This is a genomic window from Pseudorhodoplanes sp., assembly GCF_050250235.1.
Lineage (GTDB): Bacteria > Pseudomonadota > Alphaproteobacteria > Rhizobiales > Xanthobacteraceae > Pseudorhodoplanes.
This window is the reverse complement of record NZ_JBFWPA010000033.1, coordinates 1-57,671: the sequence shown is the minus strand read 5'-3', so window position 1 is coordinate 57,671 and position 57,671 is coordinate 1. Positions and strand designations below refer to the sequence as shown.

The window sequence follows — 57,671 nt, the reverse complement described above, 5'->3', positions numbered from 1 at the left end:
GCCATTCGACTTTATTATGAAAATGGCAGGCTCGGTAAAGACCGCAGGCTCCTCAATTCCCGCCGCAGTGCTTCCCATGCCCGCAGACAGAAACAGGCCCCACTCCAAGGCAGTCCGCACCGAAAGCCCGAAACCCAATGGTAGATGCGCCAACTTCCAATCTTGCTTAGCCGCACGCGCTCTTTCCAACGAGTCCATGCTGACACAGAATGTCTTTGTACCTAACGTGTCGAAGCGAGGGACCGAACTATCTAGTTCCGCTACGTACCGCGAACAAATCGGGCAATGTAACCCCCTGTAAAAAGCAATCAGGGTAAAGTCACTGACGATCTGGTCACGCAGATCCCACTCGCCGCCTTCGACAAGGGGGATACGCAGCACAGGTGCCGGCATCCGCGGAATCAATCTTGTCGTCGACTCGTGTTGTCCGTCCATCGCTTAGTCCTTCTGAACCAAACTTGCGACGCGAACTTTCATCGAGCCAATATTCTCGAATTCTGCCTCGATTTCGTCACCTGCCGCCACGGGGCCCACGCCGTCTGGAGTTCCGGTTAGGATCACGTCTCCGGGAAAAAGTGGATACATGGCTGATGCGTATTCAATGAGCCGTGGGATGCTGTACACGAGCTCCGAAGTGCACGATTTTTGCCGAATCTCCCCATTAACTTTCAGCGAAAATTCAAGATTTCCTGGGGAGGGTATTTCGGATGTTGTCACGAGCCATGGTCCGAGCACGGTGTAGCTCGCGATTGACTTTCGCCAGCTTGGCAGCTCAGGACCGCGCAATGTCATATCAAGTCCGATGCAGTATCCCGCAACATGGCCCAATGCGACATCGCTCGAAACTCGATCCGCGTGCTTTCCAATTACCACGGCTAACTCGACTTCGTGATCTGTTCGTCGTTCAGGAAATCTGATTTGGATTTCTTCTGAGCATCCGATGACCGAGGTCGTCGACTTGAGGAACAATCCCCAGTCGCCGATCGATGTGATTTTCCGATTTTGTCTTATTTCAGGATCTTCTCGCGCTTCCTTTATGTGCTCTTTGTAGTTTATCGGTGCCGCTATGATTTTAGTTGGATTTGCAATCGGGCTATCAAACTGGACAGAGTCGATAGGCCGAGAGTCGGCACGTTTTATCCTCTCGCTTATGAGTTTTTCCATAACGTCAAGTCGAGAAACAAACTGGTCGCCCGGAGGCAGCGGCCAACGGAACTCAGGCATGTCCTGAAGCACATCGGTAACATCGAACACACGATTTTCGGAGATCACACCTAAGCGGTGATTTTCGAAGCGACCAAGTTTCATTGCGACTCACCGCAAGACTGACAAGAAATCTTGGGTGCGAGAATGAGCCAGCTGTGCAGACTTTTCGTCATACACACCTCCTCGGTCGACGTTTGTGAAGGCGTGGCCGACGTCTGGATACGTGAACACTGTTGCCTTCTTATTCAGGCTCTCTTTGATCTTCGCGACGGCCTCGGGGGGAACAAAATTGTCCTTTTCTGCGAAGTGCAGAAGCATGGGACATGACGAGCTTTCCGCCTTATCGAGATGGGAATGAATGGCAGTGCCATAATAACTGACCGCAGCATCAGGCTTGGCTTGCGCCGCAGCCAAATAAGCTAGCGTTCCCCCCAGGCAGAAGCCCACGACCGCAACCTTTCCATTGCATTCTGGAAGGCGACGCACCGCCTCGATGGCCGAACCGATATCAGCGACACCGAGGTTCAAATCAAACTTACCCATAAACTCCATTGCTTTTTTTCGGTCATCGTCGCTGTAACCGAGATCAACGCCGCGCTCGATCCGCCAGAATAAATCTGGGACTGCAACGATAAACCCGCTCTCAGCAAAGCGTTTGGCCACCGACCGCATGGCGTTATTGATGCCAAATATTTCATGAATCACCACGATTGCTGGCCAAGATTTCGTCGTCGGAGACGCTTTGGGCATTGCGATATAGGCGTCGAACGACTGTCCGCCCTTCGAGGTGACAGAGAGCTGCTGTTCGGACATTTCGGACTCCATTTTAGGTCGCGCGAATCTGATCTACACGGCCTTGCGTGACCGCAGATGGTTGAAGATTGAGAAGTGGGACTGACGACCGCCCGCTCTCAAAACGGCGTTAGATCGATCACATCGCCGTCGCCATTCTTGGCTTGTTCTCTGATCAGACCAGCTTTGGCGATTAGCGGAAAGTCCGTCACCGAATAGAGCACGGCATCTTCTGTGCTTGAGTTGTTGTGATGCTCGCGCCAAATCCAATTTGGCACGACAAATACGTCATTCTTTTCCCACTCCAGCTTCGTATCGCCTACTATGGTGCAACCCGACCCTTCGAGTGCGCAGAAAAGCGAGCTTGTTGTGGTTCGATACGGAAGCGTCTTTTCTCCTGGCCTAAGCAACTGGGCCCGAAAGCTCATGTTCGGCATAACGGGTCCGCCGCTCGTCGGATTGGTATATTCAAGTATGATACCCTCGTACGGGCTGCCGGCCTGCTTACGAAGGCCGTGCAATGCTTCGAGAGTCCGCGTCCATTGGTAATGATATTTTGGAGTGTGCGCGCTACCGCGGCGGTTTTCTTGACCGAACAGTGGGACGAGACCACCGGATCGATAACTGCGGTCTGAGTGACCAGGCTCCACCTTGAGTGTCTGCGTCGCTTTCGGGACTCGCTCACCTGAGTTCGAACCAAAGACCTTCGGCTCTGTGTAGTTGAACTCAAAGTAGCTGCAGTTCACGCTCTCCACAAACGGCAGATCCAGTACATCCATCCATATGATCGGCTCAGTGCCCTCATTACCGTGATCATGCCAGAGCCCGGCGGGCGTGATTATTAAATCACCTCGCTCCATCACGCATTTTTCGCCGTCTACCGTGGTGTACCCACCGCTGCCGCTGACCACAAAACGGCTGGCACTCGGCGTATGACGATGCACTGGAGCCTTCTCGCCTGGGTTATAAAGCTGATACGCACCCAAGAGCGTCTGAGTGACATGATACTTGCGCTCCGGGCCAAGGCCCGGATTTGAGAAAATCAAACCTCTTCGCTCCGCTTGGTCAACAGGCACAACCTTGGATGCCCAAAGCAGGTGAGGATGAATGTCACGCCATTTCCAAATGTAGGGAACGGGAGCGGGCTTGGCTTTGAGGCTCTCGATATCGTCCCGATCGGCCCAAAACTCCACCAAATGCAGCCGCCTCGATTTTTCGGAAAGGCTTGCCTGCTCCCCACTGGCCACAGACTGGTCCATCGAACGCTCCTCCATTTTTTATACATTGTATGATGCATATTACTTATCAATATTGTCAACATCTTTTTGAAAACGCCTCACGATGTATCGGAAAAAGGCACAATTTCCCTGGCTTTCAATCATCTTGATATGTGATATACATATTACAAAATAGAATTGAGTAGGGAGGAAGTCATGGAAAATAGAGTTGTCAACGTACTGGACGTTATAGACCGCGACCCCCTGGGTCGCTTCAGAGTGGTCACAATTGGGCTCTGTGCCATTGTGGCGCTGCTGGATGGCTTTGATACCCAAGCGATCGCCTTTGTCGCTTCGGCTATCGCGCAAGACTGGAAGGTCAATATCGCCACTTTCGGCGCCGTCTTTGCTGCTGGTCTTTTCGGCCTAATGCTCGGAGCCTTGATTATGGGTCCCGTGGCAGATCGTTTCGGACGAAAGAAGATCATCGTGTTTGCCACGGCATGGTTCGGAGCTTGCTCGCTCCTCACCGCTTGGGTGACGGACATTCAAACCCTAGTACTGGTGAGATTCCTGACAGGCCTGGGCCTGGGCGCAGCGATGCCAAACATAATTGCCCTGACTTCAGAGTACGCACCCCGTCACCGATGCACGACCCTTGTCACTTTGATGTTCTGCGGGTTTCCGATGGGAGCGTTGTTGGGGGGCATTGTCAGCGTTAAATTGATCGCGGAATTCGGATGGGGGTCGGTGTTTATAGTTGGCGGCCTCGCTCCGCTCGCTATGGCGATTATTCTTGCAATCTGGCTGCCCGAATCGATCAGATACGTGGTGACGCGAGGCACAGAAGCGAAAACAGCGTGCGAAATCTGCCAAGCAATTCATCGAGAAGGCGTCTACACGCCGCAACATAGTTTCGTATTGGACGAAGAACGCCTAGTGGGCTCTCCGATTAAGCACCTCTTCACTCGTAACAGAGCAGCCGGGACAATCGCACTTTGGGTTGTCTTTTTCAGCAACCTGCTTTTGCTCTATTTCTTGGTTAATTGGCTCCCGAGCGTGTTGCAGAGAGCTGGCATGCCAATCGACCGCGCGATCGTTGGTGTAGTCGCTCTAAATGCCGGCGGAATAATCGGCGGGCTATTGCTCGGAAAGATTATCGACAAGGTGGGGCCATACATGGTTCTAGCTTTGACCTATCTCGCGGCCGCACCACTCGTGGCAGCCATAGGCTTTATCGAATCATTTGGAGGCGTTATCGCCGTCATCCTATGCGCGGGGTTTTGTGTTTTGGGCGCGCAATTTGGCATCAACGCATTGGCCGCAAACTACTATCCGACCCGAATGCGTTCCACAGGTGTCGGTTGGGCTCTTGGTATGGGTCGTATTGGTTCAATCGTTGGGCCGCTTTTGGGTGGCCTTATGATAACGGCACACTGGACAACAGAAATGATTTTTGGCGTAACCGCAGTCACTGCCTTACTCGCTGCCATTGCTGTCTTCGTTATAAGTCGGCTCTCGGTGCGAAGTTGCGGAGAGAGCGATCGGGCCGACCTTGTTGCGGGAGAGATAAGAGCATAACTCGTCCTCCCATCCGCAGATATAGACTGCTGCGCCACCGTCTTTCCGAGACGGTGGCGAGCTGCCGTTGGAGGGATACTTTTTTATACGCCACTTCAGGAGATTATCCCCCTTGCAATCAGGCGAATTTCGTCTGAAAGGAAGGCCTTCGAGATGCAACAATGTTCAGGCTCTAATGACCAAGGGCGCAAAGCTCAGGTTGGGAATCCAATCTGTCGAAGTCGCGACGAAGCTTATTCGGGCGCTGGTTAAGGCGGGTCGGCCAGTCCCTCTTAAGGAGCTTGCTGCATTAGCCGGCATGCCAGCGGGCAAGGTTCACCGATATCTCGTAAGCCTCGTCAGGGTCGAATTGTTCGCGCAGGACACCATATCAGGCCACTATGGCTTCGGCCCGCTCAGCATCACAATGGGACTCAGTGCGATGCGGGGTATCGATGTTATCCATGCTGCATCAGAGCCCCTGATAGAACTCCGCGACGAGATTGATGAAACGGTTATGCTCATCATTTGGACCAAGCAGGGTCCAATGATTTATCGATTTGAGGAGAGCAGCCGTCCCGTTTTTATGAATGTAAGAATTGGATCGACCCTACCGTTATTGAATACCGCCGCAGGCCGCATATTCCTCGCTTATCAACCGCGTAAGCTCGTTTGGCCTCTCGTTCGAAGCGAACTTGAAGCACCGGCCCCCTCAGTAATGCATCTGACCGAAAGCTCAATTTCAGAACTTATTGAAGAAACGAAGCACCACGGCTTAGCAAGTGTTTCCGGCGATCTGCTTCCCGGCATTAGCGCTTTGGCGGCTCCGGTTTTTGACTATCGATTGCGAATTGTGGCAGTAATCGGAGCGTTAGGTAGATCGGAGGAACTCAACATCGAATTCGATGCTCCAACCGCTAAGTCTATCAGACGCGTCGCGAACGAGATTTCACGCAGACTGGGCCACGAACCGGAATAATTATGAGTTGTAGCTTACGAATCAGGAGAATCTATTGTTTGTTCCATGCCAAGGTCTTTAAGCACTAAACGCAATGCTGCCTTCAAATTTTCTAGTTCGGTCTTTTTGAAGCTGCGCGTCGCCTCCCGCTCATCCTCGGTCGCGAGCAACTGAAGCTTGGTAACCCTGCGCTTGCCGGCGCGCGTGATATCAACCAATGTCTTCCTTCGATCAACTGGTGAAGGCCGCCGGCTTATAAGACCCTGCTTCTCCATACGGTCTAATAGCCGCCCCGTTGTGGGCTGATCATAGAAGATGTGTGAAGCGATTGTGCTAACTGTCAAATCGTCTCTTTCTTCGAGCAACGACAGCACCCACCACTCCGCAGCCTTAATTCCTCGTGTCTTCAGGTGACGATGATAATAGCGACGGCCAATACGATGTGCGACCCTCGCCGCCAAATAATGCAGCGACTGATCCAAAAAGCCTTTGGGCAAGAAAAGCGCTCCCAAACTATCGCCGATCGAAAACGCAGTGTGTCGATACAAGGCGATTTGACAAAAAACACCAACTTTCTTACCATAGCGGGTTTGGCAGGGCCGCGGGTAGCAGAACTTTTTTGCAACAAAATCCGGCCGCCATTCACGGTCAATCGAAGGGCAATCCGGTATATTGCTCTGCGAGCGAGGTCTGCGCGGCGGTTGAATGCGCCAGATAGTCGAGCTCGGCGAGCTGGCGGCGACGATCGAACGACACCTCGTTTGGAAAGACGTGGAAGATCTGGGTCATCCACCAGGAGAAGCGCTGCGCCTTCCAGACCCGTTTCAGGCAAGTATCGGAATAACTATCGAGTAAATCGGTCCGGCGCGACCGGTAGAAATCCGCAATCGCGCGCGACAGCATTTTCACGTCGGCGAGCGCCAGGTTCATTCCCTTGGCACCAGTCGGCGGCACGATATGGGCGGAGTCCCCCGCGAGAAACAATCGCCCCGAACGCATCGGCTCGCAGACGAAGCTGCGCATCGCAGTTACGCCCTTCTGCAGAATCTTTCCTTCCTGTAGCTTGCGGGTACCCCCGAGTCGAACGTGCAACTGCTCCCAGATGCGATTGTCTGACCAATTGTTCGCGTCCTCGTCGTAATCGACCTGGAGATAAAGCCGCGCCAGCGTCGGCGTTCGCATGGTGTAGAGCGCAAAGCCGGTCGGGTGATAAGCATAGATCAACTCATCGTCGGGCGGTGGCGACTCCGAAAGGATGCCGAGCCAGCCGAATGGATATTCGCGATCGTAGAAGGTAAGCGCGCCCTCCGGAAAGGTCGGACGGCAGATGCCGTGGAAGCCATCGCAGCCGGCGATGAAGTCGCAATCGATACGCTGGTCCTTGCCGTCATGGGTCAAGGTGATGAACGGCTTGTCGGTGTGACAGTCGTGCGCAGCCGTATTGTCGACCTCGAACAGGATCTGTCCGCCATCGGCCAGCCGCCGGTCGACGAGGTCTTTCACCACTTCCTGCTGACCGTAGACGGTGATGCCCTTGCCAACCAGCTCTCGGAAGTTCACCTGATGGGTGGAGCCGTCGAAGCAGAGATGACTGCCGTCGTGAAACATCGCCTCGCGCTCCATGCGCTCGCCGACGCCCGTTTCGGTGAGCATGTCGGTGGCCCATTGCTCGATCAGGCCGGCGCGGATGCGCTGCTCGATATATTCGCGACTGCGATTCTCGATCACGATCGATTCGATGCCGGCCAGATGCAGGAGATGCGATAGCATCAATCCCGCCGGGCCCGCCCCGAAAATTCCAACTTGGGTCCGCATGCATTTCCTCGGTATTCGTCTTAATGACCGAGGTTGTTAGCCGCCATCGATAGTTCGGCAAAGGTCTATTTGCCGGAAAAACCGTCTATTTGTCCAAATAGATGCGCCCATGCGTTCAGCGATCCAGCTCACCATGGTCTTCGTGTCGGAGCAAAAGATCTTGGGCTCGGACAGCGGGCCGGCTTTGTAGGTAAGTTAGGTCGACATCGCCTAGGGGCCGGCCGGCAGCTTCATGTAGGGATCGAGGACGCGTCGCTCGGATCGGCAGGCCCCAGCTTCTTGTCTGACGGTCGAGTCGAGGCCGATCTTCACCTCGCGGATCGCGCAGCGATACGAGATCAGGTGCGACCAGTAGACGATCAGTCCCTTAAATTCCCCGAACGACAGCGCGGCAATGGCCACGTTCAAGCTGAGCGCAGATATCAAGCTTTTATCCGGAACAGCTCCCGACCAGTCGCCACGATATCAGCGTAGCGGTTATAGAACGTGCCTTCCTGCGCATCGTTGTCGAGTTATCTGATGGGGTTTGGCATTATGCTTCCTTGTGCGTGGATCCAGCCCGTCGAGGAATTTGGGTATCCTTGAATGCGCTGTCGCCGAAATGCCAGAACATTGTGGTCACCGAATAAGGGCCGAGAAGCGTTCTTGTTCGATCGAGCATCCCCCTCTTCTTGGATAACTACCTCCGCAGCAGAGGTAAGACCTGCTCAGCCAGCCTCTTCATCTGCCCAAATTGGTCGGGGGACCCGATAACAAGCTGAAATACGCTTACACCCACATCAATGTATCCCTGTAGTTTCTGCGCGACATCAGTTGGAGTACCCGAAACCGCCCAGCGGTCCACCATATCATCTCCGACGGGGGGACCATGAAAATCGCTTAACTGATCTTTGACGGATTGCCACGCCTTCTGCGGATCATCGTCGACGTTCACGAAACAGTTGAACGCCTTCACCAGGTTTTGTGTTCGACCTTTCTCAGCAGCGTATTTCTTGACCCTCTCCCACTTTTCAATATATTCCGTTGGCGGAACGTGCACGCCAAACCAGCCATCCCCATAATCGACGATGCGCTTGTATGGCCCGAAGATATGTTTGCCGGCGTACTTCTCTTGCCACCCATGGTGTAACGGCGCGCCAGGCTCTTTAGAAAAATAGATACCAGCAGCGATTAGCACCGGCGGCATAACGCTGGGACGCGCGCCCCCGAGAGTCACTTCACTAAACTTGAATAGCTCCCCATGGTACGAGAACTTATCCTCGCTCCAGAGGCGACGCATAATATCCATCGTTTCATCAAAAAGCTTGCTGCGCGCTTCATAAAGCCTCTGAGGATCCAGATTGCTGTCATGCCGAAGTGCCGACAAGGCCTCGAATTCCCGGCGCACTAAAGTCCCCGTGCCGGCGCCGGTTCCAACGCCCAATATTGCACGCCCTTCCGATCCTTCAAAAAGGGTCGCCCACTGCTGCGCCAACATTACGGGGTTACGAAGTTGCGGGGTCAAAATGCCAGTAGCAAGACCGACATGCCTGGTTGCGCCGGCAATCAGCGACAGGACATTCACCGGATCGTAGGCCGCAGTAGTCCGGCGTCCTAAAGGAGCATCATGCACCCATACAGCATCGAAGCCCATAGCCTCAGCTTCTATACCGGCTCTTAGGAGATCGCTCAGCTCATAGGCCTTTCCCGTTATCCCAGTCGTGTTATTGATCGATACGCCGACGATAACGTCGCTGCCAAATCGCTTGGTGGCAGGCATTTTTCCTCCTCGTCGTCACTGAACAACAGTGAGATTCCTAGCGCGCCAAGAGCCGCGCTCGATTGCCGAAACAATTCTATTGCATGCATCTGCATGGACTGTCAATATCCATGCAATTGCATGCTTTTAACGCAAGCAAGCTTGCGACGCAGGGTGGAATCAGCATCGCATGCCAAAGACTCGCCGCCGGATCATGTCGGACGGCGACTTGGCCGAGTACTGAAACAGAAAGAAGATGAATGTTATGAACCGACGAATTGCGATCATTGGTGGGACGGGTGCACTCGGCACCGGACTGGCTGTGCGATGGGCCCGATATGGCCATCAGGTGATCATAGGGTCTCGCGATCTTGTGAAAGCACGTGAACACGTTGAATTGCTCTCACACAAGTACGACCTGGTGAATATCCGGAGTGCTTCCAACCCGCAGTCAGCACTTGACGCAGAGTTCGTATGTATTGCGGTGCCGTATGCAGCCCACGAAACGACACTAATAGATTTGAGCAGCTCGCTTGAGGGCAGGATCGTGATTGAAGCCACCGTTCCGCTCGTGCCTCCAAAGGTTTCCGTCGTGCAGTTGCCGCTACACGGCTCACTCGCTGCACACACGCAGTCCCTTCTCGGTGAAAGAGCGAAGGTTGTCTCGGCTCTTCACAACGTTTCGGCAGAGTTGCTCCAGAAGCCCAATGCTGAGATCGATTGCGACGTTATGGTATTTGGAAATGACGAGGCGGCATGTGCAGAAGTCATGACATTGATTGAGCATCTCGATCTTCGTGGTGTGCGGGCGGGGCCCATTGGTAACTCTGTCGCGGCCGAGGCCATGACAAGCGTGCTTATCGGAATTAACCGGCGGTACAAGGCGCACGGTGCCGGCATCCGTTTTACCGGCTTACCCCAATCGTGTTCAGCATGAAGCCGACACGACCAATCGAACTGATCCCGTTTCGCGATTTTCCGATCGTTCGACAGAGCGATAACATCGCTAAGCAGATCACCGACGCGTTGGATCGGGACGATTTGCGCTTAATCGATGGCGATATTTTAGTTATCGCGCAGAAGGTGGTCTCTAAGGCAGAAGGCCGGTTCGTCAATCTCGCAGACGTCCGTCCTAGCGAGCAAGCCTTGACGTTGGCAATAGGCTGTCTGAAGGACCCAAGGCTCGTTGAGACGGTTCTGAACGAATCAACTCAGGTGCTTCGATGCATGCCGAATTTACTCGTCGTCGTTCATCGTCTTGGATTCGTGATCGCAAACGCTGGAGTAGATGCTTCAAATGTAACGGACAGTTCGGAGGAACTGGTCTTGCTCCTACCCGAGAATCCCGATCAATCAGCCGCTGATATTCGAGGCGAGATCCACCGGCTGTGTGGTGTAGCTCCCGGTGTCATTATTAATGACAGCTTCGGAAGGGCCTGGCGACAAGGCACTATTGGAACTGCCATTGGGGCAGCTGGTGTTCCCTCATTTGAGGATTTGCGCGGCCATCCGGACCTCTTCGGGAGAACGCTTATTGCCACGGAAGTTGCTACCGCTGACCAGATCGCATCGGCCGCTTCATTGCTGCAGGGCCAAGCCGACGAAGGTATTCCCGTTGTTCTTGTGCGCGGCTTTCAATCTCGCTCGCCCCATAATTCCGCCGCGACTCTCGTTAGGCCACCCGATCGAGACGCCTTCCGATGAGTCCGAGAATGCGGATTACCATGCTATGCGGAGGGGTGGGCGGCGCTAAGCTGGCTTTGGGACTGTCACATGTCGTCGAGCCGGACTGCCTCACGATTGTTGTCAATACAGCGGATGATTTCGAGCATTTGGGCCTGCATATCAGTCCAGACATAGACACAGTCATTTATACCCTAGCAGGGCTTGCAAATCCCATTCTTGGCTGGGGCCGCGCCGACGAGACTTGGGGGTGTATGGAGATATTGGCTGACCTGGGCGGGGAGACTTGGTTCAAGCTCGGTGATCGTGACTTGGCGATGCATCTCAGGCGCACAGCGCTTCTCAAGTCCGGGATGTCGTTGACCGAAGTAACCCAGCTGCTGTCCCGACGGCTCGGTATCGGCCCAACAATTCTACCAATGACGGACGGCGTTGTCCGAACAGAACTGGTGACCGAAGCCGGGATACTGGATTTTCAGCACTATTTCGTCAGAAATTTGTGCGCGCCCAAGCTGAAATCGATACGCTTCAAAGCGACGGGAAATGCGAAAGCGACCGATAAGGTTGTGGAGGCGATTTCCAGCAATTGCGATGCAGTTATAATCGCGCCTTCCAACCCATTTCTAAGCATTGACCCGATCCTGTCTCTTCCTGGCATCCGGAGTTCATTGTCCTCGGCGGCAATTCCTGTGGTTGCGATGGCCCCCATTATGGGATCGTCCGCATTCAAAGGGCCCACCACAAAGATCATGACCGAACTCGGGATACCAGTCAGCGCCTACGAACTGGCTCGTTATTATTGCGACTTCGTCGATCACTACATTGTAGACAAAACCGATGCTCATTTAATCGAAGCAATCAACGGGCTCGGCCTGGCGGCCGAGGCTGTCTCAATTCTAATGGATAATGATGAAGCAAAGGAACGGCTGGCCCAGATTGCGCTACGTGCGGCGCGCTCCTGCTGCGGTCGCCTGCCATGACAAGGCTCGCTGCCCTTATTCCGGTCAAGCAGCTCAGGTCCGCGAAACAGCGACTTTCTGGCCTTTTGGATCCCGCCGAGCGCCACGAGCTGGCTTTGTCGATGCTCCAAGATGTGATCGCTCTCGTAAAATCGACCTCTATAGTCACCGATGTTCTCGTAGCAAGTGGCGACCCAGAGGTCCTTCGTTTCGCCGAACGATCGGGCCTAGAGACGTTCATACCAGCCTGCGACCTCGATCTTAACAGCACGTTGAATCTCTCTGCCAAGAGATTAGCTGCGGAGAAATGCGATCGCATCCTCATCCTACCAACGGATATTCCGTTGGCGATGCCTGAAGATCTGAGAACTTTGGTTGCAACACATCTAGAACGCGGTGACCATTTGACGGTGGCAACCGCGCGAAAGGATTTTGGCACAAATGGGCTTGTTATGGCACCCCCGGCATCCATCCCAGTGTGCTTCGGTACTTTGAGCGGTCTTCGACATGTCGAAAGCGCGCAAGAGCACGGATTGAATGCGCACGCGCTCTCGGTGCCTGGTCTCGATCTGGACATTGATGAGCCCGCCGACATTGACCAATTTCTGAAGAAAGCTAGGACCGGAACGACTTGGAGCTATCTAATGCATATCCGTTTGCCCGAGAGACTCGCATTCAAGGGACGGGAGGAATGAAATGAACATTAGGAGCAATGAAGAGCTGCTCTCACTCGTCGATTGTTCCGCAGCCTTACTGCAGGAGCGCGCCTCTATTTTGCGAGACCTAGGCTTCGGAAATATAGTCACTTATTCTCCAAAGGTGTTTATTCCGCTGACTTCGCTGTGTCGAGATTCGTGCGCGTATTGCACATTTGCGAAAGCTCCTTCGAAGGCCGGACAAAGCTATCTTGAGCCGGAGCAGGTGCTGCAAATCGCGCGAGCGGGAAAGGCAAATGGCTGCTTCGAGGCGCTGTTTACCCTCGGCGACAAACCTGAACTTCGATATGCCGTAGCCGCTGAATGGTTGGAGCAGCGCGGCTATCGTTCTACCTCACAGTATCTCGTCGATATGGCCAAGCTAGTCTTCGAGGAGACTGGCCTTCTTCCTCATATAAATGCCGGAGTTCTCAATTCCGACGAACTGAGTGCACTGAGGAAGGTCAGCTTCTCTCAGGGGCTTATGCTTGAAAGCACCTCTGAGCGTCTTTGCCAGCGAGGCGGACCTCACTTTGGTTCCCCGGACAAGCTACCAAAAGTTCGTCTCAAAGTCCTAGAGGACGCCGGAGAACAGCAAATCCCATTCACCACGGGATTGTTGATAGGAATTGGTGAGACGCGCCAAGAGCGCGTCGACGCAATGGTCGCAATTCGCGATCTTCATGAAAGGTACGGGCATATCCAGGAGGTCATTATCCAGAATTTCCGCGCCAAAGCGGATACACGTATGGCGCGATCCCTCGAGCCGGACATCGAAGAAATCCTTTGGACCACGAGCGTTGCGCGGCTCATCTTCGGCGCGGGCATGAGCATACAGGTGCCGCCAAATCTTAACCCGTCCGCGCTCCACAAGTTAATCGATGCCGGCATAAACGACTGGGGCGGCGTATCGCCCGTTACGCCTGATCACGTAAATCCTGAAGCGGCATGGCCGCATGTGACAGTTCTAGCAGAGCGCACGGCGGAGAGAGGAAAGATCCTGACGCCGCGCCTGACGATCTACCCGCGCTACGCACAGAGCTACACGACTTGGGTCGATTCGCGATTGCAACGCGCATTGCAAGATCAGATGGATTCTGAGGGTTATGCGCGGGCGGATCACTGGTCGCCAGGATCTTCGGCTCCGTTCAGCGCTCGAACATCTCAGGCATCGCCCACCCTACGCACAATGGTGAGTTCTCGCATCGAGCGTATTGTTGCGCGCGCACTCGCGCACAAGGAATTGAACGAAGGTGAGATTATCGACCTATTCGGCGCGAGGGGACAGGACTTCGATATTGTATGCAAAGCTGCGGATGACGAGCGCCGGCGTGTAAACGGAGATTCCGTTACCTACGTCGTAACGAGGAACATAAACTATACGAACATATGCAGCTACCGATGCAGTTTCTGCGCCTTTTCCAAAGGCAAGGTCGCCGATCATTTGCGAGGCCGTCCTTATGTGCTTGACCTAGATGAGATATCCCGTCGTGCTGTTGAAGCGTGGGACCGCGGCGCCACAGAGGTATGCTTACAGGGTGGCATCCATCCGAGCTACACAGGCAACACTTACCTAGAGATCTGCCGCGCAATAAAGAGCGCGGTTCCGGAGATTCACATCCATGCGTTTTCTCCATTGGAAATTCGCCATGGGGCAATGACTTTGGGAGTTTCTTCGGACGTTTTTCTACGCATGTTGAAGGAGGTCGGCCTGGCTAGCCTGCCAGGGACCGCGGCCGAAATTCTTCATGATGACATCAGGCGCATCATTTGCCCGGACAAGCTCACCACGGAAGAGTGGCTTTCCATTATTGAGGACGCTCACAAAGCGGGCTTGCGCACAACGGCAACAATAATGTTTGGACATGTGGAGCAGCCAGTGCATTGGGCGAGCCACATTTTACATGTAAGACGGCTTCAGGAGCGGACAGGAGGATTCACGGAATTCGTGCCGCTACCATTTGTCCCGATGGAGGCGCCAATCTATTTGCGGGACGGTTCACGTCGGGGTCCCACTTCACGCGAAGCAATCCTGATGCATGCAGTCGCGAGATTGGTACTGAGCCCGCTCATCAACAATATTCAAACTTCTTGGCCGAAAATGGGCCGAAGCGGCGCAATCACCTGCCTCCAGTCTGGCTGCAATGATGCTGGTGGCACCTTGATGAACGAGTCCATTTCGCGAGCCGCCGGCGCAACGCATGGTCAGGAAATGCCACCTGACAAAATGGAGCAATTAATCACAGCAGCCGGCCGGATACCGCTACAACGCACGACACTGTACGGAAGGGCGGGGCCAGACCGCATATCGGCCTCCTACAACGCGCGCGCACTCGCAGCAATATAGCGTTCGAAACTCAGTGTTGATAACCGAGCCTGACTAGCTTAGTTTGGCCGGCCGACTTTTCGTGCTCTTGCTGGCAGCAAGAAATATGCCCGCCATAAACATTTCTGCCAATTCATCTGCAATCCGCTCGATGGGCTCTGCGGATCGCGCTGGCCACCAGATAGAAACCGAGTTGCAAAGAGCAATTAGCGCCATCGCAGCATGCAGCGTATTGACATTCGCCCGCATAACCCCTGCGGCCGCAGCCTGCTTCAATATAGCCTCGATATTTGCCTCATATCTTCGAATTTGTCTTCCGATAGCATGGCGTGCGGCCGCACCTAAATCTTTGCGGTTGCTCTGAAATGCCTTAAAAAAACTAGGTCGGTCTCTAATCGTAATGATATGTTGGAACATTACGTCACGGATCTTTACTGATACGGGCCCCTTTCTTTTTCTTATTTCTTCCGAAAAACTTACATATCCCTCGATCGCGACCGCACAGATCTGCTCAAGAGCTTGTTCCTTAGATTTCAAGTAGTAATAAAGTGTGGACTGATGAACGCCCAACTCCTCTGCGATTTCCGTCGTTGTTGCTAAGTGGTAGCCCTTTTCGGAGAAAATCTTCGCGGCCGCCATCAACACTTCGAGGTAACGCAGTCGATACTTGCCGATAGGGACACGCCTCCGGGAATGTTCACTAGCGAGCGCTAGCAACTGTTTGCGACCTTTTGCGTCGAGCCCACCCCGATTCAGCACACGAATTCGCTTGCCAACACCATTCAATTTTCGCGTTCGACCGATCGGCCTTTTGACTCGTTTTCCTGCTCCCGGCATGTGATCGATTTCAGTTCACCTTGGCTGGCGACTAGCATCTCATCGCCGCTGCTTCGTTATTCGATCGATCAACTCGCGGCGAATTATTTTATTGGTAGCATTTCTGGGAAGCGCTTCAAAGAAATAGTACTCCCTCGGGCGCTTAAAATCTGCCAGTGAGCTCGAACGAAAATACTCTTCGAGTGCTTCCGAATCGATGGTCGAGCAAACGACACAAGCTACGACAATTTGTCCCCATCGCTCATTCGGAATTCCCAGCACCGCAGCATCGCTAACTGCGGGATGAGCAAGCAGAACATCCTCGACTTCCTGAGGATGAATATTCTCGCCCCCCGAGATTATTGTATCGTCAACGCGGCCTTTGACCTCAATCGTGCCGTCTGCACACATCACCGCGGCATCACTAGTTCGATACCAGCCGTCTTTGACCTTTTCCCTGGTGGTTTCCGGCCGCGCATAATAGCTGGTGAAGAATGCGTCATTTTTGATCGACAGGATTAGTTCACCCTCCTTCCCAACATCGGCCAAGTCATTAACTCCTCCGCCAATCTTTATAACTCGCGCTTCGGAGTAATAACCCGGAATGAATTGCGATCCGGAGGACGGGTTTGGCATGTACAACGCATTCATCCCCTCGGTGGTGCCATAAATATTTACAAGCTTGGCATCGAATGTGCGCCGCACCTTTGCCAAAACCTGATCAGGCATCATTGCTCCAGCAAAGATCACAATCTCTAGCGAAGAAACGTCATCAGCTTCCGCAATAGCTTGCGTAAGCGCGTCGAGATGGGTTGGTGTCGCGAAAAGCCCAGTCAATCGGTTTTGCTTTATGCTTTTGAGGACATCTGCAGGAACAAATTCGCGAAATAAATAGAAGGTCCCGTTGAAAGCCAGCGCCATCAAGAACACTGCATAAAATCCAATGGCGTGATACATAGGCATTAGACCGCAAATTCGATTGTGGGCTCCATGGGTGTGGCCGCATTGCGTTGACATGAACAGGAACCGCGGCTCGGTGGCTCGCTGCGGAATGACGACGGCTTTTGGCAGGCCGGTGGTGCCGGACGTGTAGAAAATGAAGCCGGGCTCTTCCGGGTCGGGATTGTGGTCCGGGAGAGTCCTATTGAACTTCGATAGATCTTGAAATTGTACCGCTGCCGAGCCGGATCCGTTCAGAGAGACAATAGGAAACTGGGTACCAAACTCCTGACGAATGAGATCGCTCAGCGCCCCGGTATGTTCAAGCACACAACCGCTTATCTCCCCCTCCTTGATTAGAGCTACGACCTCAGCAGGCTTCAACCGCGGGTTCATCATCGCCGGTACCGCCCCCGCCCGATGAAGGGCGAGGGCAACAATGCCAAGTTCCATCGAATTTGGCATAACGACTGCGACGCGATTGCCGTTGCCAAAGCCGCATCCGCAGAAACCCGAAGCGGTATCTACAACTGCTGAAACGAGACTTTGGTAATCGATGTTGCGTCGTGACGCGACATCGACGATTGCGGTCCTTGTAGGCGAGCGCGTCGCAGCTTGCCGAATGACTTCAAAGGCGGTTTGCATCGGAAATCTCAAGATGGAAATTCGACCTGCGGCTTGTCCGCCTTGTTCCCTTGAAGAAAACTGAGCAGACGGGGCCGGAAGTGGGGATGAGAGACCGAGGAGAGTACGTTCTGAATCTCATACTCAGTGCATTCTTCAATCGGCTGCGTCCACCCTGCATGGAACCTATTCTTTGCCATGACCTGAAGATGGGTCGGGGCATTAGCAAGATCTTTGGCAATCGAGAACGCCTTTTCCTTTAGCGAAGCCGATGGATAGATGCGGCTGACGATACCCCATTCGGCCGCCTCCTCTGCGCCGAGCGTACGGTTGGTCAGCATCAGATCCATGGCTCGTCGCATCCCGACAATGCGAGCTAAGCTGTAGCTGGTCGCTGTGTCGTTTCCGATGCCAATAGTGTGCCAGGCGCAAACGAAGCGCGCGTCGTCCGAACAAACCGCCATATCGCACGCGAGGGACACGCCGAAGCCGCCGCCTGCAGCAACACCGTTGACGGCCGCGAGCACTGGGAGCCGCACACGCACAATCTTGTGCAGCAGCTGATGCCACCACATGGCTGCCACGCGAAAATGCTCTCGAATTCCCTTGTCGCCGTCATCCAACGGAATCTCTCGAAGATGGAATCCTGAACAGAAGGCTTTGTCACCAGAGCCGGTTATCATCACAGCACCAACGTCAGGATTATCTTCTGCTTTGTTCAAACCATCGAGCAACTCCTGCATTGCGGTCAGACTCATGGCATTGCGAGTTTTTGGAAGGTTGAGGCTCAGAACTGCGACCCCTTCCTTAATTTCACAAGTGATGTCTTTGTACATTTCTACTTCCTCACTCTTTCTTTCATTTAGATACTGTCGATAGTGCTATCGTCTTTTCCATAAGTCTATTGATTTATAGCGCATACCTCTACCCATGCGAACGACAGCTGTTGTTAAGCAAGCTCACGCTGTTGCCGGGCAAAGCGCTATCGACGCCGCCACTTTTCAACGACGATGCGCAATCATTCGAGCCCTCCGCGAATATCGCGACATTCACAGTAGGCAGCCAACCTTCGCGGACTCTCTCTTTTTCTACCCACTTTCTAGTGCCTGATCAGGACTCCGTTACGTGGATGCCGCTATAAAGCAGGCCGATATTCACCTACGCCTAAGTGGGCAACGACTAGATCTGGCTGTTGCTTAAGATCATCTGACGTCCCCTTCCAAGCGACGCGGCCCCTGTTCAAGATTATGGTCTCTTCGGCGAAATGCATGGCACGCTGAATTTGTTGTTCCACCAGGACGATGGTCATCGAACGATCTCGAGCGAGGTCGTCAAGCGCGGTCATCACTTCATCACATATCGCGGGCGCCAAACCCTCCAATGGTTCGTCCAATAGCAACACCGTTGGTCGGCCTAAGATCGCTCTCGCAATTGACAGCATCTGTTGTTCACCGCCCGAAAGCTGCGAGGCTAGATTTAAGCGTCGCTCATTCAGCCTGGGGAATAGCCCGTAACCGATCGACAAATCAGAGGTTGGCCGGCCTTTGAGACCGGCGATCAGATTCTCTTGAACGGTCAACGACGGGAACACGTCACGATTTTGAGGAACATATCCGAGCCCGTGCATGGCGCGCCAAGCACTAGGACGCCCTGTGATCTCCACACCACCGAGCTTGATTGAGCCGGATTGCAACGTTGTAAGCCCTACCAAGGTGGCAAGTAGCGTCGTTTTGCCTACGCCGTTCCGGCCCAAAATTGCGATCTTCCCGCCAGCTGGTAGCGATAACGAGACATCTTCGATAATTGTCGTCGCGCCGTATCCGGCCACAAGGCCAACGATCTCCAAGGTTTCAGCGCGCATCTGCCCAGCTTCCTAGGTATGCCTTCCGGACCAAGGGGTCAGCGGCGACACTTTGCGGAGCGCCATCGAGCAGGATGCTTCCGCGCTCCATCACGATAATTCTTTGCGCAAAGCGGAATACCAGATCCATATCGTGATCGATCATCAGCACGCCCAGATCGGCGGGTAGGCTGTCCAGCGCACTGAGGATGATCGAGGTTCCCGAGCTCGGCACTCCAGCTGCTGGTTCGTCGAGCAATAAGACCCTCGGCGCAAGCGCCAGCGAAATGCCAAACTCCAACAAGCGCTGCTGCCCGTAGGCTAATTCTGTAACGGGTACATTTTCGAAAGCCCCTAAATCAATACGTTCCAGAATGTGCTGCGCCTCGACCGAAATCCTTTCGTCTGCCCAGAGATCCCGATGCAGCACGCCGACCCGACCTGCCTTCTGCAGAAGCGCAAGGGCGAGATGCTCGCGAGCAGTCATCTCCGGAAACAATCGAGTGACTTGAAATGTTCTTATCAATCCGAGTCGCGCACGCGCCGGAGTAGATTGCCCCGTGATATCCGCACCATCCAAACTCACGCGACCGGAGGATGGGGACAATAAGCCAGTGATGAGATTTACCAGAGTTGTCTTGCCAGCGCCGTTTGGCCCGATCAACGCGACACGCTCGCCCGGCTCGATGCTCAGATTGATATCTTTTGCTACCGTCAGCCCTCCAAACGTCTTGCTGAGGTTCTCAACTCGCAGCCCGCGCATCTCTCCGCCTCCTCTCCGGCTTCCGTAGCGCAGGCATTACAACAGATGGCAGGCTAATAAGCCCGTTGGGGAGGAAGCGCGCGACGACTACGAGCAACACCCCCAGGAAAGTGAACCAATGAAACGGGTTCGCGATTGCGACAAGGTGCTCGAAACTCACGAAGACCACTGTTCCGAAGAGAGCTCCCGCCACGCTCGTGACGCCACCCAGGACCAACATCACCAGCACTTTGGCCGACAATTCGAAGCTGAGCGCTTCGAGGCCAACAATTCCATTAGTGACAGCGCTGAGCGCCCCAGCCAAACCGGCTATGCTTCCCGATATTCCGTACATCTTCAATAAGGCTGGCCGTATCTCGATTCCGAGGGATCGGACGCGAGTCGGATCTACCTTTATTGCTCGACAGACCAATCCAAAGGGAGACCGAATGACCGCCAGGACCACTGCGAGGCAGACTAACAACGTTAGAAGCGCAACTACGAAGCCGGTTCGTCCTTGGAGGTCCCACGCAAACCCGAGAAGAGGGTCTGGTGTTATGGGCAGGCCATCGCTTCCACCCGTCAGCCACCGCAGCCGATTCGCAAGCTCGTAGAACAGCTGGAGTAACGCTATCGACAAGACTAACTGCGGCAAACCGCTGGCCGACACGATGATGACACCGGTTAGAACACCGGCTATCGCTCCAGCAAAGAGGCCGATGAACAGCAACACTACCGGGTTGAGAACCCCGTGAGAGCAACTGATGGCAGCTGCATAGGCTCCCATCCCATAAAGAGCTGCGTGCCCTAAAGTAGCTATGCCGCATTGTCCCAATACGAGAAACAGGGACAACACCAAAAGCCCCGTGGTGATCATTCGAGTCAAGAACGGCAGATCAAGTGGGAAGACGAACCATGCCGCGACGCCGGAGACCGCAACGATGCTTAGAACCGAGAGATCTCTAGTAAATGCGCCTGCCCCCGACTTCGGAGACTCCATCGCATTTAAGGCGAGTATCTTGCTGATCATTGATTTCTCCCCCAAAAGCCATTCGGGAGAGCCAGAACAATCAGAATCACTGCGAGATAAAAGAAGAAATCGCCAAACTCCGGAAAGAGATATTTTCCGAGAGTATCGACGAAGCTCAACAGAAGGGCTGCACCCAAAGCGCCTTGGATAGAGCCAGCTCCGCCGACCGAAACAACCAACAAGAAAATCATCATGTAACGCAGCGCATAGTATGGTTCGATCGGAAGAATTTGTGCTCCAACAATTCCTCCAAAGGCACCAAGGCCTACGGCCAGCGCAAAGGTTATGGCGTATATTTTCTGGGTTTGAATCCCGAGGGCAGCCGCCATTTCCGGCTTATCGACAGCGGCGCGCAGTTTGATGCCAAATCGCGTCCTCTCCATCAAAAGCCAGATCAGGGCTGCGGTAGCGACACCACAGATGATGACAAACAGCCTGTGTGCCGGAACATGGCGAATGCCTAGGTCAACCGGCCCGGAAATTAGCTCTGGAATTTTTATCGGCTTAACCGTGCTGCCAAAGATGTAGTTCGCCATTCCGATTGCAGTGAATGTGATCCCTGTGGTCATCAGTACTTGTGGAAGCACAGCTTCGCTTCCATAGACGGATCGATACAAAAATCGCTCTAGCGGCATTGCCAGCACGACTACGGCAACAACAGATACGATTATCGCGCCCGCATAATTCCAGCCGAGTTGAGTTGTAAAAACGGAAGCGAAATACCCGCCGAGCATCGCAAACGCGCCGTGCGCCAGGTTGACGACGCGCATTAGGCCCATCATCACGGAAAGACCGATGCAAATGACAAAAAGGACCATGCCCAGCGCGAGCGAGTCGAATGCAATGCCGAAGGCGGTTTGCATGTATGAGATTACTCACATCTTATAAAAGCGAGGCTGACTCTAGCAGCGCGAGAGTCAGCCTCGGCGGGTCCTACATTGCCTCAGTTTGACTTCATCAACCCGAAATCAGGCTGGTCCGGGAATGTCCGTATTTCTTTGTTGATGTAGCGGCCGTCCTGCTTCGCGACCTCGCGGAGATATACATTTTGGCGGATGTGCCGCGTTTCCGGGTCAATCTTCACTGGTCCGCGCGGGCTTTCCCAGGACATGCCTTTCACCGCTTCTACGGCCTCTTTCGGCTTACGCTCACCCTTCGTTGCCTTGATCATCTCATAGATGATGTGGACGCCATCGTAGGCGCCGACCGCCGGAAAGGTGATCTCTTCGAGAGTACCCAGCTTGCGCTGGATGGCATCAAGAAAGGCCTTATTCACGGCTCCTGGATGAGCGGTCGAATAGTGCCAGGTCGATTGTACTCCGAGCACAGCATCACCCAACGATGGCAGATCGGACTCCTGAGTTACTGCACCAAGAGAAAGGAGGCGAATGCCGCGCTCTTTTACTCCATTGTCGATAAACGATTTGGCAAAGGCCAAAGTCGGAGGCCCCGAAGGGAGGAAGGCAAACACCGCTTCCGCACCCGAATCCTTAATTCGTTGCATGATCGGGCTGAAATCAGAGGTTCTCAATGGAATTCGGATGGTGTCGACAATCTTCCCACCAGCTTTCTCAAAGCTCTCTTTAAAGGCGAGTTCCGTGTCGAGGCCAGGAGCGTAATCGCTCACAGCGATGACAACCTTGGAGATGTTCTGCTCCCGAGCTATCTGCCCCATCGGAACAGTGACTTGGGCCATTGTAAATGATGTCCGCACGATCAACGGGCTCTTCTCCGTGATCACCGAAGTCGCGGCGTTAAAGATCACTAACGGCACGCCTGCGCGCTCAAGCAGCGGCGCAACCGCCAGCGCATCTGGCGTGAAATAGAAGCCGGCCAAATAGCTGACCCGATCTTTACTTACGAGTTCCTGAGCTAGCGCGCGCGCGGCCGCCACATCGGTATTTTGTAAATCTCGATACAGAAACTCGACTTTTCGTCCGTCCACGCCGTCACCGTGAACCGTCTGATATGCCTCGATGCCTGCCTTGAAGTTCGTTCCGATTATCGCAAACGGCCCCGTGAACGGCGCGATAACGCCAACACGAATCGGATCCTGTGCCCAAGCGGGCGAACCTACTAGTACGAACACCATCGCGGCCAATGCCGCCAATCTTTTGATCATCTGATCCTCCCTGGTTTGGTCCCGGGCTTGAGCCCCAGAGTTGTTGTTGCTCGGGAACATCGGCCGATCCGCGAAAGGAGTCAAGAAAATTCGATTGACTGTTCAAAAAATTGAATGCTTACTCGAATTTCTGGTTGGGCTCGCGGCCAGATTGTGACGGCAGGCCAAGCCGAATGGGGCTGGCCTTTATCGCGTCAGGAAGTGAATTTCATGGAATCGGCAAAGTACTTGCCAAAGCGGATTTTGCAGGATGGCTCGACCTCGGATCGTCCAGCGGTTCGGCAAGACTTGACGAGACAGCCGCATTTTCTTTACTCGTCTGAAGGCCCCAACTATTCGGGAAGGCTTAGGAAGATGCGTCGAACAGGCGCAAGCAAACACCGCAGCATAGCCGCGGAAAAAAGGGCCGCCAGTAACGAGCCAGCAGACTACCGAAAGCGGCGAAATCCGCCCGCAGTCAGCGGGGACGATATCTTTGAGATGCCCACAACGGAGTTGAATGGCTCCAAACATAAATATCGGCAGCGTTATCTGGAAATACTTACCGCTGCAGCTCGTCAATTTTCCGAACGTGGATATCAAGCCGCTACCATCAAACACATCGCCGATGCGCTGGGAGTTCAGCCCGGGAGCCTCTATTACTATATTCCATCCAAAGAGCACGCGCTGGAACAGATCTGCGAAGTCGCAATCGATGGTTATGTTCGCTTTTCAGTCGAGGTGAAAACCAGCCGACTTCCGGCTGCAGACAAGATTAGGCGCTTGATCGCGCTGCACCTGTCTACGCTAGAGGATCGTCCTAGTTTCTTTCGGGTGTTCCAAGAGAACCGCAAAGATCTGGGCGATACGGTTCGACATCGGATCGGTGCGCAGATCAGGGAATATGAAAAAAACGTAGAGGCGATCTTTCGGCAAGGGATCCGGTCCGGAGAGTTTCCTCAGGGATTGAACACCGTTCACGCGACCTTGACCCTGCTGGGGGCGTGCAACTCGGTCGCTATTTGGTGGAACAAGCGATCGCCAACCTCCATTCCTGAACTGTCCAAAGACATAGCGGACATGCTCTTAAACGGCGTATCCGTTCGAACGCCTTAGCGTTGGCCCCATACATTCAGCAGTTCAGGTAGATCTCACGTCTCGGTGGTCAGCGTATGACCCTTTTGTAGAGGTACAATGAGAAAAAATATCCGCAAGATTCGCATTGAATGGGGCGATTGTGACCCCGCCGGAATCATATTTAATCCGAAATATTTCGAAATTTTCGATGCTGCGAGCGCGGCATTGTTTGAACAAGCATTGGGAGTCGTCAAACGAAAGATGCTTGAAAAATTCAACTGTGCCGGCATGCCGCTCGTTCGTACCGAGGCACAATTTCATAGGCCTGCGTGTTACGGTGACGATCTTTTCGTTGAAAGCTCGATCAAGTTTGGGCGCTCTAGCTTCCAGGTAACACATCGGGTCACCCTTAACGGTGAACTGTGCGCAGAAGGTTTCGAGACTCGCGTTTGGGTCATTCGCGATTCAAACGGAGCAATCAAGTCAAGTGCAATTCCCAACGCGATATTGGAGGCATTTAACAAGGACGCCCTGGTGGAGGCGTAGGGAGTTTACGTGATATTCCGATATCCTCCCGACTTGCCCCGCTTCATGCGGGGTATTTTTTGAACAGGGGAATGGAGCGAACTGTAGCTGGAGTGCCCCCCGGATGCGGAGTGAAAGCCAACCAAATCAAGTTGATTCCAAGCGCACAAGCGCAGGGCTCCCCCTATTCCATCTTTACGGTGATCCACCCAATGATCAGGCATTCGACTTTGTCCACATTGAAAGGATTTCCTCAAGATCGTCGGTCAATGACTGGCTTATTCAGGCGCATCGTCATCGAAATCTGTTTCAAATCCTCATAGTGGAGAATGGTAGCGGCGAAATGTCTGTTGAAACGGCCATCAGGTCTTTTGCAGCGCCATGCGCAATTCTCGTTTCGCCAAACGTTGCGCATGGCTTCAAGTTCCATGCGGACGTTACAGACGGATTTGTAATTACCTTCAGCGAGGACGTCGCTATGAGAATAGGAGATGGGGCTCGCGACGCAATCAGCCACTTGGCAGCTATTGCGGAACATTTGATTGTACCAATCGATGTTTCCCATCGCGGAAGCCGGATTTTGCAATTTTGCATCGATATCCAACAGGAGAACTTTCTGGCACGTGATGGATATCGCCTCGCAACTCGCGCCTTACTCTCATTGATCGCGATCGAAATTGGTCGTAGCCAGCAAATCCGCGCGCGAACAGAAGCCTTAAGCCTGGCATGTGCCGATCGTACCGTCGAAACATTGAAGCGTTTGATCGAGGACAATTTCCGGCAGAATCGTGAGATCGGATTCTACGCTGACCGGCTGGCCATGACTACCGACCGAGTAAACGATCATGTTAAGCGTGTCGCCGGCGTGACGGCCGGGCATCTAATCCGCCAGCGCGTTTTGACAGAAGCCAAGCGCGAATTGGTTTTTACCAACAGCGCTATTAACGAAATTGCATACGAGCTGGGCTTCGGGGACCCTTCGCACTTCGCCCGCTTCTTCCGCAAGCAAACGGGCATGACTCCGCAGGATTTCCGCGCCGCCCAATTTGCAAAGATGAAGGGTTTGCACGGCGCCTAATTTCATCCTGTCCGGTTTTCGCCGGTCTCCTGAATGTTGGTTTTACAATATCAAAATTTCAAAAAGCGCGAGCGCCGGAGCGGCGTAAGGAGCGTGTCGAGAAAGAAACTTCGCACAAACACATATCGACTCGTGCACCGTGCTCAAGCGCTCGTCAGCCATATTGAGGCCGATTCTGAGTGGCGCTGCTCGGGGACCTTGAACCAAGCAGCTTCACATCCCCTAGCGGTTCCACAACTCAATGCTTTGTCAGCCACAACTAGCTTTATTTCAGAGGATCCGTTCCAGACCGCACTTGCGACAATTGTCAGAGACGCGATCGATCTATTCGGCAATCCGATTCGAGGGCACATAAAGAACTGCGAACAGCCTGACTGCCGAATGCTCTTCCTCGATACGTCCCGCAGTTCTCGCCGCCGGTGGTGCTCAATGGATGGCTGTGGAAGCCGCGCCAAGGGAGCGGCCTTCCGGAGCCGAAGCAGAAAGAATCCGCATGAGCAATGAAATCGTCCTCAGAATCGGCGACCCGTGCCATCGAATAGCCAATACGCGCGCCGGACGTGGATTAACCGTTGTACTTATTCACGGTATTCCAACGAGCCGATATCTTTGGTGAAATGTCGTCCCACTTCTGATTGCCTCAGGCCTTGAGGTCATCACACTCGACCTTCTCGGCTACGGTGCATCCGATAAGCCAATTCAGTCCGACTTGGGGATCAAGGCTCAATCAGACTTGATCGTGAAGGCGCTCCGCAAGCTCGGATGCCGCAATACCACTGTCGTTGGCCATGACATCGGCGGCGGGATCGCTCAGCTTATCGCAGTCGATCATCCCGATATCCTGGATCGTCTCGTTTTGGTTGACTCCATTGCCTACGATTCCTTTCCAGAACCTGGAATAGCCAGGCTCAAGGAGCCCGCCTGGGATGACATCCTCGGCGCGCCTGACTTTGACTTGAAGAAGGGCCTTACGAAGGGGCTAATCCGCGGAATAGTCCACTCCGATCGGATCACGTCGGAGTTGATCGATAATTACGAACGACCTTTCCATGGTGTTGAAGGCCGGCGAGCCTATTTGCGCGGTGCTCGTGCTTTGCGAACAGAACAGCTTTCGTCCCGCAAAGATGCGGTTGAGAAATTGCTGCTGCCAACGCTCATCATATGGGGTGCGGATGATGTTTTTCAGCCCGTCAGGCTAGGCGAACGGTTAGCTCAATCAATAGTTCACAGCCGGCTCGAAGTCATAAAGCAAGCTTGGCATTTCCTTCCGGAAGATGCGCCGGAACCCCTCGCTGGGTTCATTGCGGCTTTCGTCAAAGCCCAGGAAACCTAACATGACGGATTATTCGAATACGGCTTCTGCTTCAGAGAGTAGTTTTCTTGTCTCGATCATCGCGTCAACTTTCCTTATGGGATCAAGCTTCAGTGACGTGCGAGTATAACGCGCGCTAGAGTTACGTCCGCGATAAAGAACACGTCTGTACCGCTGTTTGTTCTAGCGGGCGATGTAGCGGCCGGCGACGTCAGAAGTAAAAATTGGATTCGGCAGGGTTGACGACTAGACACGCTCCAGCAGTTCCATTTGACAAATGCGCGCAAGTTCTCGAGAACGAAAAAAAAAGCTCTATCTGGCCTGCACCCGGTTCCGAAGACACCGAGTTAGGTGTTTTAATGGGACCGGAGGGTGGTTCATGTAGCGACGGAAGTGCACGCGCGAGTTCAAGCTTGAAGCGGCGCGCCTGATCAAGGATCGGGGAGTATCTTATGCGCAGGCCTCGGAAGATATTGGTGCGAAGGTTCGCGCCAGCTTCCTGGCCAGCGATCGGACCCACGGAGCCAGGCGGGTGTGGCACGACCTTCTGGCGGACGGAGTGTTGTGCGGACCGCATCGGATCGAGCGTTTGATGCGGCTGCAAGCTCTCAAAGCACGCCCGCGACGACCGAACCTTCGAAGCACCTGCTCCAAATCGCAAATGGATCGCCGACTTCACTTACATCCGGACAGCGGAAGGCTGGCTCAATGCGGCTGCGGTCGCCGATCTGTTTTCCCGCCGCGTCGTCGGCTGTTGGATGAGAGCTGCGCTGACAACCCAGCTTGTGACCGAAGCCCTGGTGATGGCGATCCGGCAACGGGGCAAACGCGCTGCTGCATCATTCGGATCGCGGCAGCCAGTACACCAGCGAGCAGTTCCAGCGGCTGTTGGCGGACAACGGCGTCGTTTGCTCAATGAGCCGATCCGGCAATGTCTGGGACAACGCGGCGATGGAGAGCTTCTTCTCGTCGCTGAAGACCGAGCGCATCGACCGCAAGACTTACAGAACGAGGGATGAGGCCAGAGCCGATGTGTTCGACTACATCGAGCGCTTCTACAATCGGAAGCGCAGGTACTCGACGATTGGATATCTGAGCCCCATGGAGTTCGAGCGGAAGGGCGGATTAGCTTAAGTGCGTGTCAACAAAACCGGGTGCGCAGAGCTTCCGATTCGCTCGAATACAAAGTGAAAATATTGATCCAGTATAGGATGTAGCAATTTTGATATCCAGTCCCCGATGCGAGTGACCTAAAAGCGGCTGGACCGTGGGGCGAAGTGCTCAAAGGGGCGGCTTTGTTTCGGAACTGCCTTTTTCACCGATTGTGCAATCCGCCTGCCCGGCAGTTGCCGCGCCGACATAAGAGCCTCTGAGGACCTTCACTAGTTTAACCTATAGCCACTGAATAGCCGTTAGGTCAGGCCACGGCGAGCCAAACCAAGCCTATGGATCAGTCGCTTTCACGCTGGGCTCGGCAAGCCGTGAAGCTTGTGCCGGAGAACTCACTAAGAAACAGCCACCTGGGCTACTTGCACGCAGGCTGAGCCTTCCAACTTCACAAGTTGAAAACGCGGCGCGCGTTCTCACCGAGGATGTTACGCAACATTCGTTCATTCATGAATGGTAGGGATGCAAGCCGGCCCGGCGTGTCACATGGTCGACAATGACGTATGTACACTTTTTCGCTCTCAGGGCAGCGCTCATCACAACTAGCGTGGCAGCCGCCTTGCTGCTAATTTCGGGTATCTCGTACAGACAGCAACACCGCCATTCCCGTGTCTCCAGCTGAGCAGCCCTGGAACAGTCCATTGCCGCCACCGCGCAGGACAAGTTCCTCGATCATTTCTATGATCAATCTCAGACCAGTCGGCCCTTGTGGATGCCCAAATATCAGAGAGCAGCCGAAGTTATTCATCTTTTTTACGTCGATCCCAGTTTCGCGTGAAAACACGATGTCGTTTACGACGAATGGGTTGTGAGACTTAAACACGTCAACCTTGTCGATCGACATACTGGCGAACTCTAGGGCATTCTTAGCGGCCTTAACGGGCGCGGCAGGCATATAGGCGAGGCGTTCGCGTGCTTGCCCAAATCCCACGATTCGAATTTCAATACCAGGTTCTTTCGTAAATTCTAGAGCGCGATTCTTATTTGTCACTACCATTCCAGCATTGCCGTCCGCAGGATGCGTCTGTCCCCCAAAAGTGACGGTCCCACCTTCTCGCGTTGGCTTCAGCTTGTTCAAATCTTCTAGCTTAGTTTCGCGAATGCCTTCGTCGCCCTTCAGCACTCCGGCTTCCTTTCGAAATCTCTGATCAGGAATGCTGAAAGGTAAGGTCATAAACTTTCGCAAAAAGGCAGAATCATCTTTAAGTGCGTCAACGTACTGCTGATATCGCTGAGCCGCGACGTCATGCTGCTCTTGAGTTGATATTTGCCAATCGCGCGCACAATTCTCGGCGGTCTCGACCATGGCGACATGCGCCATTGGATCACTTTTGAGATTATCGAGCATCCAATTTTCGACTTCTGGCGCGCCACTCATTCCTTGCAAATTTGGATAAATGACAACAGGCGCATTTGATGTTCTGTCACAAGTGATTATGAGCGAAGCCTCTGCATCATCTGTACAAAGCTCCGATGCCGCTACTGAAATGCATCGTGGCGACGTGGCGCAGGCTTGTGAAATTGTCGCGCCACTAAGACTGGGCGCGCCCATGAGAGACATAACCCATGGAACTCCCCAAAAGCTTTTTTCTTGCGGAATGGTAACACCAAGCACGGCGTGATCGAGCACTTTGAGCGGCCACTCCTTCTCTTTAGCAGTCTTAGCTGCTACGTGTGCGGCGAATTTCATGCTGTGCAGATTGGATAGACTCATCTGCCACCGAGAAAACGGTGTAGACCAATACGCACCATAGGGAATGCGGAGGTCAGAGAGCCCAGTCATTGCAGGTACCCTAAGGATAAACGATGCCGCGACAATTCCGATATTTTTCGGCTATATGTCCAATAATACATATGGAACGACGAAGCGCAAGGCGAATCCCCGTTGCGTAAGCATTGTGTTGCTAAGCTAATATCAAACAGCACGATGAGAGAGGTGATGGAAGCCGAATGGAGATCCCTTCGACATGGCGGCAGTTTAGTTGTCGTGCGGCGCGATCACGCAGGCGTGGGCATCGCCCCCCGAAACTACTTTGTGTCGAGACGATCTCTTAAATCGTTTTGAGCTGCACCCGTCTTTGGATCACGCGGCGGGGGAATTTCCAGCTTGGTTGGTCACACGACCCGACTTGAAATAGATCGGCACTTTCGAGAATCGCGAAATGTCTGTGCGAACTTGCAAAACCAGTCCAGTGACTCAGGATTTTGCATAGCATCTCGGTTAGCCGCTCTCTCTGGCGGAACGCCAAGCAGCATTTTGCGGATCGGAATTTCCATCTTCTTGCCGGTTATCGTGTACGGAACTGCATTGATTGGGATAATTTCATCCGGCACGTGCCTAGGACCACAATTTTCCCTCAAGCTTGTTATGATTTTTGCCTCGACTTGATGCTCGAACGCCACACCAGTTGAAAGTGTTACAAACAAAGGCATGTAGAATCCGCCGTCCTCGAGTTCTACGCAAACTATGATGCTGTCCAGCACTTCGGGTATTTGCTCTAACGTTCGATATATTTCCGCGGCGCCAATACGAACTCCGTTTCGATTTAAAACTGCGTCGGAACGGCCGTAGATATAGCATCCCCCTCGATGATTGATTTTTATTCGATCGCCATGCTCCCAAACATTGTCGCGTTTGCTGAAATAAGTCTCATGATATTTTGCGCCATTCGAATCATTCCAGAAGTAGATTGGCATTGAGGGCATCGGGCTTGTTATCACGAGTTCTCCCTCCTCATCGATAACCTCGCGCCCATTTTCATCCCACGCGTGCACGTCTACGCCGAGACCCCGAACCTGCATCTCTCCCGCGTAGACGGGCAAGGCCGGCAGAGAAGTAGCGATTGCTGTTGCAAGTTCAGTGCCTCCGGATTGAATCGCCAACCAAGTGTCCTTGTTTACATTGTCGAGGATCCAAGCACATGTGTCCGGCGTGACAGGAGAGCCGGTCAAAAAAACGGTACGAAGTCGGGAAAGATCGTGCATTTCGCTTGGCCTAACACCCGATTTTTCGAGCATCTGAATGTAAGACGGACTTGCCCCAATGCAGGTCGCCCCTGCGTTTGCGGCGATCTGCCAAAGCCTATCCGGAGAGGGATACGTGGGGCTTCCGTCGTAGAGTATCGCTGCACTTCCTTGCAGCAAACAACACAACAAAATGTTCCAAACGACCCAGCCAGTCGATGAGTAAAAAAATATTCGGTCTTCTGCCGACCAGTCCAAATGCAATCCAGTTACCTTATACAACTCCAATAATATTCCAACGTGGCTGTGGACGATCGCCTTGGGTAACCCGGTTGTTCCTGAACTAAAAACAATCCAAAGGGGCGCCATTGCATCCACTTGTTCGAATACAAATGAGCTTTCGTCCAACTCGCTGTCGCAGAATGCATGCCAATTCCAATATTTGGTCCTAGACTGTTGGCTCGCTTCATTTTTTGTCGCTAGATACGGAAGAGTTACGACTGTCTGAATCGAAGGTAGAGATTTGACTAATTCCTCGTTGGCTTGAGTTCGCCAGTATTCTTTTCCACCGAAACGATAGCCATCCACGGTAAAAAGCAATTTCGGTTCGATCTGCGCGAACCGATCCACTACCGTTCGAATACCAAATTCGGGAGCCGCCGCTGACCAAACTGCTCCGATCGACAAAGTCGCAATCATCGCGACAACGGCCTCGGGAATATTTGGCATTATCGCCGCCACGCGATCGCCCGGCTGCACGCCTAACCTACGGAGCCTAGTGGCCACCTTTTGCACGTTTAGAGCTAGCTCCGCGTGAGTCAGTACACGCGGCGGTCTCTGCTCCGAGTAAGCGATAATCGCATTAGTTTCCGCAAGGTCCGGCTGCGTAGAGGTTCGCAGCAAGTGTTGAGCAAAATTCAGCCGAGCGCCCTCGAACCACTTGCATCCGGGCATCGTTCGCGTACTTAGAACGCGCTTGTATGGCGTCGTGGCTTGGACGTCGTAAAACTCCCAAACGGCTTGCCAAAATCTTTCCAATTCTGTGACTGACCACTGCCACATCTCTGGATAGCCAACAAAGTCGAGCTGCCGCTCTCCCAGGAACTGTTTGAATTTTTCAAAATGACAGCGCTCGACATCTTCTCGCGGAGGCTGCCACAATAAACGACCTTCTGCGACCATTGCACTACTCACTCATGGCTCTCGACGACGTCTAGCGACTCGATCGGCGTCAGGACATCTCGATTTTATGAGTTTGCCGATGTCGGTGCCCGGGCAACAAATTGCCGAGAGCACAAACTCAAGTACGTTGTCGACAAATTTGTCATTGTTCAACCTGCCGTCCTTGGAGAACCAACGATATGGCCAGTTGGCGACGGCCATTATATGCATCACCGCTAAGTCGATTTGGCCGACCCTGAAAACGCCGGCCTTCCGACCCTCTGCAATAAGACGAATATAGGTATTCTGAATTTCCTTCAAAACGCTTCGTGCTTCATTGCGCGCTCGAGCGGGAAGGTCAGATTCATTTTCGAAGTATATTTTTGATGCTTGGATATCATTTAGAAGCTGATTGATATGGGCTCGTAATGCCCACACGAAGCGCTGCTCCGGTGGAGCATCCATCGCAGAGATACGACGAACATCTGCTGACGTCCTACCAATCAAAGTGCGAGTTATTTGTATTAGTAAGTCAACCTTGCGAGATGAATGATAGTATAATGATCCCTTCTTCGTTCTCAGACGCGCGGCTAACATGTCCAGCGATACGTTCGCATAGCCTGACTTGCTGAAGGCGAGTTTCGCGGCCGCTAAAATATCAGCTCGCGTATGAACCGGGGGGCGCCCACGACCTCTATTCACTGCTGCTGGAGCTGACCGCATATGAGATTTCCGATGATCCAATTAGCCGTTTGCACCTAAGCGATGACGACTTCTTGCTAGACTGGAGCTCCAGGCCGCACGAGCGGCGCATTGACATTTGGACTAGTTCAACCCGAACGCTTCGCTCGAATCCTGGCAAGCTAATCGAACTCCTACTCCTATGATAGTCTGACAGCGCCGTCGAGACGTATAGTCTCTCCGTTGAGCATCGCATTTTCGCAGATATGCAACGCCAGCATAGCAAACTCTTCCGGCTTGCCCAGTCGATGAGGAAACGGAATCAGCGACGCCAGTTGTTGCTGAACGCTCTGTGGCGCAGCCCGCAAAAGCGGCGTGTCAAAGATACCCGGAGCAATCGCATTGACCCGAATTCCACGCTTCGCAAACTCTCTAGCCAAAGGTAACGTCATCGAGGCGACGCCGCCCTTCGAAGCACTGTAAGCAGCCTGGCCGACCTGACCGTCGAAGGCAGCAATCGATGCAGTATTAACAATGACTCCCCTCTCGTCATCCTCGACTGGTTCAAGCGACAGGCACACCTCGGCAAAGAGTCTGATGACGTTAAAGGTTCCAATCAAATTGACATCGACGACGCGGTCGAACGATTCAAGCGGCAATGCTCCATCTTTTCCAACCGCTCTACCCGCATCGCCCACGCCGGCGCAATTTACTAATATCCTGGCGCCTCCATGGAGTGCCGCACTCTCCGAAATAGCCTTTTGAACTCCCTTCGGATCGGTGACATCACATTGCAGCGCAACTCCACCTATTTGTTCAGCGACCGCTTTAGCCGCCTTTAAATTTTGGTCGAAGATGGAAACTCGAGCGCCGCGCTTTGCCAGCAAGCGTGCGGTCGCCTCACCTAGGCCCGACCCTCCTCCAGTAACTATTGCGGCACCTTCAGTACAGTTCATATCGAAGCTCTCCTACCAAAACATTTCATCTTCATTCTTCGGGCGGTTTCGCAAGCGCCCTTACGTCGGCAACGTGACCGCGACGCACCTGCTAATGATGATTCGCATAACAATCCGATTTTTGGGCCGAACGTCAAACATCGAATAAGGCAAGTTGTCGCGCAAGTCAATTTGGCTGTGGCGGGACAGATAATTTGATGCTAATATTTAGCCACGCGTCCAACAAAACCACTAAAAAAACCAACGCTCGACTAGGGAGTTTCAAATGAAACAAATACTTGTGGGTGCGGCCCGCCTGACTCAATTGACCATTTTTTTGGGTGCGGCAGCCGGCTCGGCTGTAGCTCAAACGCCGGACGTGCCGGGCGTTACAAATAGCGAAATTAGGATTGGTCAGACCAATCCGTATAGCGGCCCTGTTGCCAACCTTGGTGTAAATGGAAAAGCAGACATTGCGTACATCAAGTGGCTCAATGACAAAGGCGGCGTCAACGGCCGAACGGTTCGCCTAACATCACTAGATGACGGCTATGTCCCGCCTCGTACGCTCGAACAAACACGCAAACTCGTCGAGCAAGACAATGTTGCATTTGTCTATAAGAGCATGGGAACTGGACCAAATTCAGCGATCACAAAGTATCTCAACGATCGGCGCGTTCCCCACATTTTCGCTTCTGTAGGTAATGCAAAGTTTTTTAATCCCGCAGAAACGCCTTGGCTTGTTCCGTTCTATCTACGCTTCGTCGATGAGGCGAAGGTAACCGCAAAACACCTTGCCAAAACGCGCCCGGACGCAAAGATTGCCGTACTTTTTCAAAACGATGACTTCGGTCGTGACTTCTTGTCGGGAATACGAGAGGCTCTTGGATCAAACGCAGATAGGATGTTGATTAAACAATCTTCTGTCGAGGTAACTGACCCATCCGTTGACTCTCAGATTATTTCTCTAGCTGAGACGAAGGCAGACGTTCTGTATTTAGCAGCCGTGGCTCCGCGTCCCGTTACACAAGCTATTCGAAAGGCGGCGGATCTCGGTTGGAGCCCTACATTCGTTTTACCTTCGGTAACGAATACTCCTGAAGTGGTTCTCAAACCCGCCGGCCTAAATAATGCAAAAGGCGCACTTACAGTCAACTTTCTCAAAGATCCGAATTCTTCACAATATTCGAACGACGATGATGTGAAGGAATGGCACGCCTGGATGAACAAATATCTCCCGGGTGCAGATAAGACGAACACATTCTATGTGACATCTTTCTTTGCCGGAAGCATGCTGGCGCATGTCCTGACGAAAGCCGGCGACGATCTTTCTCGCGAGAATATCCTAGCGCAAGCCATCAACATGCGAGAGCTGAAGTTCCCGATGTTACTTCCCGGCATCACGGTCAGCACGAGCCCGAGCGATTACCGACTAATTCGTAAGATGCAGATGTTTCGCTTCGACGGAAGTAGCTGGCGCCCTATGGGCAACGTTGTTAGCGCTGACGATTGAAACGCGCATATTACGGGGCTGCCAGTTCTCGCTCCTTATGAGCGGCTTCGGGGCTACGCTTGCCAGCGAACGAAATTCGAACCCATGCAGAACATTGCTTCGGAGATATCTGCCTCTGCGCCGCTACTTGCGGTCAAGAAACTTAAGGTCAATTTTGGAGGCATCGCTGCCTTGGCCGATGTTTCGTTTTGCGTGGAGCCTGGGATTATCTGTGGGCTCATTGGACCAAACGGCGCTGGAAAAACTACCTTGTTCAACTGCATTAGTCGTCTCTATAACCCGTCTTCGGGCGATATCATTTTTGAAGGTAGCTCCCTGCTGCGCGAGCAAGCCTCTCGAATAGCTCGCCTTGGTATTGGTCGGACATTTCAGAACCTGGCTCTGTTCGACAGCTTATCTGTTTGGAGCAATGTTCTTACGGGCCGACACTGTAGACTTCGTGCCAGCATGCTGGGCGACATCCTAAGACTGCCTTCGGTTCGTGATGAGGAGAGGGAAAGTGCGCGCGCGGTAGACGAATTGATTGAATTCCTTTCCCTTCGTACGGTACGTAACGCAATTGTCGGCGACTTGCCATTTGGAGTCCGCAAGCGGGTTGAACTTGCTCGTGCTTTGGTCTCACAGCCCAAATTGCTTTTGCTTGACGAGCCAGCGGCAGGCTTAAATCACGAAGATGTTGAGGCATTGCGAACACTGATCATCGGGCTACGTGAGCGATTTCGTATAACCATTCTTCTCGTCGAGCATCATTTGAATTTGGTAATGCGTGTCTCTGATCAAGTCATCGCATTAGAGTTTGGGCGAAAGATTGCTGATGGTGTTCCGGGAGCTGTACAAGAGCATCCCGATGTTATTCGCGCCTATTTAGGATCATCGCAATGACCGCGGTACTTGAAGCGCGCGGTCTTTCAGCGGCTTACGGTCATCTGCACGTTCTACACGACATAGATCTGGCTGTCGGCGATGGTAAAGTCGTCCTGTTGCTGGGCGCAAATGGAGCGGGAAAGACCACGACACTGAGAGCAATATCGAATTTGATGGTACGAACGCGAGGCGAAGTAACCTTTCTCGGTACATCAATTCAAGGCAAGTCCACTGAATCGATAGCGCGGATGGGAATTGCCCATGTCCCAGAGGATCGCGGCACTTTCTTGCATCTTACCGTCAAAGACAATTTGGATTTGGCAACTTATTGCCGCTCAAACAAATCGCTCATTCGCGCTGATATACAAAGGGTCTACGATCTCTTTCCACGACTGAAAGAAAGAGAGCGGCAGGCAGCCGGAACGTTATCTGGCGGCGAACAGCAGATGCTGGCTATCGCGCGCGGTCTCTTGTCAAAGCCGAAGTTGCTCCTCTTGGACGAACCGTCGTTTGGCCTCGCGCCGTTGGTGGTTGAAGAAATATTTCAAATCCTATCGGAAGTGCGGGCCAACGAAGCCGTGAGCATTCTCCTCGTCGAGCAGAACGCGAAGATTGCGCTACGATTTTCCGACTACTGCTATTTGCTGGAGACCGGCCGTATCGTGATGGAGGGGCCCGCGTCGCGCTTCATAAACGACGACGCTATTAGAAGGTCATATTTGGGATACTGACAGAATGGCGGCGTTTGCTCATCAGGTAATTTCGGGTGCAGCTATCGGGCTGATTTATGCTTGCCTCGCACTGGCACTGGTCATGATTTACCAAGCGAGTGGGCAGATAAATTTCGCTCAAGGCGAAATGGCAATGTTTTCTTGCTATGTGGCATGGTTTTTGGTGGAGGCTGGTTGGCCTTACTGGATAGCTTTCGCATCGGCGTTAGTATTTTCGTTTGCTTTTGGATTTCTCCTGCATCGAGCAATTCTACGGCCGCTGGATAAAGCGCCAATCATTTCAAGCATTATCGTTTTTGTCGGCCTGCTGTTCATTATCAACAGCTCGGCCGGCTGGCTCTTTGGATACGAAATGCAGACGTTTGCTAGCCCATTCCCGCATGGGTGGCAGCTAACTTATGTCTCATCACACGAAGTCGGTCTTGCTGTGATTACAACGGCAATACTGCTGCTCGTATATTCCTTTTTTCGATTCTCGAAACTTGGCCTTGCGATGCGTGCGGCTGCGCAGAATCCAAATTCTGGGCGGCTTTTGGGTATTCCAGTTGATAATTTGGTTTCGATCGGATGGGGATTAGCTGCGACGATCGGAGCGCTAGCAGGAATGATGGCGGCGCCGATCGTCTTTATTGACCCAAATATGATGTCGGGTTTGTTGCTCTATGGCTTCGCGGCCGCACTGCTGGGTGGCATCGACAACCCCGCTGGTGCAATCCCGGGAGGCGTCATAGTAGGAATTTTAGAGAATCTCGTCGGTGCCTACGTCGTTGGAACGGAGTTAAAGTTTATCGTCGCTTTAGTATTGATAGTCGTCGTGCTGTTGGTGCGTCCCAAAGGTCTATTCGGGCAAGCTCGGGTCGAGCGAGTATGAACCACGAACTTCAAAACAGCCGGATTAAGTTTGCGGGAATTCTCGTTGCTATTGCCGTCATAGCGGTCGCGATTCCGCTATTGGCGCCAAACTATTATGTCCTACAGGCGACGACAGTATTGACTTATTTGATTGCCTTACTGGGCTTGAACCTCCTCACCGGTTACAATGGGCAAATATCGCTGGGTCATGGCGCGTTTTACGGTCTAGGGGCCTACATCACTGCCATTTTAGTTGTACACGCCGGATCACCTTATTGGGTGGCTATTCCGGTGGCCGCATTTGTTTGCATGATTGCCGGCTTCCTTTTTGGAATTCCGGCCTTGCGACTAGAAGGACTCCATCTTGCTCTCGCAACATTCGCTTTAGCGGTAGCCCTGCCACACCTGCTTAAACATACCTCGCTGGTTTCTTGGACCGGCGGCTTCCAAGGTCTCTCAATAGGTACCGTTACCGCACCCGCCTTCCTTTCGATAAATCCAGATCAATGGCTTTACTTTCTTTCGCTCGCGATCGCCGCGCTAATGTTTTGCGCTGCTTGGAATATTGTGAGGGGCCGCAGTGGTAGAGCGATCACAGCGATCCGCGAAAACCCTATAGCCGCGACATGCATGGGCATTAATGTCCCCTTTTATAAGACAATGACTTTCGGCGTAAGCGCCCTATACGCTGGGATAGCGGGGTCGCTTAGCACACTCGCGGCGCAGTTTGTATCGCCGGACAGCTTTCCATTTATTCTCTCAATCACATTTCTGGTCGGCGCGGTTGTAGGAGGGCTTACCACATTAGGGGGTGCACTTTTCGGAGCTCTTTTTATCCAGTTCATCCCGATTGTGGCGGACCATGTATCCAAGGCTGCCCCATCGGCGATCTTCGGAGTCACGCTGATTGGTTGCATTTTCCTGATGCCTGAAGGGGTTGTTGGATCGCTGCGTTCTAAGCTGAGGGCACTCAGTCGCAGAGAGAGGTCATAACTGTGAAAAATCGTGCAAGCGAATTCCATCAGCGAAAGTGAACATCATGAAACATTCTGACGATGCTTTGAATGCACCAATGCCGTTCACCGTCGTTGGTGATCCATTGTCCGACTACCGTCCGGAGCACCTCTACCACTTCTTGCGACGCTCGGCGCAGCAATTTCCGACACGCACCGCGCTAGTCTTCAAAAACGATCGGATTACTTATAGTGAATTGAACACGCTCGTTTTGCGTGCCGCCGCCGGCTTGCAGCGACTAGGAATAGCACGCGGTGACCGGATCGGCATTTGCATGCCGAACCATCCGATCGCAGTCATACTGTATTTTGCTGCGATGAAAGCCGGCGCAACGGTTGTGATGATGGGTCCCTTTTACGCGGAGCCAGCATTGCTCGGGCAAGCAAGAGACGCAGGGTTGAGCCTGATTGTTACTTTAGATGAGAACTTGCTCAGGGCGAAAATCGAGAACGTCGCGAAACAAGCCTCGATAAAGAAGGTTTTGCTTGCAAACCCTGACACGACACGGCTCTTTGCTGGGCAGCTTCCAAAAGTTGATGGCGATAGCAGTACCACTGTGGACCTTAGTGAACTTTTGGCGTTTCACGCTGAGCCATCTTCCGTCAGTTGCGATCCGCTGACTGACTTGGCAGTTATTCAATATTCCGGCGGCACTACGGGACAGCCAAAAGGAGTCATGCTCACACATGGCAATTTCAGCGCGGCGATACGACAATTTCAGATCATCTTGCCGATGATTGGCCTCGGGACGGATACGCTTTTGGCGGCTGCACCGTTCTCCCATATTTCTGGCATGAACGGAGTGTTGGGACCCGCAATTGCGTGGGCGGCAACGATTATCGTGATCGATCGCTTTGAAGCTGCGGAGACAGCGCGATTGTGCATTTCCAACGAGGTAACATACATGTTGGGAGTGCCAACAATGTTCTTTGCTCTTATTGAGGCGTCCGAGAAGCTGCAACTTAAGTGGCCAGCTCTCAAATGCGCAGTCAGCGGCGGAGCGGCGCTCCCCGAAGCCGCTAAGAACAGATTTGAAGAAGTTATAGGAAAGCCTCTCCTGCATGCTTATGGGCTAACGGAGACTTCACCACCCGCGACGATGCCCTATCCAAATCGCAGCATTCCGGCTGCATCATGTGGCGAAGCTGTTCCTGGTTGCGAAATTCAAATTCGCTCCCCCTCGGATCATTCAAAAATCTTGCCTTTCGGTGAAATTGGCGAACTGTGCGTCCGTGGCCCCCAGGTTACGCTTGGTTACTGGGACCGTCCCGACCTCAACCGAGACGCTTTTGTCGACGGCTTTCTAAAAACCGGGGATCTCGCTTATATTAGTCCAAATCGTCTGATTTATGTCGTAGACCGGCTCAAAGACATTATCATTTGCAGCGGCTTCAACGTCTATCCGATTCGTGTTGAAGAAGCTATTTTTCAGCACCCCGCAATTTCCGAAGCGATTGTTTTGGGCGTCCCTGACGCTTATCGGGGGGAGACGGTAAAGGCTTTCGTTACGCTTCGTGAGGGGTACACTCTATCGCTCGAACAACTACAGGACTTCTTGAGTCCGCTTCTCTCTCCGATTGAAATGCCGAAGCAATTAGAGATCCGAGACAAACTCCCTCGTTCCCCTGTCGGAAAGTTGAGCCGGCTCAAGCTGCGTGAGGAGATCATGAGTAAGAAATCACTTGTGTAGTTCTGCTTTGTGCATCACCGCCTTGCTGTACACAGACGCGACCGCACAGTTTCGAAACGCATCGGCTCTGTGACAGCCTTGGCGCGAACAGCGTCGCCGGTCTCAGTACGCGGCTGTCATCCCCGGCAATATTGAGTCTGCGGACTAAATCGGCCGGCTTCGCATCGGAGCTATTCTTGCTAGGCGCATATAACTCAGATTAATGGCATTCGCCATTATCGCTATTTGACAGGGTTCTCAGAACACTAAGTAATTGCGCACACATTGAGCGATCCACCCCCGTCGAAGGTCATTTTTCATGAATGCCTATCCATCCACGGCAATAACGCTCGCCGAACTTATGGCGGCCACTGGACTTAGCTATTGCTATGGGGTTGCAGGATCCGGAAATTTTGTGATCAGCCATGCTCTAACAACATTTGGCACTGAATATGTACCGGCTATGCACGAATCTAATGCGGTAATGATGGCTTACGGCCACGCCCGGACTACGCAGGAATTGATCGCAGCAAGCGTACATTCCGGTCCGGGGCTTACAAATGCTCTAACGGCGATCGCAGAAGCAGCAAAGGGGGGTGTACCGCTGCTCGTTCTGGCGGGCGATGTAGCGGCCGGCGACGTCAGAAGTAATTTTTGTTTTGAACAGGCTAAAATGATAGAGTCAGTTGGCGCGGTAGCCGAACGAGTATACTCTCCGGATTCCGCCGTTCGCGACCTGTGCCGAGCGTTGAAACGGGTGGTTCGAGGCGGCGAAACCGTAGTTCTGAGTCTGCCAGAAGATGTTCAAAACGCTCCTCATACAACTCACGTCGATTTCAAGTCGCTAGTTCGGGACATTAAGTCCGACACCTTTCTTCCTATTCGTACCGTTCCCGACCCTGACGTCCTTGAAATACTTGCTGACGCGGTCGAGCGTTCGCAATATCCGCTCATACTTGCTGGCCGCGGGGCTATTCGGGCGCGCACCTCACTGTTGTCTCTTGCGCAGGACCTGGAAGCGTTGCTCGCCACCAGTCTGGCAGCTCATGGCCTGTTTGCGGGAGACGACTGGTCGGTGGGGATTTCCGGAGGTTTTGCGTCACCCGCAGGCTTGGAGTTATTGCCCCAATGTGACCTCATCTTGGGATTCGGCGTAAGCTTTACACATTGGACTACGCGACAGGGACGCCTAATTAATCCGCACGCCACGTTGGCGCAAATTGACAATACCCTTTCTCGGCTTGGTGCTCACCGTTTGATTGACATTCCCGTGCTGGGTGACGCCGAATTAACGGCCCGTGCACTTCACCAAGTATTAAGGCGGCGCGGCATCCGTACTCGATCCAAGTGGCGCAAAGACAATGCAACTAGGGCAACTATATCTCAATATGGGAAACATGTTGCTCCAAAAAGCGCTTCCGATGGACCTGAATGCCTAGATCCGCGTTTGTTGACTTACGCAATCAACAACATCCTGCCCACGGAGAGAACGATTGTAACAGATGCTGGCCATTTTATGGGTTGGCCTCCGCTTTATTTATCTCCTCCGGATGCAGAAGGATGGTGCATGCCTACTGCATTTCAATCCGTCGGCTTGGCACTAGGGTGCGCAATCGGAGTTAGCGTAGCGCGGCCCGATCGACTTGTTGTGCTGGCGATTGGCGACGGTGGGCTTATGATGTCGATGAGCGACTTCGCAAGCGCCATCAGTTCAAGGCAACGAATGTGCATTATCGTATACAACGACAGCGCATATAGTGCCGAGCTTCACTACTTCAAACATAGAGGCTTAGAGACGGATATCGTCACGTTCCCGACCTACGACTTCGCAACAATAGCGAAAGCATACGGGGCAGAAGCTGTCACCGTTCGGTGCACCGCTGACCTCACTCGGCTGAAGGATTGGATAGATCGCGGAAGTCCGGGGGTTTTGTTGCTCGATTCAAGGGTTGATCGCAGCATCGAGGGTGCATGGTTTAGAGATGCCTTTACTCAGCCGATAAAGTTATCGAAGGCAACTTCCCACCTTTCGACTGCGGCTGAATAGCTGCACATTTGCTTCGCGATGGCTTTGGCGGCACGCGCGGCTTTTTAGCACTTGCCCCTGATTGGCTTCCAAATCGGCAATTTAAGATGCCATTTACGTGGTCAGAAGAATCGATATGCTTTTGCACGCCAGAGAGGCCGGCCTTCTCTAGAGCGGGAGACTCAGGCACGCTCGCAGTTTAATCTTCGATCTTGATGTCGCCGTAGGGGCGCATGTGAACCACAGCTTCAAGGTGAGGACACACGTTGCTTGATCCCAAGCTGGTGATTCAGGTCCTTGCGATTGCGCAGACTGGCTCCATCAGCCGAGCAGCTGAGACGCTCGGTATTTCGCAGCCGGCTCTGTCAAATAGTGTCGCAAATCTTGAACGAGCGTTAGGCGTTCGCCTGCTTGAAAGAAGTCGTCAAGGCTCAAGATTGAACCATTTCGGCATCACCGTTTCGCGGTACGCAAGCGCCGTGAACTCGACGATCAACGCAATGATCGACGAAGTACGAGTTCAGTCCGCCGGCGGTACCGGGTCGATCGCTATCGGCGTGACCCCGATTGCAGCCGCAATGCTTGTGCCGGAGGCGGCTAGTTCATTGACGAACAAAGTGCCACACCTTGAGATAAATATAATTGAGGGCGCTGACGACATGCTGCTCGGGTTGCTGCTGGAAGCAAAAATTGAACTGTCAGTAGGCCCAATTGGCGTCGACTTTGTTCCAAACTCGATCGGAGAGATTCCCCTTCAACCGGACCCGTTCGCATTGGTGGTTCGGCCGAACCATCCCTTAGCAACTTCGAAGTCACTTTCACTTAGAGATCTTATCCACGAACAATGGATCTTACCTGATAAGGGCACGGCCCTTAGACGCCAAATCGAAGCAATGTTTCTGGTGGCAGGTCTACGAATTCCTCAATATAGCATAAATACCAGCTCAAGTGCGATGTTTGAAGAGTTGCTGTTGCGGACCGATCGCATCTCGATCATGTCACAGACGCTGATGAGTCGAACGAATTGCGCCGGCTTTGTTTGCATTCCGCTGAAAGAAGCAGGTTCGCCACGACTGCTTGGGATTAAGCATCTACATCGTAATGCATTTTCCCCAATAGCGATCGATTTAATTGAGGAACTCAAACAAGCCGCTGCGAACGCGAAGCTTTCATTACGCAACTCTAAGCGCCGCTCTTGATCCTTGTTTTTCATCTTACCATAACTTAGGGCGATGACGTTCAACAATATTCATATTTGACAAAGTGAACCGGCTACGGCGCTATTGATTCAATTAGAAACACCATTCGGCTCGGCGAGTGGAAATGACTACTGGGAGGAATGTATGCGGCTGAGTTTCGCGCCAATAGCGCTGCTGGCTTCTCTGTCACATGCCTCCTTCGCGGAAGCTCGTGAAGTGGTACTGCGTGCAGTATCCGCCTGGACAGAAGGTACTGAGTTTTCTCGCAACTTCGAACGCTTTATTGATAAGGTAAATGCAGACGGAAAGGGAGAAATTCAAATACGATACATAGGTGGCCCGCGTGCAATCCCGACCTTCGAAATTGGGAACGCAGTGCGATCGCGAGTCGTCGACATCGCGAATTCCACGGGGGCATACTACGCAAATATAATGCCAGAGGCCGATTCGATTAAGTTGCTTTCTTTGCCCATGTCAGTTCAGCGCTCGAATGGTACGTGGGACTATTTAAATCATCTTCACAATCAGCGCCTAAACAGCTGGTACCTCGCGCGACAGTTCCACAATGTGAAGTACCATCTCTACCTCAATAAAAAGATTCACGGCCTGAACTTACAAGGACTCAAGATCCGAGTTACGCCAATTTATCGAGATATCGTAGAATCGATGGGCGGGGTTCCAATAACTACCTCACCGAACGATATTTATACGGCCCTAGAACGTGGCGTCGTCGATGGCTTTGGTTGGCCCATTACAGGAATTTTTGACCTTGGCGTCCAGAAAGTCACAAAGTACCGCCTTGAACCAGGTTTCTATAGCGCCGATGCCAACGTGCTGGTGAATCTCGACGCTTGGAAGGAATTGAGCGATACGCAGCGCAGAATACTAAATGAGGCCGCACACTGGTTGGAAGCATTGGACTTCGACAAAGTGGCGGACATTAGAAGAGAGCGCGAGCAGCAGACAAACGCCGGCATCGAACCGCTTACGCTTAGCTCCGAAAACGAAAAGACGTTTCTCACTCTGGCCAAGGAATCGGCTTGGAAGTCCATAGTTAAGCGTGCGCCCGAGACTGGCCCCCAATTGCAAGCGCTCTCCGAGAAAGAGTAGATGCTTCAACCGTAATCAGTTACTCGCGGCTTTACCATCACTTCTCGCACTTCTTGTTCGTAGGTCAGAAAAACCATAGGCGCACAGCAGCACCAGAGAATGTCTATATGAATTACCTCTCCTATTCTTATGGCAAGTTCTTAGAGATACTTGCTAACTCAGCAGCGTTACTGCTGCTCGCTATGGTCCTGATTGTCGCGGGCGACATCTTGCTCCGCAACTTGTTTGTCAGAGGCATTCTTTGGGCTAACGAGATGTCCGAATATGCGCTTTATCTGATCACTTTGCTCACTGCGCCATGGTTGCTGCGTCGCGGCCAGCATGTGCGGCTCGATATTCTCCTTACCGCGCTGCCGAAGGGTGTCGCATGGATTATGGAGGCGATCGGCGATATCGCAGGCTTTATAGTCTGCCTTATCATGATCCGTTACGGCACACTGATGACATTTGACGCGCTTCAAATGGGATCGCTCACTATCAAAAACCTGATCGTTCCGGAGTGGTGGATGTTTGCGCCGTTGCCTCTCACGTTCTTTCTTCTGTCGATCGAATTCATCTTCCGCTTCCAACGGCTGCTGCAGAAGCGCGTTCCACGAGAGGACGCGACTTCGGTCGCCTAACAAGCAATGGCGTGGGGTGAAGCCAGTATTCTGCTGTTCGGCGGCCTAGTTGTGCTGATGGTGCTCGGCCTGCCGGTCGCCTTTGCGTTTCTGACGATCAACATCATTGGCGCTTCCATATTCATCGGCGGCGACTCAGGACTGATCCAGGTGAACCGCAACGCCGTGCAGTCGGTGACCGCATTCGCGCTCACGCCGATCCCGTTCTTCGTGCTGATGGGCGAAGTGCTGTTCCAATCCGGCGTCGCGATGAAGGCGATCGATGCCTTCGCGCTTCTGATCCGGAGGGTGCCGGGTAGGCTGTCAGTGATTGCAATCGTCGCCGGCACCGTATTCTCGGCAATCTCGGGCTCCACGATCGCAACGACCGCGCTCCTGGGTACGTTGCTACTTCCGACCATGCTTGCCCGGGGCTACGAGCCGAAAATGGCGATGGGTCCGATCATCGGGATCGGGGGCGTCGACATGCTAATTCCGCCGTCGGCGCTGACCGTGCTGCTTGGAAGCCTCGCCGGCATCTCGATCTCGGGCCTCCTAATCGGCGGCATAGTGCCAGGCCTAATCATGAGCGCGATGTTTCTCGCCTACATTATTCTTCGTTGCTACTTCAATCCGGCCTTGGCGCCGGTCGAGAAACTAGAAGAAGCGCCGTCGTTCTGGGAACGCTGGCGGCCGTTCATTATTTACGTGCTGCCACTGCTCTCGATCTTCGGCGTCGTGGTGCGTGCTATGACCGCGGGCTGGGCAGCCCCGACCGAAGCGGCCGCACTCGGTGCCGCCTGCACCATCGTCGCCGCGATCCTCTATCGCAGCCTTACTTGGCAGAATCTGATGAAGGCACTGCTCGGCACCGTCGCAGTCTCGGGAGTGATCTTGTTTATCATTCTTGGCGCCACGGTGTTTTCGCAAGTATTGAGCTTCTCCGGCGTGGTTAACGGCATCAACGGCCTAATCACAGGGCACGATCTTAGCACGTTAACAGTCCTGCTCGGCATGATCGCAATCTTGATCTTCCTAGGCTGTTTTGTCGATCAGGTCTCGATGATGCTGATTACCCTGCCATTTTTTATGCCCCTGGTGACAAGGTTGAACATTGACCCCGTTTGGTTCGGTGTGATGTTCTTGATTTGCATGCAACTCGGCCTGCTGCATCCGCCATTCGGCTTGCTATTGTTCACGATGAGAGGGGTAGCGCCACGGCATATTACCATGAATCAAATTTATCTCGCCGCCCTGCCCTATGTCGTAATCGCGCTCGCCGTGCTGTTCGGCATTCTGCTTTTCCCACCGATCGCGACCTGGTTACCGCAGCTTTTGGGAACATGATGCCCTCCGCCGGGAAATCACTAAAACATCGCGCACGGCTGCGAGTTGCACGCGGCGCTATTAACGAAATTGCATATGAGCTGGGCTTCGGGGACCCTTCGCACTTCGCCCGCTTCTTCCGCAAGCAAACGGGCATGACTTCGCAGGATTTCCGCGCCGCCCAATTGGCTACTCCTTCGAGGAATCTCAATGTTACCGCCTGTCCGCCAGATGACACATACCGAGCAAGGGTCAGCTAGCAGGCTCAGCGAAACGCCTATCAAGGAGAACATAGCAGCGCTAAGACACGGCCGCTAAGTCGATGCGGCTGGTCGCCTTGAACGCTCGGTAAGGTTGCGGATCGCGGCGCTGTTGCGATGGAATGGAGGAACACCGAAAATGTGCGTGGACGTACCGCATCTGCGCTATGTCGTTGCCGCAGCGGAGCATCGCAGTTTTCGGCGCGCAGCTGGCGTGCTCAGTGTTGCGCAGCCGACGTTGAGCAAGCGGATTCGCGAGCTTGAGGATCGCCTCGGCGTGATGCTGTTCGAGCGCTCGACTGGCGGTGCGTTTCTAACCACTGAAGGCGAAAGCTTTGTGACCGGTGCCAAACGTGTTCTCGCTGAACTGGACAGTATGGAGAGCCGCGCTAAAGCTGCGAAAGTCGGGAACGCGGGCCGTTTGGCTCTCGGATTCTATACCTCGCTGTCGAGCGGAGCGCTCGCCGACACTTTATGCGCCTTCACTGAGCAATACGCAAAGGTTGACGTCAACGCCATGGAAGCCGCTCGGTCAAAGCTGATCCCGCTTCTTGATCGTGGCGTCATCGACGTTGCAATAGTTCTGGGCGAACCTGTCCATCACGACTACGCAAGTATGAGCTTGTGGTCGGAGCGAATTATGGTCGCCCTCCCCAAAGCACACCCTCTCGCCGAACGCAACTTCGTCTATTGGACCGAACTGAAGGACGAACGTTTCCTTATGAGCATGCACGATCCCGGATCGGAGATAGAGGACATTCTGCTCAGCAAGCTGACCTCTCCGGGCGCTCGCCCGAACGTCAAACGCGTTAATATAAAGCACGATCATCTCCTTAGCCTAGTCAACCGCAAGCGGGGCGTATCCTTGATTTGCGAGTCATCGAGCGGCAACATGCTTGCCGATGTCGTATATCGCGAAGTCCGCGATGGCAATGGGCCGAGCCGACTTGGATACGCGGCCTACTGGCGACGCAACAATGAAAATCCGACTTTAAAGCGATTTCTGTCATTGTTGAAGGCCCATCCGGCTGTGCCGCCGACTTACAATGGCACTGACATTTGACCAGAAGAATCATATTTGGCCTGTATTTTTTCGCCCCGCTACGATGACCGTCTGACAGTTGTTGCACGAGTTAGCTTATTGCCTCTTCTATTTGGCCCCTGTGCCGCTGTTTGTCGGCGAGATGTGGGGGCGCAATGGGATCGGAAGGACATTCAACTGAGGCATTAACACGCGGCGCTCGGATGTTGCGTACCGCGCTTGGCGCGGACATCGCTGGCTTCCTCGAAGAGCCGAGCGTCGTTGAAGTGATGCTAAATCCTGACGGTCGCCTGTGGATTGACCGTCTCTTGGAGGGATTGTTCGACACGGGCGCAAATATTTCGCCTGCTGACGGCGAGCGCATCATCCGGTTGGTCGCACATCACGTCGGCGTCGAGGTCCATCATCGCGCTCCGCGCGTCTCGGCGGAACTGCCCGGAACGGGCGAGAGATTCGAGGGGCTGCTGCCGCCTGTCGTGTCGGCCGCGACGTTTTCGATCCGCAAGCCCGCTGTCGCCGTGTTCACGCTCGACGACTATGCGACGGCTGGCATCATGACGACGGCGCAAGCGGGGCTCCTGCGGGAGGCCGTCGCGGAGCGTCGCAACATCATGGTCGCTGGCGGCACCTCGACCGGCAAGACCACTTTGACCAATGCGTTGCTCGCGGAAGTCGCCAAGTCGGACGATCGCGTCGTCCTAATCGAGGATACCCGGGAGCTGCAGTGCCAAGCCCGTAATCTCGTCGCGCTACGAACCAAGGACGGAGTTGCTACACTATCCGACCTGGTGCGGTCGTCGTTGCGCTTGAGGCCGGATCGCATTCCGATCGGCGAGGTGCGCGGCGCCGAAGCCCTCGACCTTCTGAAAGCCTGGGGCACCGGCCATCCCGGCGGCATCGGGACGATCCATGCCGGTACCGCGCTCGGTGCGCTGCGCCGGCTTGAGCAGCTCATCCAGGAAGCCGTGGTGACCGTGCCGCGCGCCCTGATCGCGGAAACCATCGACATCATCGCCGTGCTCGCCGGCCGCGGCGCGCAGCGGCGCCTGGCTGAACTCTCACTCGTCGCCGGGCTCGATCCCACGAGCGGCGACTACGTCGTCCGTCCGTCCGAAGCGGGCGGCGATCTTTCAAGCAACGGAGACCATTCATGACCGCGCTGTCACGCGGCCTGCGCAGGCAGGTCGTATTGTTCATCGCCATCGTCACCATCGCCTCTCTGTCGGTGTCACCTGCCAGCGCAGCCGGCTCATCGATGCCCTGGGAAGCGCCGCTTCAACGCATCCTCGAATCCATCGAAGGTCCGGTCGCCAAGATCATCGCGGTGATCATCATCATCGTCACCGGCCTGACGCTGGCTTTCGGCGATACCTCAGGAGGCTTTCGCCGTCTTGTTCAGATCGTATTCGGACTGTCGATCGCGTTTGCCGCCAGCTCGTTCTTCCTCAGCTTCTTCAGCTTTGGCGGCGGAGCGTTGTTGTGACATACGCGGGCGAACCCATCGTCGGCTTCCATGCGCCAGTCCATCGCGCGCTGACCGATCCGATCCTGCTCGGTGGGGCGCCGCGCGCGGTCGCCATCGCCAACGGCACGCTCGCGGCCGCCGTCAGCCTCGGCCTGCGGCTGTGGCTCATCGGCATCATGCTCTGGGCAGCTGGCCACTTCGCGGCAGTCTGGGCCACACGGCGCGACACGCAATTCGTCGACGTGGTGCGCCGACATCTGCGCTACCCTGCGTATTTTCGGTCGTGAGGTTCGCACGATGATGAACCTCGCCGAGTATCGCAACCGCATCGCCCGCCTCGCTGACTACCTGCCCTGGGCCGCTCTGGTCGCGCCGGGCATCGTGCTCAACAAGGACGGATCGTTTCAGCGCACGGCTCGGTTCCGAGGTCCGGACCTCGACAGCGCGACACCGGCCGAACTGGTCGGCACGACCGCGCGGCTCAACAGCGTGCTTCGGCGATTGGGTTCAGGCTGGGCAATCTTCGTCGAGGCGCAGCGCAATCCGGCGACCGCTTATCCGGACAGCATGTTTCCGGAAGCCGCGTCCGCACTGGTCGATCTCGAGCGTCGCGAGCAGTTCGAAGAAGCCGGCGTTCACTTCGAGAGCCGCTATTACCTCACATTGCTCTGGATGCCGCCTGCGGAGGACGCCTCGCGCGCGGAGGGCTGGCTCTATGAAGGCCGCGAACAAACCGGCGTCGATGCCGATGAGTTGCTCCGCGGGTTCATCGACCGCACAGGTCGCTTGCTGCAGCTCTTCGAGGGATTCGTTCCCGAGGTCGATTGGCTCGACGATTCCGAGACGCTGACCTATCTGCATTCGACGGTCTCGACTAAGCACCAGCGCGTCCGCGTCTCTGAGACGCCGATGCACCTCGACGCGTTGTTGACGGATCAGCCCCTGGTCGGGGGTCTCGAGCCGCGGCTGGGCGATGCCCATCTGCGCACGCTCACGGTCATCGGATTCCCAACGGCGACGCATCCCGGAATCCTCGACGAACTCAACCGGCTTGCATTCGGATATCGGTGGTCAACACGCGCGATCCTGCTCGACAAGACCGAAGCCGTCCGGCTGCTGACGAAGATTCGGCGCCAGTGGTTCGCCAAGCGCAAGAGCATCGCGGCGATCCTCAAGGAGGTGATGACCAACGAGGCGTCGATTCTGATTGATAGCGACGCCGCCAACAAGGCTGCCGATGCCGATATGGCATTGCAGGAATTAGGCGCGGATGACGTCGGCCAGGCCTATGTCACCGCAACGGTGACGGTGTGGGATGAGGACCGGAACGGCGCGGCCGAGAAGTTGCGGCTGGTCGAGAAGATCATCCAGGGACGCGACTTCACCTGCATCGCGGAAGGGCTGAACGGGATCGAGGCCTGGCTCGGTTCTCTACCGGGTCATGTCTACGCCAATGTGCGCCAACCGCCGGTCTCGACACTGAACCTCGCGCACATGATCCCGCTTTCGGCCGTCTGGGCCGGCCCGGAACGGGACGAGCACTTTGCCGAGCCGCCGCTGTTCTTCGGCCGGACTGAAGGATCTACTCCGTTTCGCTTCTCCCTCCATGTCGGCGACGTTGGACATACATTGGTTGTGGGTCCGACCGGCGCCGGCAAGTCCGTGCTGCTCGCGCTGATGGCGCTGCAGTTCCGGCGCTATCCGGACTCACAGGTGTTCGCTTTCGATTTCGGGGGATCGATCCGAGCCGCCGCGCTTGCGATGCGCGGAGACTGGCACGACTTGGGTGGTAGCCTGTCGGATGACGCCGAGGCTTCCGTTTCGCTGCAGCCGCTCGCCAGCATCCATGATACGCCGGAACGGGCATGGGCCGCCGACTGGATCGTCGACATTTTGACGCGCGAGCAGATCGCGCTGACGCCCGAGCTGAAGGAGCATCTCTGGGCCGCACTCACCTCGCTCGCCAGCGCCCCAATCGGCGAGCGGACGCTGACAGGCCTTGCGGTACTGTTGCAATCCGCGAAGCTCAAGCAGGCGTTGCGACCTTACTGCATCGGGGGTGCCTATGGCCGGCTACTCGATGCGGAGAGCGAGCGCCTCGGTGAGGCGTCTGTCCAGGCATTCGAAACCGAGGGCCTGATTGGCACCGGCGCCGCTGGCGCCGTGCTGGCCTATCTGTTCCATCGCATTGAAGGCCGACTCGATGGCCGGCCAACACTGCTGATCATCGACGAAGGCTGGCTTGCGCTCGATGATGTTGGCTTCGCGGCGCAGTTGCGCGAATGGCTCAAGACCTTGCGCAAGAAAAATGCCTCGGTTGTCTTCGCCACCCAGTCGCTCTCCGACATCGATGGGAATCCGATTGCGCCCGCCATCGTCGAAAGCTGCCCGACACGGATATTTCTTCCGAACGAGCGGGCGATCGAGCCACAGATCGCGGCGATCTACCGCCGCTTCGGCTTGAACGACAGACAGATCGAGATCATCGCCCGCGCCACACCCAAGCGTGACTATTATTGCCAATCTCGTCGCGGAAATCGTCTGTTCGAGCTGGGTCTTGGCCCGATCGCGCTCGCCTTTTGCGCGTCCTCGTCCAAAACCGATCATGCGCTGATCGATCGCGTTTTCGCAGAGCATAGCGAGCATGGCTTCATTCATGGTTGGCTCGCCGAGCGCGATCTCCTCTGGGCCGCCGACCTTATCCCCGACCTGACCAACCTGGAAGCACCATGAGCACGAAGCATTCGTATATCCGCGCCGCGTTTGCTGAGGCAGCCGTCCTCACTGCGTTGTGGACCGCACCGGGGTCGGCTCAGCTCGTCGTCTACGATCCAAGCAACTATGTCCAGAACGTCCTCCAGGCGGCGCGGGCGCTGGAGCAGATCAACAACCAGATCAGCGGCTTGCAAAATCAGGCGCAGATGCTGGTCAACCAGGCCCGCAATCTCGCGGGCCTGCCGCAGTCCTCGCTCAACCAGATCCAGCAATCGATCCAGCGCACGCAGCAACTCCTCGGGCAAGCGCAGCGCATCACCTACGACGTTGGCCAGATCGATCACGCCTTCTCCTCCACCTACGGCGCGGCATCCACAACAGCCGCCGACCAGGCCCTGATCGACGGTGCGCGCGAGCGCTGGCGCAACTCCATTGCAGCCCTTCAGGACGCCATGAAGGTTCAGGCCGGTGTTGTTGCCAATCTCGACACCAATCGCGTGGAGACGTCTTCCCTCGTGACTGCGAGCCAGGGTGCGACCGGCGCGCTGCAAGCGATGCAGGCAGGCAATCAGCTCATCGCCTTGCAGATCCAGCAGATCGCCGATCTCACAGCGGCCGTAGCGGCACAAGGGCGTGCGCAGAACCTCGAAGCCGCCCAGCGCGCGGCCGCACAGGAGCAAGCCCGTGAGCAACTCCGCCGGTTCCTCACGCCCGGGGCGGGCTACCGGCCGACGACCGTCCGGATGTTCCGATGATTCAAGCCTGGTTGCAGTTCAAGCGCGGGGCCGAAAGCGATCGTGCGAACACGGTCCGCTCGCTCCTGCGTTTCGCAGCGATTGCCGTCGTCCTCGCCATCGCCATCATCGCCATTGGTGAAGCAAGTCGCACTCGCGAGGAGAGCCGCTCTGTGGCTGCGCCGGCAGCACCGAACGATCCGCTTTTCGTGGAACTTGCACGTTGTCGTGAGATAACCCCTGAACAACTGGCGGCCGATGACACCTGCCGCCGCGTCTGGGCGGAGAACCGCCGTCGCTTTTTCGCGCCGACCGCTCCAGTTGCACGGACGACCGACACGCCGTCGAAGACGCAAGACCGGATTCCGACGTCCGGCACTCCCATTCCATCCGATGAGGCGCGCTGATGGGTGGCACCGGCGTCATCGACCGTTTTCTTGGGGTCTTCACCCGTTACATCGATTCCGGGTTCGGGTTGCTCGGCGGCGAGGTGGCGTTCATCGCCACCACACTGATCGTGATCGACATCACGCTGGCGGCCCTGTTCTGGTCTTGGGGCGCGGATGAGGACATCATCGCACGTCTCGTCAAGAAGACGCTGTTCGTCGGCGTCTTCGCCTTCATCATCAGCAACTGGAACGCGCTCGCGCGCATCGTATTCGAGAGCTTCGCCGGCCTCGGTCTCAAGGCGACCGGCACTGGCTTCACTGCGACCGATCTCATGCGACCCGGCCGCGTGGCGCAGGTCGGCCTTGATGCCGGACGCCCGCTCCTGGAAGCGATCTCCGGCCTGATGGGCTACATCGCCTTCTTCGAAAACTTCGTCCAGATCGTGGTGCTGCTATTCGCCTGGGCTATGGTGCTGCTCGCTTTCTTCATCCTAGCGATCCAGCTCTTTGTCACGCTGATCGAGTTCAAGCTGACGACGCTCGCCGGCTTTATTCTTATTCCCTTCGGGCTGTTCGGACAGACGGCTTTCTTAGCCGAACGCGTACTCGGTAACGTCGTCTCCTCCGGCGTGAAGGTCCTGGTGCTCGCCGTCGTCATCGGCATCGGCTCGACCTTGTTCTCCGAGTTCACCGCGGGCTTCGGCGGCAACCAGCCGACCATCGAGGACGCGATGGCGATCGTGCTTGCCGCGCTCTCGCTGCTCGGACTCGGCATCTTCGGACCGGGCATCGCTAACGGTCTGATCTCAGGCGGCCCGCAGCTTGGCGCGGGATCAGCGGTCGGGACCGCGGTCGCGGCAGGAGGCGCCATCGTAGCGGGCGGTGCCGCAGCCAGCATCGCTGCGAGGGGAGCAGGGGCCGCGATCGGTGCGACCGCCGCGGCTGCGCGGGGTGGCGCTGCGCTCGCTGGAGGTGCCACGACCTCTTACAGCCTCGCTTCCGCGGGACAGAAGGGTGCGGCCGGCGTCGCATCGGGCTTGTCCGGCGCGACGCGTGCCGGTGCGGCACGAGTGGCGCACCCCGTGAGCCAGGCGGCGAGCCGCGCAGCCGGCTCAATGGCGGAGAGCTATCGCGGCGGAGCGCGCAGCGCCGTTGCGGCGACCGGCGGCTCGTCGACGATGGGCACGATCGGCGGAGCATCCAACGGCGAATTGGCTCCGTCTTCATCTTCGCCTCCGGCCTGGGCGCAACGCATGAAACGCCGCCAGACGATGAGCCATGGCGCGACTACCGCCGCTCACGCCGTCAGGTCCGGCGACAGCCACGGCGGCGGCACTTCGATCTCCCTCCGACAGGATGAACGCTGATGAATGTCTTCCGCAGGCCATCGGTGCGCTATGGCGCCACGCCCGAACCCGAGACGCCGTATCAGCGGGCCGCCCAGGTCTGGGATGAGCGCATCGGCTCCGCGCGCGTGCAGGCGAGAAATTGGCGCTTGATGGCGTTCGGGTCGCTCTTCCTGTCGGCCGGCCTTGCCTTCGGTCTGGTCTGGCAGTCGGCGCGCGGCTCGGTGGTGCCGTGGGTGGTGCAGATCGACAAGCTCGGTGAAGCGCAGGCCATTGGTCCTGCCATCGCCGACTACAAACCGGCCGACCCGCAGATCGCCTGGCACCTCGCGCGCTTCATCGAGCAGGTTCGTGCGATCCCGGTCGATGCCGTGATCGTCCGCCAGAACTGGCTGCGCGCCTACGAGTTCACGACCGATCTGGGTGCAGCAGCGCTCAACGACTATGCGCGCGCGAACGATCCGTTCACCAAGGTGGGCAAGCGCCAGATCGTAGTCGAGGTCTCCAGTGTCATCCGTGCCTCGCCGGATTCGTTCCGCGTCGCCTGGTTCGAACGGTCTTACGAGAACGGACAACTCGCCCTCATCGAGCGCTGGACCGCGATTTTGACCATCGCCCTGCAGCAACCGCGCGATGCCGACCGGCTCAAGCAGAACCCGCTTGGCATTTACGTCAATGCAATCCACTGGTCGAAGGAGCTCGCGCAATGAAAGCGCTGACATTCTTGAAGCCCGGACTTCTCCCATCGCTTCTTGTGATCGGCACAACGGCGCTTGGGGGCTGCGCGCAGAAGCTGCTTCCCCCCGACATTACCTATGACGACTTTGTACCGGCCGCCCAGGCTGCGGAGCCGCCAGCGCCTGTGCAAGTCGTTGAGGTCCCAAAGCCACTGCCACTACCCGGCCAACTGAAGCTTGTCGGAGGTGACAAGGCCCCACCGGAGCCGAAAGATCCGAAGGACCGCATCACCCAGGCCAACAAGGCTGCGCGCGTTCAGCCAGTGCGCAATGGCTTCATCAATGCAGTGCAAGTCTATCCGTTCTCGCCTGGTGCGCTCTATCAAGTTTATGCCGCACCGGGGCAGGTAACGGACGTCGCCCTGCAGCCGGGTGAGCAACTCGTCGGCTCCGGTCCGGTTGCGGCGGGCGACACGGTACGCTGGATCATCGGCGACACCGAGAGCGGAACGGGTGAAGCGAAGCAGGTCCATATCCTGGTGAAGCCGACGCGCCCGGACCTGCAAACAAACCTCGTCATCAACACCGATCGCCGGACATATCTCCTCGAGCTAAACTCGACAGACAAGACTTACATGGCATCGGTGTCTTGGCAGTATCCGCACGACCAGCTCATCGCCCTGCGGCGGCAGAACGCGGCGGCGCTCGCAGCGCAGCCGGTCGCAACCGGCGTCGACATCTCGTCTCTCAACTTCCGCTATCAGATCGAGGGCGACACGCCGGCCTGGCGGCCGCTGCGCGCCTTCGATGACGGCATCAAGGTCTATATCGAGTTCCCATCAGGCATCCGCCAAGGCGAAATGCCGCCGCTCTTTATTATAGGGCCGGGCGGCGACACCGAGCTCGTCAACTACCGTGCCCGCCAGAACTACTACATCGTCGACCGGCTGTTCGGCGCCGCAGAGCTGCGGCTCGGCGACAAGAACAGCGAGCGCCGCGTCCGTATCGTCCGTACCGACGGGAGGCGCCGGTCATGACGAAAGCTCCGCAGAGTGCGCAAGAAGTCACGCCGGATTTGCGTCTGCGTCCCGAGCGCCCACGGGTTACCCGGTTGTCGCGCAAGGTACTGGTCGGCCTCAGTGGCGTATCGGGTCTCGCAATAGCAGGCGCACTGATCTACGCGCTCCAGACCCGAAATGCCGGCCAAACAGCCAAAGAGCTTTATTCGACCGAGAATCGTCTAACCGCGGACGGTCTGACGAACTTGCCGCGCGACTATACCGGAATCCCGAAACTCGGACCGCCCTTACCGGGAGACCTCGGCCGGCCGATCCTGAGCGCGCAGAACCAGGGCCAGTCAATCCCTGCGGGTGGACCCTTGCCACAGCCCGGCATGACGCCGGAAGAGCAACGCCGCCTGCAGGAGATCGAGGCCGCGCGCCTCAGCAAGCTCTTCGCCGCAACGGCTATTCGTGTATCAGCGCCTGTTGCGCCGACAACAGGGAGCGCAATGCCAGGCACCGCGCTCGGCGTACCCGCAGAAGCGTCGCCGCTCGACCCGAATGCGGTACAGAACATGCAGGATCGCAAGCTCGCCTTCGTCAGCGGTCCGGTCGATCGCCGTACGGTGAGCCAAGATCGCCTTGCTAATCCGACATCTCGTTATGTCGTCCAGGCCGGCACGGTGATTCCGGCGGCGCTTCTCACCGGCATTCGGTCCGACCTGCCCGGCCAGGTTACCGCACAGGTGACCGAGCACGTCTATGACACGCCTAGCGGAAAACTCCTGCTTATTCCGCAGGGATCGAGGCTGATCGGCCAGTACGACAGTCAGGTGTCGTTCGGACAGAAGCGCGTTCTGCTCGTCTGGAATCGCATCATGCTGCCCGACGGCAAGTCGATCGTGCTCGAGCGCCAGCAAGGTGCCGACGCGCGCGGCTTCTCCGGTCTCGAGGATGAGGTCGACCATCACTGGTGGGATCTGCTCAAGGCGGCGACGCTCTCTACGTTGCTTAGCGTGGGTGCCGAACTTGGCTCCAATCAGGACGAAAGCGATCTCGTGCGCGCGCTGCGTCGCGGATCGCAGGACTCGATCAACAACACCGGACAGCAACTCGTCCGCCGTCAGCTCAACATCCAACCGACGCTCACCATCCGCCAGGGCTTCCCGGTGCGCGTGATCGTCAACCGCGATCTCGT

Annotated in this window: 55 protein-coding genes and 2 pseudogenes (1 of these 57 running past the window's edge); 36 read left to right on the top strand and 21 right to left on the bottom strand. The window is 55.0% G+C overall.

Annotated features, from left to right (window positions below):
• The 4 genes from AB7F49_RS16390 to AB7F49_RS16375 form a co-directional block, all read right to left on the bottom strand.
• On the bottom strand, positions 1-435 hold the 5' portion of the coding sequence (locus AB7F49_RS16390) for a redoxin domain-containing protein (protein ID WP_428524160.1). The gene continues 147 nt to the left of window position 1, outside the view; 435 of the gene's 582 nt are visible here — the first part of the coding sequence; its start codon is at positions 433-435; its stop codon lies off the left edge, out of view.
• Between the two features lie 3 nt (positions 436-438).
• A complete protein-coding gene (locus AB7F49_RS16385; RefSeq protein ID WP_428524158.1) occupies positions 439-1,308 on the bottom strand; it encodes a fumarylacetoacetate hydrolase family protein in 870 nt (289 codons plus the stop codon).
• A gap of 6 nt (positions 1,309-1,314) precedes the next feature.
• The gene (locus AB7F49_RS16380) at positions 1,315-2,019 is read right to left on the bottom strand and encodes a dienelactone hydrolase family protein (protein WP_428524156.1); all 705 of its coding nucleotides are present in this window, start codon (positions 2,017-2,019) and stop codon (positions 1,315-1,317) included.
• Positions 2,020-2,117: 98 nt separating this feature from the next.
• On the bottom strand, positions 2,118-3,257 hold the full coding sequence (locus AB7F49_RS16375) for a cupin domain-containing protein (protein ID WP_428524154.1): 1,140 nt from the start codon (positions 3,255-3,257) through the stop codon (positions 2,118-2,120).
• Between the two features lie 174 nt (positions 3,258-3,431).
• Between AB7F49_RS16375 and AB7F49_RS16370 the strand changes: the two genes are divergently transcribed.
• Positions 3,432-4,796, top strand: coding sequence for an MFS transporter (locus AB7F49_RS16370; protein ID WP_428524152.1), 1,365 nt, complete (start codon positions 3,432-3,434; stop codon positions 4,794-4,796).
• Positions 4,797-4,971: 175 nt separating this feature from the next.
• Positions 4,972-5,754, top strand: coding sequence for an IclR family transcriptional regulator (locus AB7F49_RS16365; protein WP_428524151.1), 783 nt, complete (start codon positions 4,972-4,974; stop codon positions 5,752-5,754).
• Positions 5,755-5,768: 14 nt separating this feature from the next.
• Here AB7F49_RS16365 and AB7F49_RS16360 read toward each other — a convergent pair whose 3' ends face one another.
• From AB7F49_RS16360 to AB7F49_RS16345, 4 genes are all read right to left on the bottom strand, one after another.
• Positions 5,769-6,230, bottom strand: a complete 462-nt coding sequence (locus AB7F49_RS16360) for a MarR family winged helix-turn-helix transcriptional regulator (protein WP_428524149.1) — start codon at positions 6,228-6,230, stop codon at positions 5,769-5,771.
• Between the two features lie 151 nt (positions 6,231-6,381).
• Entirely contained in the window at positions 6,382-7,548 is a 1,167-nt protein-coding gene (locus tag AB7F49_RS16355) for a 4-hydroxybenzoate 3-monooxygenase (protein WP_428524147.1), read from the bottom strand.
• Positions 7,549-7,758: 210 nt separating this feature from the next.
• Positions 7,759-7,974, bottom strand: a complete 216-nt coding sequence (locus tag AB7F49_RS16350) for a hypothetical protein (RefSeq protein ID WP_428524145.1) — start codon at positions 7,972-7,974, stop codon at positions 7,759-7,761.
• Between the two features lie 253 nt (positions 7,975-8,227).
• The gene (locus tag AB7F49_RS16345; protein WP_428524143.1) at positions 8,228-9,307 is read right to left on the bottom strand and encodes an LLM class flavin-dependent oxidoreductase; all 1,080 of its coding nucleotides are present in this window, start codon (positions 9,305-9,307) and stop codon (positions 8,228-8,230) included.
• Positions 9,308-9,542: 235 nt separating this feature from the next.
• Between AB7F49_RS16345 and npdG the strand changes: the two genes are divergently transcribed.
• The 5 genes from npdG to cofH are packed head-to-tail and all read left to right on the top strand — an operon-like array spanning position 9,543 to position 14,970.
• The gene (gene npdG / locus AB7F49_RS16340) at positions 9,543-10,223 is read left to right on the top strand and encodes an NADPH-dependent F420 reductase (protein ID WP_428524141.1); all 681 of its coding nucleotides are present in this window, start codon (positions 9,543-9,545) and stop codon (positions 10,221-10,223) included.
• Positions 10,220-10,990, top strand: coding sequence for a coenzyme F420-0:L-glutamate ligase (gene cofE / locus AB7F49_RS16335; RefSeq protein WP_428524139.1), 771 nt, complete (start codon positions 10,220-10,222; stop codon positions 10,988-10,990). The genes npdG and cofE overlap by 4 nt, the downstream gene beginning before the upstream one ends.
• An 8-nt stretch (positions 10,991-10,998) precedes the next feature.
• Positions 10,999-11,949, top strand: a complete 951-nt coding sequence (gene cofD, locus AB7F49_RS16330) for a 2-phospho-L-lactate transferase (protein WP_428524137.1) — start codon at positions 10,999-11,001, stop codon at positions 11,947-11,949.
• A complete protein-coding gene (cofC, locus tag AB7F49_RS16325; RefSeq protein ID WP_428524135.1) occupies positions 11,946-12,623 on the top strand; it encodes a 2-phospho-L-lactate guanylyltransferase in 678 nt (225 codons plus the stop codon). The genes cofD and cofC overlap by 4 nt, the downstream gene beginning before the upstream one ends.
• A 1-nt stretch (position 12,624) precedes the next feature.
• On the top strand, positions 12,625-14,970 hold the full coding sequence (gene cofH, locus AB7F49_RS16320) for a 5-amino-6-(D-ribitylamino)uracil--L-tyrosine 4-hydroxyphenyl transferase CofH (RefSeq protein ID WP_428524133.1): 2,346 nt from the start codon (positions 12,625-12,627) through the stop codon (positions 14,968-14,970).
• A gap of 33 nt (positions 14,971-15,003) precedes the next feature.
• Here the strand turns inward: cofH and AB7F49_RS16315 are convergent, their stop codons facing one another.
• The 8 genes from AB7F49_RS16315 to AB7F49_RS16280 all read right to left on the bottom strand — a co-directional run bounded on the left by AB7F49_RS16315 (position 15,004) and on the right by AB7F49_RS16280 (position 23,062).
• Positions 15,004-15,588, bottom strand: a complete 585-nt coding sequence (locus AB7F49_RS16315; RefSeq protein ID WP_428524131.1) for a TetR/AcrR family transcriptional regulator — start codon at positions 15,586-15,588, stop codon at positions 15,004-15,006.
• 237 nt (positions 15,589-15,825) lie between these two features.
• Entirely contained in the window at positions 15,826-17,349 is a 1,524-nt protein-coding gene (locus tag AB7F49_RS16310) for an AMP-binding protein (protein WP_428524129.1), read from the bottom strand.
• An 8-nt stretch (positions 17,350-17,357) separates the two neighbouring features.
• Positions 17,358-18,164: an enoyl-CoA hydratase/isomerase family protein gene (locus tag AB7F49_RS16305; RefSeq protein ID WP_428524127.1), complete on the bottom strand. Its 807-nt coding sequence runs from the start codon at positions 18,162-18,164 to the stop codon at positions 17,358-17,360.
• A 299-nt stretch (positions 18,165-18,463) separates the two neighbouring features.
• The gene (locus AB7F49_RS16300) at positions 18,464-19,189 is read right to left on the bottom strand and encodes an ABC transporter ATP-binding protein (RefSeq protein ID WP_428524125.1); all 726 of its coding nucleotides are present in this window, start codon (positions 19,187-19,189) and stop codon (positions 18,464-18,466) included.
• Positions 19,179-19,931: an ABC transporter ATP-binding protein gene (locus AB7F49_RS16295; RefSeq protein ID WP_428524123.1), complete on the bottom strand. Its 753-nt coding sequence runs from the start codon at positions 19,929-19,931 to the stop codon at positions 19,179-19,181. Before AB7F49_RS16295 ends, AB7F49_RS16300 begins: the two co-directional genes overlap by 11 nt.
• Positions 19,912-20,940, bottom strand: a complete 1,029-nt coding sequence (locus tag AB7F49_RS16290; RefSeq protein ID WP_428524121.1) for a branched-chain amino acid ABC transporter permease — start codon at positions 20,938-20,940, stop codon at positions 19,912-19,914. Before AB7F49_RS16290 ends, AB7F49_RS16295 begins: the two co-directional genes overlap by 20 nt.
• Positions 20,937-21,803 carry a branched-chain amino acid ABC transporter permease gene (locus AB7F49_RS16285; protein ID WP_428524119.1) on the bottom strand — a complete coding sequence of 289 codons (867 nt, stop codon included), beginning with the start codon at positions 21,801-21,803 and terminating at the stop codon, positions 20,937-20,939. The genes AB7F49_RS16290 and AB7F49_RS16285 overlap by 4 nt, the downstream gene beginning before the upstream one ends.
• An 80-nt stretch (positions 21,804-21,883) precedes the next feature.
• On the bottom strand, positions 21,884-23,062 hold the full coding sequence (locus tag AB7F49_RS16280) for an ABC transporter substrate-binding protein (RefSeq protein ID WP_428524117.1): 1,179 nt from the start codon (positions 23,060-23,062) through the stop codon (positions 21,884-21,886).
• Positions 23,063-23,272: 210 nt separating this feature from the next.
• On the opposite strand from AB7F49_RS16280, the gene AB7F49_RS16275 reads away from it, so the two are divergent.
• From AB7F49_RS16275 to AB7F49_RS16250, 6 genes and pseudogenes are all read left to right on the top strand, one after another.
• Complete coding sequence (locus AB7F49_RS16275; protein WP_428524115.1) at positions 23,273-24,157, top strand: TetR/AcrR family transcriptional regulator; 885 nt, start codon at positions 23,273-23,275, stop codon at positions 24,155-24,157.
• 78 nt (positions 24,158-24,235) lie between these two features.
• The gene (locus AB7F49_RS16270; protein ID WP_428524113.1) at positions 24,236-24,664 is read left to right on the top strand and encodes an acyl-CoA thioesterase; all 429 of its coding nucleotides are present in this window, start codon (positions 24,236-24,238) and stop codon (positions 24,662-24,664) included.
• 103 nt (positions 24,665-24,767) lie between these two features.
• Positions 24,768-25,721, top strand: coding sequence for a helix-turn-helix domain-containing protein (locus AB7F49_RS16265; RefSeq protein WP_428524112.1), 954 nt, complete (start codon positions 24,768-24,770; stop codon positions 25,719-25,721).
• Positions 25,722-25,754: 33 nt separating this feature from the next.
• Complete coding sequence (locus tag AB7F49_RS16260) at positions 25,755-26,225, top strand: CGNR zinc finger domain-containing protein (protein ID WP_428524110.1); 471 nt, start codon at positions 25,755-25,757, stop codon at positions 26,223-26,225.
• A gap of 127 nt (positions 26,226-26,352) precedes the next feature.
• Positions 26,353-27,054 carry an alpha/beta fold hydrolase gene (locus AB7F49_RS16255; protein ID WP_428524177.1) on the top strand — a complete coding sequence of 234 codons (702 nt, stop codon included), beginning with the start codon at positions 26,353-26,355 and terminating at the stop codon, positions 27,052-27,054.
• Between the two features lie 445 nt (positions 27,055-27,499).
• A pseudogene (locus AB7F49_RS16250) lies at positions 27,500-28,167 on the top strand (IS3 family transposase); the annotation flags it as partial.
• A 598-nt stretch (positions 28,168-28,765) separates the two neighbouring features.
• Here the strand turns inward: AB7F49_RS16250 and AB7F49_RS16245 are convergent.
• The 5 genes and pseudogenes from AB7F49_RS16245 to AB7F49_RS16225 form a co-directional block, all read right to left on the bottom strand.
• The gene (locus AB7F49_RS16245) at positions 28,766-29,983 is read right to left on the bottom strand and encodes a thiolase family protein (protein WP_428524108.1); all 1,218 of its coding nucleotides are present in this window, start codon (positions 29,981-29,983) and stop codon (positions 28,766-28,768) included.
• A gap of 332 nt (positions 29,984-30,315) precedes the next feature.
• On the bottom strand, positions 30,316-32,346 hold the full coding sequence (locus tag AB7F49_RS16240; RefSeq protein ID WP_428524106.1) for an acetoacetate--CoA ligase: 2,031 nt from the start codon (positions 32,344-32,346) through the stop codon (positions 30,316-30,318).
• Positions 32,347-32,358: 12 nt separating this feature from the next.
• Positions 32,359-32,790: a hypothetical protein gene (locus AB7F49_RS16235; protein WP_428524175.1), complete on the bottom strand. Its 432-nt coding sequence runs from the start codon at positions 32,788-32,790 to the stop codon at positions 32,359-32,361.
• A gap of 66 nt (positions 32,791-32,856) precedes the next feature.
• Positions 32,857-33,048, bottom strand: a pseudogene (locus tag AB7F49_RS16230) (TetR/AcrR family transcriptional regulator); the annotation flags it as partial.
• A 158-nt stretch (positions 33,049-33,206) separates the two neighbouring features.
• Positions 33,207-33,962: an SDR family NAD(P)-dependent oxidoreductase gene (locus AB7F49_RS16225; protein WP_428524104.1), complete on the bottom strand. Its 756-nt coding sequence runs from the start codon at positions 33,960-33,962 to the stop codon at positions 33,207-33,209.
• A gap of 265 nt (positions 33,963-34,227) precedes the next feature.
• On the opposite strand from AB7F49_RS16225, the gene AB7F49_RS16220 reads away from it, so the two are divergent.
• From AB7F49_RS16220 to AB7F49_RS16110, 23 genes are all read left to right on the top strand, one after another.
• Positions 34,228-35,454, top strand: a complete 1,227-nt coding sequence (locus AB7F49_RS16220; RefSeq protein WP_428524102.1) for an ABC transporter substrate-binding protein — start codon at positions 34,228-34,230, stop codon at positions 35,452-35,454.
• 84 nt (positions 35,455-35,538) lie between these two features.
• Complete coding sequence (locus AB7F49_RS16215; RefSeq protein WP_428524100.1) at positions 35,539-36,336, top strand: ABC transporter ATP-binding protein; 798 nt, start codon at positions 35,539-35,541, stop codon at positions 36,334-36,336.
• On the top strand, positions 36,333-37,049 hold the full coding sequence (locus AB7F49_RS16210) for an ABC transporter ATP-binding protein (RefSeq protein ID WP_428524098.1): 717 nt from the start codon (positions 36,333-36,335) through the stop codon (positions 37,047-37,049). The genes AB7F49_RS16215 and AB7F49_RS16210 overlap by 4 nt, the downstream gene beginning before the upstream one ends.
• Before the next feature lie 4 nt (positions 37,050-37,053).
• Complete coding sequence (locus tag AB7F49_RS16205) at positions 37,054-37,920, top strand: branched-chain amino acid ABC transporter permease (protein WP_428524096.1); 867 nt, start codon at positions 37,054-37,056, stop codon at positions 37,918-37,920.
• The gene (locus AB7F49_RS16200; RefSeq protein WP_428524094.1) at positions 37,917-38,894 is read left to right on the top strand and encodes a branched-chain amino acid ABC transporter permease; all 978 of its coding nucleotides are present in this window, start codon (positions 37,917-37,919) and stop codon (positions 38,892-38,894) included. Before AB7F49_RS16205 ends, AB7F49_RS16200 begins: the two co-directional genes overlap by 4 nt.
• Positions 38,895-38,940: 46 nt before the next feature.
• Positions 38,941-40,605 carry an AMP-binding protein gene (locus tag AB7F49_RS16195; RefSeq protein ID WP_428524092.1) on the top strand — a complete coding sequence of 555 codons (1,665 nt, stop codon included), beginning with the start codon at positions 38,941-38,943 and terminating at the stop codon, positions 40,603-40,605.
• A gap of 298 nt (positions 40,606-40,903) precedes the next feature.
• Positions 40,904-42,631, top strand: coding sequence for a thiamine pyrophosphate-binding protein (locus AB7F49_RS16190; RefSeq protein ID WP_428524090.1), 1,728 nt, complete (start codon positions 40,904-40,906; stop codon positions 42,629-42,631).
• Between the two features lie 245 nt (positions 42,632-42,876).
• Positions 42,877-43,809 (top strand): LysR family transcriptional regulator, encoded by a 933-nt coding sequence (locus AB7F49_RS16185; RefSeq protein WP_428524089.1) that lies wholly within the window; start codon positions 42,877-42,879, stop codon positions 43,807-43,809.
• A 144-nt stretch (positions 43,810-43,953) separates the two neighbouring features.
• Positions 43,954-44,919, top strand: a complete 966-nt coding sequence (gene dctP, locus AB7F49_RS16180) for a TRAP transporter substrate-binding protein DctP (RefSeq protein WP_428524087.1) — start codon at positions 43,954-43,956, stop codon at positions 44,917-44,919.
• 107 nt (positions 44,920-45,026) lie between these two features.
• Complete coding sequence (locus AB7F49_RS16175) at positions 45,027-45,539, top strand: TRAP transporter small permease (RefSeq protein WP_428524086.1); 513 nt, start codon at positions 45,027-45,029, stop codon at positions 45,537-45,539.
• A 6-nt stretch (positions 45,540-45,545) separates the two neighbouring features.
• Positions 45,546-46,865 (top strand): TRAP transporter large permease, encoded by a 1,320-nt coding sequence (locus AB7F49_RS16170; protein ID WP_428524084.1) that lies wholly within the window; start codon positions 45,546-45,548, stop codon positions 46,863-46,865.
• Positions 46,862-47,104: a helix-turn-helix domain-containing protein gene (locus AB7F49_RS16165; protein WP_428524082.1), complete on the top strand. Its 243-nt coding sequence runs from the start codon at positions 46,862-46,864 to the stop codon at positions 47,102-47,104. Before AB7F49_RS16170 ends, AB7F49_RS16165 begins: the two co-directional genes overlap by 4 nt.
• Positions 47,105-47,243: 139 nt before the next feature.
• Positions 47,244-48,167 carry a LysR family transcriptional regulator gene (locus AB7F49_RS16160; RefSeq protein WP_428524080.1) on the top strand — a complete coding sequence of 308 codons (924 nt, stop codon included), beginning with the start codon at positions 47,244-47,246 and terminating at the stop codon, positions 48,165-48,167.
• 134 nt (positions 48,168-48,301) lie between these two features.
• Positions 48,302-49,300 carry a P-type conjugative transfer ATPase TrbB gene (gene trbB, locus AB7F49_RS16155; protein WP_428524078.1) on the top strand — a complete coding sequence of 333 codons (999 nt, stop codon included), beginning with the start codon at positions 48,302-48,304 and terminating at the stop codon, positions 49,298-49,300.
• Entirely contained in the window at positions 49,297-49,629 is a 333-nt protein-coding gene (locus tag AB7F49_RS16150; protein WP_428524076.1) for a TrbC/VirB2 family protein, read from the top strand. Before trbB ends, AB7F49_RS16150 begins: the two co-directional genes overlap by 4 nt.
• Positions 49,626-49,898: a VirB3 family type IV secretion system protein gene (locus AB7F49_RS16145; RefSeq protein ID WP_428524074.1), complete on the top strand. Its 273-nt coding sequence runs from the start codon at positions 49,626-49,628 to the stop codon at positions 49,896-49,898. Before AB7F49_RS16150 ends, AB7F49_RS16145 begins: the two co-directional genes overlap by 4 nt.
• A 10-nt stretch (positions 49,899-49,908) precedes the next feature.
• The gene (trbE, locus tag AB7F49_RS16140; RefSeq protein WP_428524072.1) at positions 49,909-52,344 is read left to right on the top strand and encodes a conjugal transfer protein TrbE; all 2,436 of its coding nucleotides are present in this window, start codon (positions 49,909-49,911) and stop codon (positions 52,342-52,344) included.
• Positions 52,341-53,081, top strand: a complete 741-nt coding sequence (gene trbJ, locus AB7F49_RS16135; RefSeq protein WP_428524070.1) for a P-type conjugative transfer protein TrbJ — start codon at positions 52,341-52,343, stop codon at positions 53,079-53,081. The genes trbE and trbJ overlap by 4 nt, the downstream gene beginning before the upstream one ends.
• A complete protein-coding gene (trbK-alt, locus tag AB7F49_RS16130; protein ID WP_428524068.1) occupies positions 53,078-53,467 on the top strand; it encodes a putative entry exclusion protein TrbK-alt in 390 nt (129 codons plus the stop codon). Before trbJ ends, trbK-alt begins: the two co-directional genes overlap by 4 nt.
• On the top strand, positions 53,467-54,816 hold the full coding sequence (gene trbL, locus AB7F49_RS16125; RefSeq protein WP_428524066.1) for a P-type conjugative transfer protein TrbL: 1,350 nt from the start codon (positions 53,467-53,469) through the stop codon (positions 54,814-54,816). The genes trbK-alt and trbL overlap by 1 nt, the downstream gene beginning before the upstream one ends.
• Positions 54,816-55,505, top strand: a complete 690-nt coding sequence (gene trbF / locus AB7F49_RS16120; protein ID WP_428524064.1) for a conjugal transfer protein TrbF — start codon at positions 54,816-54,818, stop codon at positions 55,503-55,505. The genes trbL and trbF overlap by 1 nt, the downstream gene beginning before the upstream one ends.
• Positions 55,502-56,509: a P-type conjugative transfer protein TrbG gene (gene trbG, locus AB7F49_RS16115; RefSeq protein WP_428524062.1), complete on the top strand. Its 1,008-nt coding sequence runs from the start codon at positions 55,502-55,504 to the stop codon at positions 56,507-56,509. Before trbF ends, trbG begins: the two co-directional genes overlap by 4 nt.
• The coding region (locus AB7F49_RS16110) for a TrbI/VirB10 family protein (protein WP_428524060.1) at positions 56,506-57,671 on the top strand (1,166 nt) is incomplete at its 3' end. The genes trbG and AB7F49_RS16110, both read left to right, overlap by 4 nt.

Bases quoted from the DNA above. Each gene is read 5' to 3' on its own strand.
- AB7F49_RS16240 (WP_428524106.1), bottom strand. From the start codon at position 32,346: ATGGTCGCAGAAGGTCGTTTATTGTGGCAGCCTCCGCGAGAAGATGTC.
- AB7F49_RS16305 (WP_428524127.1), bottom strand. From the start codon at position 18,164: ATGTACAAAGACATCACTTGTGAAATTAAGGAAGGGGTCGCAGTTCTG.
- AB7F49_RS16165 (WP_428524082.1), top strand. From the start codon at position 46,862: ATGATGCCCTCCGCCGGGAAATCACTAAAACATCGCGCACGGCTGCGA.
- AB7F49_RS16365 (WP_428524151.1), top strand. From the start codon at position 4,972: ATGACCAAGGGCGCAAAGCTCAGGTTGGGAATCCAATCTGTCGAAGTC.
- AB7F49_RS16315 (WP_428524131.1), bottom strand. From the start codon at position 15,588: ATGGCGGCCGCGAAGATTTTCTCCGAAAAGGGCTACCACTTAGCAACA.
- trbJ (WP_428524070.1), top strand. From the start codon at position 52,341: ATGAGCACGAAGCATTCGTATATCCGCGCCGCGTTTGCTGAGGCAGCC.
- npdG (WP_428524141.1), top strand. From the start codon at position 9,543: ATGAATGTTATGAACCGACGAATTGCGATCATTGGTGGGACGGGTGCA.
- AB7F49_RS16285 (WP_428524119.1), bottom strand. From the start codon at position 21,803: ATGCAAACCGCCTTCGGCATTGCATTCGACTCGCTCGCGCTGGGCATG.
- AB7F49_RS16225 (WP_428524104.1), bottom strand. From the start codon at position 33,962: ATGAACTGTACTGAAGGTGCCGCAATAGTTACTGGAGGAGGGTCGGGC.
- trbB (WP_428524078.1), top strand. From the start codon at position 48,302: ATGGGATCGGAAGGACATTCAACTGAGGCATTAACACGCGGCGCTCGG.
- AB7F49_RS16215 (WP_428524100.1), top strand. From the start codon at position 35,539: ATGCAGAACATTGCTTCGGAGATATCTGCCTCTGCGCCGCTACTTGCG.
- AB7F49_RS16205 (WP_428524096.1), top strand. From the start codon at position 37,054: ATGGCGGCGTTTGCTCATCAGGTAATTTCGGGTGCAGCTATCGGGCTG.
- trbF (WP_428524064.1), top strand. From the start codon at position 54,816: ATGAATGTCTTCCGCAGGCCATCGGTGCGCTATGGCGCCACGCCCGAA.
- dctP (WP_428524087.1), top strand. From the start codon at position 43,954: ATGCGGCTGAGTTTCGCGCCAATAGCGCTGCTGGCTTCTCTGTCACAT.
- AB7F49_RS16160 (WP_428524080.1), top strand. From the start codon at position 47,244: ATGTGCGTGGACGTACCGCATCTGCGCTATGTCGTTGCCGCAGCGGAG.
- AB7F49_RS16375 (WP_428524154.1), bottom strand. From the start codon at position 3,257: ATGGACCAGTCTGTGGCCAGTGGGGAGCAGGCAAGCCTTTCCGAAAAA.
- trbG (WP_428524062.1), top strand. From the start codon at position 55,502: ATGAAAGCGCTGACATTCTTGAAGCCCGGACTTCTCCCATCGCTTCTT.
- AB7F49_RS16190 (WP_428524090.1), top strand. From the start codon at position 40,904: ATGAATGCCTATCCATCCACGGCAATAACGCTCGCCGAACTTATGGCG.
- AB7F49_RS16280 (WP_428524117.1), bottom strand. From the start codon at position 23,062: ATGATCAAAAGATTGGCGGCATTGGCCGCGATGGTGTTCGTACTAGTA.
- AB7F49_RS16245 (WP_428524108.1), bottom strand. From the start codon at position 29,983: ATGACTGGGCTCTCTGACCTCCGCATTCCCTATGGTGCGTATTGGTCT.
- AB7F49_RS16210 (WP_428524098.1), top strand. From the start codon at position 36,333: ATGACCGCGGTACTTGAAGCGCGCGGTCTTTCAGCGGCTTACGGTCAT.
- AB7F49_RS16235 (WP_428524175.1), bottom strand. From the start codon at position 32,790: ATGGATGCTCCACCGGAGCAGCGCTTCGTGTGGGCATTACGAGCCCAT.
- AB7F49_RS16310 (WP_428524129.1), bottom strand. From the start codon at position 17,349: ATGCAAACCGCCTTTGAAGTCATTCGGCAAGCTGCGACGCGCTCGCCT.
- cofH (WP_428524133.1), top strand. From the start codon at position 12,625: ATGAACATTAGGAGCAATGAAGAGCTGCTCTCACTCGTCGATTGTTCC.
- AB7F49_RS16265 (WP_428524112.1), top strand. From the start codon at position 24,768: ATGCGGAGTGAAAGCCAACCAAATCAAGTTGATTCCAAGCGCACAAGC.
- AB7F49_RS16170 (WP_428524084.1), top strand. From the start codon at position 45,546: ATGGCGTGGGGTGAAGCCAGTATTCTGCTGTTCGGCGGCCTAGTTGTG.
- cofD (WP_428524137.1), top strand. From the start codon at position 10,999: ATGCGGATTACCATGCTATGCGGAGGGGTGGGCGGCGCTAAGCTGGCT.
- AB7F49_RS16370 (WP_428524152.1), top strand. From the start codon at position 3,432: ATGGAAAATAGAGTTGTCAACGTACTGGACGTTATAGACCGCGACCCC.
- AB7F49_RS16220 (WP_428524102.1), top strand. From the start codon at position 34,228: ATGAAACAAATACTTGTGGGTGCGGCCCGCCTGACTCAATTGACCATT.
- AB7F49_RS16385 (WP_428524158.1), bottom strand. From the start codon at position 1,308: ATGAAACTTGGTCGCTTCGAAAATCACCGCTTAGGTGTGATCTCCGAA.
- AB7F49_RS16260 (WP_428524110.1), top strand. From the start codon at position 25,755: ATGTTGGTTTTACAATATCAAAATTTCAAAAAGCGCGAGCGCCGGAGC.
- trbE (WP_428524072.1), top strand. From the start codon at position 49,909: ATGATGAACCTCGCCGAGTATCGCAACCGCATCGCCCGCCTCGCTGAC.
- AB7F49_RS16345 (WP_428524143.1), bottom strand. From the start codon at position 9,307: ATGCCTGCCACCAAGCGATTTGGCAGCGACGTTATCGTCGGCGTATCG.
- AB7F49_RS16195 (WP_428524092.1), top strand. From the start codon at position 38,941: ATGAAACATTCTGACGATGCTTTGAATGCACCAATGCCGTTCACCGTC.
- AB7F49_RS16275 (WP_428524115.1), top strand. From the start codon at position 23,273: ATGGAATCGGCAAAGTACTTGCCAAAGCGGATTTTGCAGGATGGCTCG.
- trbL (WP_428524066.1), top strand. From the start codon at position 53,467: ATGGGTGGCACCGGCGTCATCGACCGTTTTCTTGGGGTCTTCACCCGT.
- AB7F49_RS16175 (WP_428524086.1), top strand. From the start codon at position 45,027: ATGAATTACCTCTCCTATTCTTATGGCAAGTTCTTAGAGATACTTGCT.
- cofC (WP_428524135.1), top strand. From the start codon at position 11,946: ATGACAAGGCTCGCTGCCCTTATTCCGGTCAAGCAGCTCAGGTCCGCG.
- AB7F49_RS16295 (WP_428524123.1), bottom strand. From the start codon at position 19,931: ATGCGCGGGCTGCGAGTTGAGAACCTCAGCAAGACGTTTGGAGGGCTG.
- AB7F49_RS16150 (WP_428524076.1), top strand. From the start codon at position 49,297: ATGACCGCGCTGTCACGCGGCCTGCGCAGGCAGGTCGTATTGTTCATC.
- cofE (WP_428524139.1), top strand. From the start codon at position 10,220: ATGAAGCCGACACGACCAATCGAACTGATCCCGTTTCGCGATTTTCCG.
- AB7F49_RS16355 (WP_428524147.1), bottom strand. From the start codon at position 7,548: ATGCGGACCCAAGTTGGAATTTTCGGGGCGGGCCCGGCGGGATTGATG.
- AB7F49_RS16290 (WP_428524121.1), bottom strand. From the start codon at position 20,940: ATGATCAGCAAGATACTCGCCTTAAATGCGATGGAGTCTCCGAAGTCG.
- AB7F49_RS16300 (WP_428524125.1), bottom strand. From the start codon at position 19,189: ATGCGCGCTGAAACCTTGGAGATCGTTGGCCTTGTGGCCGGATACGGC.
- AB7F49_RS16270 (WP_428524113.1), top strand. From the start codon at position 24,236: ATGAGAAAAAATATCCGCAAGATTCGCATTGAATGGGGCGATTGTGAC.
- AB7F49_RS16380 (WP_428524156.1), bottom strand. From the start codon at position 2,019: ATGTCCGAACAGCAGCTCTCTGTCACCTCGAAGGGCGGACAGTCGTTC.
- trbK-alt (WP_428524068.1), top strand. From the start codon at position 53,078: ATGATTCAAGCCTGGTTGCAGTTCAAGCGCGGGGCCGAAAGCGATCGT.
- AB7F49_RS16200 (WP_428524094.1), top strand. From the start codon at position 37,917: ATGAACCACGAACTTCAAAACAGCCGGATTAAGTTTGCGGGAATTCTC.